This is a genomic window from Nocardia sp. NPDC058666 (genome assembly GCF_042714895.1).
Taxonomy (GTDB): Bacteria; Actinomycetota; Actinomycetes; order Mycobacteriales; family Mycobacteriaceae; genus Nocardia.
Genome location: NZ_JBHXRY010000002.1, coordinates 296,438 through 352,599 on the forward strand (window position 1 = coordinate 296,438; position 56,162 = coordinate 352,599).

General features: G+C 67.8%; 57 protein-coding genes (1 of these 57 cut by a window edge). 32 read left to right on the top strand and 25 right to left on the bottom strand.

Annotated features, from left to right (window positions below):
* Positions 1-1,142, top strand: a 1,142-nt coding sequence (locus ACFWVD_RS07995) for an ATP-dependent helicase C-terminal domain-containing protein (RefSeq protein ID WP_379241270.1), incomplete at its 5' end; no start/stop codon positions are given.
* Positions 1,143-1,278: 136 nt separating this feature from the next.
* Here the strand turns inward: ACFWVD_RS07995 and ACFWVD_RS08000 are convergent.
* Positions 1,279-1,806 carry a class I SAM-dependent methyltransferase gene (locus tag ACFWVD_RS08000; protein WP_379241271.1) on the bottom strand — a complete coding sequence of 176 codons (528 nt, stop codon included), beginning with the start codon at positions 1,804-1,806 and terminating at the stop codon, positions 1,279-1,281.
* Positions 1,807-1,924: 118 nt separating this feature from the next.
* Complete coding sequence (locus ACFWVD_RS08005) at positions 1,925-2,494, bottom strand: GNAT family N-acetyltransferase (RefSeq protein WP_379241272.1); 570 nt, start codon at positions 2,492-2,494, stop codon at positions 1,925-1,927.
* Positions 2,495-2,609: 115 nt separating this feature from the next.
* Between ACFWVD_RS08005 and sigJ the strand changes: the two genes are divergently transcribed.
* Positions 2,610-3,488 (top strand): RNA polymerase sigma factor SigJ, encoded by an 879-nt coding sequence (gene sigJ / locus ACFWVD_RS08010; RefSeq protein ID WP_379241273.1) that lies wholly within the window; start codon positions 2,610-2,612, stop codon positions 3,486-3,488.
* Positions 3,489-3,531: 43 nt separating this feature from the next.
* On the opposite strand, the gene ACFWVD_RS08015 is transcribed toward sigJ, so the two are convergent.
* Positions 3,532-3,747 (bottom strand): hypothetical protein, encoded by a 216-nt coding sequence (locus tag ACFWVD_RS08015; protein WP_379241274.1) that lies wholly within the window; start codon positions 3,745-3,747, stop codon positions 3,532-3,534.
* Between the two features lie 172 nt (positions 3,748-3,919).
* On the opposite strand from ACFWVD_RS08015, the gene ACFWVD_RS08020 reads away from it, so the two are divergent.
* The gene (locus ACFWVD_RS08020) at positions 3,920-5,098 is read left to right on the top strand and encodes a pyridoxal phosphate-dependent aminotransferase (protein WP_379241275.1); all 1,179 of its coding nucleotides are present in this window, start codon (positions 3,920-3,922) and stop codon (positions 5,096-5,098) included.
* Positions 5,099-5,101: 3 nt separating this feature from the next.
* Here ACFWVD_RS08020 and ACFWVD_RS08025 read toward each other — a convergent pair whose 3' ends face one another.
* Both ACFWVD_RS08025 and ACFWVD_RS08030 read right to left on the bottom strand, forming a co-directional pair.
* A complete protein-coding gene (locus ACFWVD_RS08025) occupies positions 5,102-5,827 on the bottom strand; it encodes a trimeric intracellular cation channel family protein (RefSeq protein ID WP_379241276.1) in 726 nt (241 codons plus the stop codon).
* A gap of 309 nt (positions 5,828-6,136) precedes the next feature.
* Positions 6,137-6,781 (bottom strand): LysE family translocator, encoded by a 645-nt coding sequence (locus ACFWVD_RS08030; protein WP_379241277.1) that lies wholly within the window; start codon positions 6,779-6,781, stop codon positions 6,137-6,139.
* Positions 6,782-7,277: 496 nt separating this feature from the next.
* Between ACFWVD_RS08030 and ACFWVD_RS08035 the strand changes: the two genes are divergently transcribed.
* The 3 genes from ACFWVD_RS08035 (at position 7,278) to ACFWVD_RS08045 (ending at position 11,162) form a co-directional block, all read left to right on the top strand.
* Positions 7,278-8,945 carry a DNA repair helicase XPB gene (locus ACFWVD_RS08035; RefSeq protein ID WP_379241278.1) on the top strand — a complete coding sequence of 556 codons (1,668 nt, stop codon included), beginning with the start codon at positions 7,278-7,280 and terminating at the stop codon, positions 8,943-8,945.
* A 99-nt stretch (positions 8,946-9,044) separates the two neighbouring features.
* Entirely contained in the window at positions 9,045-9,710 is a 666-nt protein-coding gene (locus tag ACFWVD_RS08040; protein WP_379241279.1) for a DUF3239 domain-containing protein, read from the top strand.
* A 60-nt stretch (positions 9,711-9,770) separates the two neighbouring features.
* The gene (locus ACFWVD_RS08045; RefSeq protein WP_379241280.1) at positions 9,771-11,162 is read left to right on the top strand and encodes a M1 family metallopeptidase; all 1,392 of its coding nucleotides are present in this window, start codon (positions 9,771-9,773) and stop codon (positions 11,160-11,162) included.
* A 13-nt stretch (positions 11,163-11,175) separates the two neighbouring features.
* Here the strand turns inward: ACFWVD_RS08045 and ACFWVD_RS08050 are convergent, their stop codons facing one another.
* Positions 11,176-12,006, bottom strand: coding sequence for a hypothetical protein (locus tag ACFWVD_RS08050; protein WP_379241281.1), 831 nt, complete (start codon positions 12,004-12,006; stop codon positions 11,176-11,178).
* A 142-nt stretch (positions 12,007-12,148) separates the two neighbouring features.
* Between ACFWVD_RS08050 and ACFWVD_RS08055 the strand changes: the two genes are divergently transcribed.
* A complete protein-coding gene (locus ACFWVD_RS08055) occupies positions 12,149-12,604 on the top strand; it encodes a hypothetical protein (RefSeq protein ID WP_379241282.1) in 456 nt (151 codons plus the stop codon).
* On the opposite strand, the gene ACFWVD_RS08060 is transcribed toward ACFWVD_RS08055, so the two are convergent.
* Positions 12,601-14,892: a helicase-associated domain-containing protein gene (locus tag ACFWVD_RS08060; protein ID WP_379241283.1), complete on the bottom strand. Its 2,292-nt coding sequence runs from the start codon at positions 14,890-14,892 to the stop codon at positions 12,601-12,603. The two genes, ACFWVD_RS08055 and ACFWVD_RS08060, sit on opposite strands and share 4 nt — an antisense overlap.
* A gap of 62 nt (positions 14,893-14,954) precedes the next feature.
* Here ACFWVD_RS08060 and ACFWVD_RS08065 point away from each other — a divergent pair, with 62 nt between their 5' ends.
* A complete protein-coding gene (locus tag ACFWVD_RS08065) occupies positions 14,955-15,146 on the top strand; it encodes a hypothetical protein (RefSeq protein ID WP_357364320.1) in 192 nt (63 codons plus the stop codon).
* Positions 15,147-15,212: 66 nt separating this feature from the next.
* Here the strand turns inward: ACFWVD_RS08065 and ACFWVD_RS08070 are convergent, their stop codons facing one another.
* Positions 15,213-15,824: a transglycosylase family protein gene (locus tag ACFWVD_RS08070; protein ID WP_379241284.1), complete on the bottom strand. Its 612-nt coding sequence runs from the start codon at positions 15,822-15,824 to the stop codon at positions 15,213-15,215.
* A 372-nt stretch (positions 15,825-16,196) separates the two neighbouring features.
* Positions 16,197-16,433, bottom strand: coding sequence for a hypothetical protein (locus ACFWVD_RS08075; RefSeq protein WP_379241285.1), 237 nt, complete (start codon positions 16,431-16,433; stop codon positions 16,197-16,199).
* A gap of 162 nt (positions 16,434-16,595) precedes the next feature.
* Between ACFWVD_RS08075 and ACFWVD_RS08080 the strand changes: the two genes are divergently transcribed.
* Positions 16,596-17,021, top strand: coding sequence for a cold-shock protein (locus ACFWVD_RS08080; protein ID WP_379241555.1), 426 nt, complete (start codon positions 16,596-16,598; stop codon positions 17,019-17,021).
* Positions 17,022-17,078: 57 nt separating this feature from the next.
* Here ACFWVD_RS08080 and ACFWVD_RS08085 read toward each other — a convergent pair whose 3' ends face one another.
* From ACFWVD_RS08085 to ACFWVD_RS08095, 3 genes are all read right to left on the bottom strand, one after another.
* Positions 17,079-17,609 (bottom strand): DUF2771 domain-containing protein, encoded by a 531-nt coding sequence (locus tag ACFWVD_RS08085; protein ID WP_379241286.1) that lies wholly within the window; start codon positions 17,607-17,609, stop codon positions 17,079-17,081.
* A complete protein-coding gene (locus tag ACFWVD_RS08090) occupies positions 17,603-19,276 on the bottom strand; it encodes an MFS transporter (RefSeq protein ID WP_379241556.1) in 1,674 nt (557 codons plus the stop codon). Before ACFWVD_RS08090 ends, ACFWVD_RS08085 begins: the two co-directional genes overlap by 7 nt.
* 236 nt (positions 19,277-19,512) lie before the next feature.
* The gene (locus tag ACFWVD_RS08095; protein ID WP_379241287.1) at positions 19,513-20,289 is read right to left on the bottom strand and encodes a glutaminyl-peptide cyclotransferase; all 777 of its coding nucleotides are present in this window, start codon (positions 20,287-20,289) and stop codon (positions 19,513-19,515) included.
* Between the two features lie 17 nt (positions 20,290-20,306).
* Between ACFWVD_RS08095 and ACFWVD_RS08100 the strand changes: the two genes are divergently transcribed.
* Both ACFWVD_RS08100 and ACFWVD_RS08105 read left to right on the top strand, forming a co-directional pair.
* A complete protein-coding gene (locus ACFWVD_RS08100; RefSeq protein WP_379241288.1) occupies positions 20,307-21,668 on the top strand; it encodes a DUF3027 domain-containing protein in 1,362 nt (453 codons plus the stop codon).
* Complete coding sequence (locus tag ACFWVD_RS08105; RefSeq protein WP_379241557.1) at positions 21,665-25,006, top strand: sacsin N-terminal ATP-binding-like domain-containing protein; 3,342 nt, start codon at positions 21,665-21,667, stop codon at positions 25,004-25,006. Before ACFWVD_RS08100 ends, ACFWVD_RS08105 begins: the two co-directional genes overlap by 4 nt.
* On the opposite strand, the gene ACFWVD_RS08110 is transcribed toward ACFWVD_RS08105, so the two are convergent.
* Positions 25,003-25,629: a TetR/AcrR family transcriptional regulator gene (locus ACFWVD_RS08110; protein ID WP_379241289.1), complete on the bottom strand. Its 627-nt coding sequence runs from the start codon at positions 25,627-25,629 to the stop codon at positions 25,003-25,005. The two genes, ACFWVD_RS08105 and ACFWVD_RS08110, sit on opposite strands and share 4 nt — an antisense overlap.
* 102 nt (positions 25,630-25,731) lie before the next feature.
* Entirely contained in the window at positions 25,732-25,992 is a 261-nt protein-coding gene (locus ACFWVD_RS08115) for a DUF2530 domain-containing protein (RefSeq protein ID WP_379241290.1), read from the bottom strand.
* Between the two features lie 62 nt (positions 25,993-26,054).
* Between ACFWVD_RS08115 and ACFWVD_RS08120 the strand changes: the two genes are divergently transcribed.
* Positions 26,055-26,492, top strand: a complete 438-nt coding sequence (locus tag ACFWVD_RS08120) for a MarR family winged helix-turn-helix transcriptional regulator (protein ID WP_379241291.1) — start codon at positions 26,055-26,057, stop codon at positions 26,490-26,492.
* Between the two features lie 16 nt (positions 26,493-26,508).
* On the opposite strand, the gene ACFWVD_RS08125 is transcribed toward ACFWVD_RS08120, so the two are convergent.
* Complete coding sequence (locus ACFWVD_RS08125) at positions 26,509-26,901, bottom strand: YccF domain-containing protein (protein ID WP_379241292.1); 393 nt, start codon at positions 26,899-26,901, stop codon at positions 26,509-26,511.
* 25 nt (positions 26,902-26,926) lie between these two features.
* Between ACFWVD_RS08125 and ACFWVD_RS08130 the strand changes: the two genes are divergently transcribed.
* Complete coding sequence (locus ACFWVD_RS08130; protein WP_379241293.1) at positions 26,927-27,730, top strand: TrmH family RNA methyltransferase; 804 nt, start codon at positions 26,927-26,929, stop codon at positions 27,728-27,730.
* The gene (locus ACFWVD_RS08135; RefSeq protein ID WP_379241294.1) at positions 27,727-28,026 is read left to right on the top strand and encodes a DUF2537 domain-containing protein; all 300 of its coding nucleotides are present in this window, start codon (positions 27,727-27,729) and stop codon (positions 28,024-28,026) included. The genes ACFWVD_RS08130 and ACFWVD_RS08135 overlap by 4 nt, the downstream gene beginning before the upstream one ends.
* A gap of 3 nt (positions 28,027-28,029) precedes the next feature.
* Here ACFWVD_RS08135 and ACFWVD_RS08140 read toward each other — a convergent pair whose 3' ends face one another.
* The 3 genes from ACFWVD_RS08140 to serC all read right to left on the bottom strand — a co-directional run bounded on the left by ACFWVD_RS08140 (position 28,030) and on the right by serC (position 31,231).
* Positions 28,030-28,746, bottom strand: coding sequence for a DUF6928 family protein (locus ACFWVD_RS08140; RefSeq protein ID WP_379241295.1), 717 nt, complete (start codon positions 28,744-28,746; stop codon positions 28,030-28,032).
* 8 nt (positions 28,747-28,754) lie between these two features.
* Positions 28,755-29,777 (bottom strand): septation protein SepH, encoded by a 1,023-nt coding sequence (gene sepH / locus ACFWVD_RS08145; RefSeq protein WP_379241296.1) that lies wholly within the window; start codon positions 29,775-29,777, stop codon positions 28,755-28,757.
* Between the two features lie 332 nt (positions 29,778-30,109).
* Positions 30,110-31,231: a phosphoserine transaminase gene (gene serC, locus ACFWVD_RS08150; protein WP_379241297.1), complete on the bottom strand. Its 1,122-nt coding sequence runs from the start codon at positions 31,229-31,231 to the stop codon at positions 30,110-30,112.
* Positions 31,232-31,340: 109 nt separating this feature from the next.
* Here serC and ACFWVD_RS08155 point away from each other — a divergent pair, with 109 nt between their 5' ends.
* On the top strand, positions 31,341-31,973 hold the full coding sequence (locus ACFWVD_RS08155) for a hypothetical protein (RefSeq protein WP_379241298.1): 633 nt from the start codon (positions 31,341-31,343) through the stop codon (positions 31,971-31,973).
* Positions 31,974-32,010: 37 nt separating this feature from the next.
* Here the strand turns inward: ACFWVD_RS08155 and ACFWVD_RS08160 are convergent, their stop codons facing one another.
* Positions 32,011-32,808 (bottom strand): polysaccharide deacetylase family protein, encoded by a 798-nt coding sequence (locus ACFWVD_RS08160; RefSeq protein ID WP_379241299.1) that lies wholly within the window; start codon positions 32,806-32,808, stop codon positions 32,011-32,013.
* 261 nt (positions 32,809-33,069) lie between these two features.
* On the opposite strand from ACFWVD_RS08160, the gene ACFWVD_RS08165 reads away from it, so the two are divergent.
* Together ACFWVD_RS08165 and ACFWVD_RS08170 are read left to right on the top strand one after the other, a co-directional pair.
* Complete coding sequence (locus ACFWVD_RS08165) at positions 33,070-33,387, top strand: type II toxin-antitoxin system Phd/YefM family antitoxin (RefSeq protein WP_379241300.1); 318 nt, start codon at positions 33,070-33,072, stop codon at positions 33,385-33,387.
* Entirely contained in the window at positions 33,384-33,791 is a 408-nt protein-coding gene (locus tag ACFWVD_RS08170; protein WP_379241301.1) for a type II toxin-antitoxin system VapC family toxin, read from the top strand. The genes ACFWVD_RS08165 and ACFWVD_RS08170 overlap by 4 nt, the downstream gene beginning before the upstream one ends.
* 95 nt (positions 33,792-33,886) lie before the next feature.
* On the opposite strand, the gene ACFWVD_RS08175 is transcribed toward ACFWVD_RS08170, so the two are convergent.
* Positions 33,887-35,008: a citrate synthase 2 gene (locus ACFWVD_RS08175; protein ID WP_379241302.1), complete on the bottom strand. Its 1,122-nt coding sequence runs from the start codon at positions 35,006-35,008 to the stop codon at positions 33,887-33,889.
* 76 nt (positions 35,009-35,084) lie between these two features.
* Between ACFWVD_RS08175 and pdxH the strand changes: the two genes are divergently transcribed.
* The 6 genes from pdxH to ACFWVD_RS08205 all read left to right on the top strand — a co-directional run bounded on the left by pdxH (position 35,085) and on the right by ACFWVD_RS08205 (position 40,178).
* A complete protein-coding gene (pdxH, locus tag ACFWVD_RS08180) occupies positions 35,085-35,789 on the top strand; it encodes a pyridoxamine 5'-phosphate oxidase (protein WP_379241303.1) in 705 nt (234 codons plus the stop codon).
* Positions 35,790-35,824: 35 nt separating this feature from the next.
* Positions 35,825-36,076: a hypothetical protein gene (locus ACFWVD_RS08185; protein ID WP_379241304.1), complete on the top strand. Its 252-nt coding sequence runs from the start codon at positions 35,825-35,827 to the stop codon at positions 36,074-36,076.
* A gap of 72 nt (positions 36,077-36,148) precedes the next feature.
* Positions 36,149-37,432, top strand: a complete 1,284-nt coding sequence (locus ACFWVD_RS08190) for an MFS transporter (RefSeq protein ID WP_379241306.1) — start codon at positions 36,149-36,151, stop codon at positions 37,430-37,432.
* A 155-nt stretch (positions 37,433-37,587) separates the two neighbouring features.
* Entirely contained in the window at positions 37,588-38,901 is a 1,314-nt protein-coding gene (locus ACFWVD_RS08195) for a citrate synthase (protein ID WP_379241307.1), read from the top strand.
* Positions 38,902-38,971: 70 nt separating this feature from the next.
* A complete protein-coding gene (locus ACFWVD_RS08200) occupies positions 38,972-39,331 on the top strand; it encodes an FKBP-type peptidyl-prolyl cis-trans isomerase (RefSeq protein WP_379241308.1) in 360 nt (119 codons plus the stop codon).
* A gap of 223 nt (positions 39,332-39,554) precedes the next feature.
* Positions 39,555-40,178: a hypothetical protein gene (locus tag ACFWVD_RS08205; protein ID WP_379241309.1), complete on the top strand. Its 624-nt coding sequence runs from the start codon at positions 39,555-39,557 to the stop codon at positions 40,176-40,178.
* Positions 40,179-40,226: 48 nt separating this feature from the next.
* On the opposite strand, the gene ACFWVD_RS08210 is transcribed toward ACFWVD_RS08205, so the two are convergent.
* Positions 40,227-41,381: a hypothetical protein gene (locus tag ACFWVD_RS08210; protein ID WP_379241310.1), complete on the bottom strand. Its 1,155-nt coding sequence runs from the start codon at positions 41,379-41,381 to the stop codon at positions 40,227-40,229.
* Between the two features lie 176 nt (positions 41,382-41,557).
* Between ACFWVD_RS08210 and ACFWVD_RS08215 the strand changes: the two genes are divergently transcribed.
* Complete coding sequence (locus ACFWVD_RS08215; RefSeq protein WP_379241311.1) at positions 41,558-41,710, top strand: hypothetical protein; 153 nt, start codon at positions 41,558-41,560, stop codon at positions 41,708-41,710.
* Between the two features lie 29 nt (positions 41,711-41,739).
* On the opposite strand, the gene ACFWVD_RS08220 is transcribed toward ACFWVD_RS08215, so the two are convergent.
* The 3 genes from ACFWVD_RS08220 to ACFWVD_RS08230 are packed head-to-tail and all read right to left on the bottom strand — an operon-like array spanning position 41,740 to position 45,860.
* The gene (locus tag ACFWVD_RS08220) at positions 41,740-43,113 is read right to left on the bottom strand and encodes a sensor histidine kinase (RefSeq protein ID WP_379241312.1); all 1,374 of its coding nucleotides are present in this window, start codon (positions 43,111-43,113) and stop codon (positions 41,740-41,742) included.
* The gene (locus tag ACFWVD_RS08225; RefSeq protein WP_379241313.1) at positions 43,110-43,805 is read right to left on the bottom strand and encodes a response regulator transcription factor; all 696 of its coding nucleotides are present in this window, start codon (positions 43,803-43,805) and stop codon (positions 43,110-43,112) included. The genes ACFWVD_RS08220 and ACFWVD_RS08225 overlap by 4 nt, the downstream gene beginning before the upstream one ends.
* A gap of 9 nt (positions 43,806-43,814) precedes the next feature.
* Complete coding sequence (locus ACFWVD_RS08230) at positions 43,815-45,860, bottom strand: AMP-binding protein (protein ID WP_379241314.1); 2,046 nt, start codon at positions 45,858-45,860, stop codon at positions 43,815-43,817.
* A gap of 318 nt (positions 45,861-46,178) precedes the next feature.
* Here ACFWVD_RS08230 and ACFWVD_RS08235 point away from each other — a divergent pair, with 318 nt between their 5' ends.
* From ACFWVD_RS08235 to ACFWVD_RS08260, 6 genes are all read left to right on the top strand, one after another.
* Positions 46,179-49,859: an ATP-binding protein gene (locus ACFWVD_RS08235; RefSeq protein WP_379241315.1), complete on the top strand. Its 3,681-nt coding sequence runs from the start codon at positions 46,179-46,181 to the stop codon at positions 49,857-49,859.
* Entirely contained in the window at positions 49,856-50,269 is a 414-nt protein-coding gene (locus ACFWVD_RS08240; protein ID WP_011207200.1) for a roadblock/LC7 domain-containing protein, read from the top strand. Before ACFWVD_RS08235 ends, ACFWVD_RS08240 begins: the two co-directional genes overlap by 4 nt.
* Before the next feature lie 7 nt (positions 50,270-50,276).
* Positions 50,277-50,651, top strand: a complete 375-nt coding sequence (locus ACFWVD_RS08245) for a DUF742 domain-containing protein (RefSeq protein ID WP_379241316.1) — start codon at positions 50,277-50,279, stop codon at positions 50,649-50,651.
* A complete protein-coding gene (locus tag ACFWVD_RS08250; RefSeq protein WP_379241317.1) occupies positions 50,632-51,234 on the top strand; it encodes an ATP/GTP-binding protein in 603 nt (200 codons plus the stop codon). Before ACFWVD_RS08245 ends, ACFWVD_RS08250 begins: the two co-directional genes overlap by 20 nt.
* A gap of 79 nt (positions 51,235-51,313) precedes the next feature.
* Positions 51,314-52,825, top strand: a complete 1,512-nt coding sequence (locus ACFWVD_RS08255; RefSeq protein ID WP_379241558.1) for a carboxyl transferase domain-containing protein — start codon at positions 51,314-51,316, stop codon at positions 52,823-52,825.
* A 102-nt stretch (positions 52,826-52,927) separates the two neighbouring features.
* Positions 52,928-53,782, top strand: a complete 855-nt coding sequence (locus ACFWVD_RS08260) for an aldo/keto reductase (protein WP_379241318.1) — start codon at positions 52,928-52,930, stop codon at positions 53,780-53,782.
* On the opposite strand, the gene ACFWVD_RS08265 is transcribed toward ACFWVD_RS08260, so the two are convergent.
* Positions 53,763-54,884: an NAD(P)-binding domain-containing protein gene (locus ACFWVD_RS08265; RefSeq protein WP_379241319.1), complete on the bottom strand. Its 1,122-nt coding sequence runs from the start codon at positions 54,882-54,884 to the stop codon at positions 53,763-53,765. The two genes, ACFWVD_RS08260 and ACFWVD_RS08265, sit on opposite strands and share 20 nt — an antisense overlap.
* A gap of 91 nt (positions 54,885-54,975) precedes the next feature.
* On the opposite strand from ACFWVD_RS08265, the gene ACFWVD_RS08270 reads away from it, so the two are divergent.
* Together ACFWVD_RS08270 and ACFWVD_RS08275 are read left to right on the top strand one after the other, a co-directional pair.
* Positions 54,976-55,704, top strand: a complete 729-nt coding sequence (locus ACFWVD_RS08270; protein ID WP_379241320.1) for an enoyl-CoA hydratase — start codon at positions 54,976-54,978, stop codon at positions 55,702-55,704.
* Positions 55,704-56,162, top strand: partial view of an MBL fold metallo-hydrolase gene (locus ACFWVD_RS08275; protein WP_379241321.1) — the 5' end (the start) only. It continues 675 nt past the right edge of the window; 459 of the gene's 1,134 nt are visible here — the first part of the coding sequence; the start codon lies at positions 55,704-55,706; its stop codon lies beyond the right edge, outside the window. Before ACFWVD_RS08270 ends, ACFWVD_RS08275 begins: the two co-directional genes overlap by 1 nt.

A 56,162-nucleotide genomic window follows, 5' to 3' on the forward strand; every position in this document is an offset into this window, starting at 1 on the left:
ACGGCAAGCCCGCTCCGCCCGACGGCAAGCCCGCTCCACCCGATCGGCCGGCGGCCCAGAGCGCTGATGCCGCGGCCGACCGCAATCCACGCGGCCGGTCGTACTCAACAGGTCGGTCTCCGGTCGCTGGATCAGTGCTCGCGGGTGGTGGGTCCGAGGCCGATGTCGCTGCCTTGTTGATCGCGTTGGCGCAGCCGGAGCGGTTGGCTCGGCGGCGGGGGAGTGGGTCGTCGACCTATCTCATGGCGGGTGGGACGGCGGTGACCTTGCCACCGGGGTCGGGGTTGGCTGCCGCGGAATGGCTCGCGGTGGCGATCGCCGATCGTGAACCCGGACGGGCCGAAGGGCGAATTCGGTTGGCGGCCATCGCCGATGAAGAACTGGCGCGGGAGGCCGCGCCGGGGTTGGTGGTGGTGGCCGACGAGGTGCGATGGGATGGCGGGGACGTAGTCGCGCGTCGCGTGGAGCGGCTGGGCGCGATCCTGCTGTCGGAGCAGACGATCCGCAAGCCAGATCAGCAACTGGTGGAAAAGGCTGTGCGACAAGGACTTCGGTCGGAAGGCCTGGACCTGCTGCGATGGAGCGACGATGCCCGCAGCCTGCGCCAACGCCTGGACTTCCTGCACCGCACCCTCGGTGCCCCCTGGCCCGCCGTCGACGACGAGGCACTGCTGTCCGACCTCGAATCCTGGCTCACCCCTGAACTTTCCACCGCCCGCCGCCGCGCCGACCTGGCCCGCATCGACGCAGGATCCGCCCTGCGCCGCCTACTCCCATGGCCCGCAGCCGCCCGCCTGGACGAACTGGCCCCCGAACGCCTCGAGGTCCCGTCCGGAAGCCGCGTCCGCGTCGACTACTCCGCCGACCAACCCGTCCTCGCGGTCAAAGTCCAGGAAATCTTCGGCTGGACCGACCCGCCCACCCTCGCCGACGGCCGCGCCACCCTCCTGCTGCACCTGCTCTCCCCAGCCCAACGCCCCGTAGCCGTCACCGCCGACCTGCCCTCCTTCTGGAAAACCGGCTGGCCCCAGGTCCGCGCCGACCTCCGCGGCCGCTACCCCAAACACGCCTGGCCCGAAGACCCCACCACCATCCCCGCCCACCGAGGCACCGCCCGCCGAGCCCCCCACCGCCCGACCTGAGCGCGGGTCGCACGCAGCTATCGCCCGCCGCGCCACCGCTCGGACCGGACTGACTGCCCTGGACAGCTGATCACCAGGTGATCACGCAAACATCGCCCGAGAAGGAAAAACCCTGAGAGCCTGTTGATCTTGGTCTTCAGGTGAGCGGCGTGAGACAGGCGGCGAGAAGGGCCTCGGAGGCGACAGTCGTGCACGCGTAGCCGGCGGCGGCGAAGCGTTCGGTGAGTTGGTCGGTGCTCGGGGCGGGGCCCGGTGTGCCGTAGCCGTAGCAGAGCCAGAATCGGCCGGTGGGGGCGAGGCATTCGCGAACGGTGGACCAGGCGGTGGTCGCGGGGCCGGTCCAGAACAGGTTGACGTTGACCGCGAAGATCAGGTCGAAGCGCGCACCGGAGTCGAGTTCGTCGAGCAACCGCGCGGCCCCGATATTGCCGATCTCTCCCTCGACCAGTCGAACCCGGCCATCGGCGATCTCGGTGGCACAGCGTTTGGCTGCCCGCGCGACCGCGGTGGCCGAGCGGTCGACCCCGACGATCCGCCCATCGCCCAGCCTGGCCGCGATCCGTTGCAACGAGGCGCCGGAACCGGGACCCAGTTCGAGCACCCGCTCGCCCGCCCGCACCCCAATGGTGTCGGCGAACCAGTCGAACCGCGCGTCGTCAGCCATCGGCCCGCGGATACCTGCGCATGGATCGATGATGACATCGATCGGATCACACCGGCGTAATCGTACAAACGGGCGTCGAAAAATCAGTTTTCTGACTGAAAACGCGCGAAGTGGGCGATTACGCCGGTGTCGGCCACCCTGCGACGACTCCGCCGGGATCGGTCGGTAGCCGGGCCGCGACCCATTCGTCGACGCGGGTGCCGCGCTGGATCCCGCCCGAGCGGGCCACGCCCTCGAAGTGAAAGCCGTTGCGGCGCACGGCGGTAGCCGAAGGGACGTTGCCGACGATCGCCCGCCACATGATCCGATCCAGCGCGAGACCATCGGGGGCGAAAGCGAAGTCGCAGACCAGGGTGATCGCGCGCGACATGAGGCCTTGTCCGCGGTTTTCGGGGGTGAGCCAGAAGCCGATCTCGCGGGCGCCGACACCGCGCGGGGCCAGGCTGATCATGCCTTCCACCTGGCTGCTCGCCGAGGTGCGGATGGCCCAGACCGGGGCGTTGTCCGCCCAGCCGGGGGCCACGACACGGTCGAGGAAGTCCTCGGTGTCGGACCGCTGGTACGGGACCGGGACGGTGGTCCAGCGCTGCACGTCGGGGTCCTGACAGCAGGCGACGATGCGGTCGATATCGGCTGCGGTCGGGCGGGTGAGCCAGACCGTGCCGTCGGTGAGCGTGTGCTCGTACATCCGGCCATCCTGACAGGTCAGGGCCGAATTCTCGCTGAATGGTGCATCCGGATGCTTCGCGAATGGTCGGGCCAGTGACAGGGCCCGCCCCGGTGGCTCCGTAGGATCTGCACCGATGGTTTCCCCGTTTCTCGCCGACTTGTTCGAATCGCATCGAACGCACCTGCTTTCGGTCGCCTACCGGCTCACCGGAAGCGTCGGCGACGCCGAGGAGGCCGTGCAGGAGAGCTGGCTGCGGATGGCGGGTGTGCACCAGTCCGAGATCGACGATCTGCGCGCCTGGTTGCTGACCGAAGTCGGTCGAATTTGCCTGGACCACTTGCGAAGTGCGGCGGTGCGCCGACAGACGTATGTGGGGCAGTGGCTGCCGGAACCGATCGTCTCGGTGGACAATTCCACGCGAGAGTTGGATGCGGTCGTGCGGGATCGGGACTGCGCGATGGCGGCGATGGTGGCGTTGGACTCGCTGACTGCGCAGCAGCGGGTCGCGCTGGTTCTGCATCGGGGGCAGTACATGTCGTTCGACGAGATCGCCGCGATTCTCGAGATTTCCGCCAGTGCCGCAAAGGAATTGGCGGTGCGGGTGCATCACACGCCGGATGTCGCCGCCGACGATGTACACGATCTGGCGGTGCGTAGGTTCCTTGCGGCGCTGGCCACCGACGACGTCGCCGCGGTGGTCGCGACGCTGCACCCGGAGGCTACGTTCACCGCCGACGCGGGCGGCAAGACCGAAACCGCACTGAATATCGTTGCAGGACAAGAGAAGATCGCACGGTTGGCGCTGTTCCTATGGCGTGCGCACCAGTCCGAACAGGGCCTGGAAATGCGCGATGCCACGGTGAACGGGCAATCGGGGCTGATCATCACCGACCCGAACTCGCCGTTCGGGCGCCCCGTGCGCGTTCTGGGCTTCGCTGTGAAAGACGAAAAGATCTGGGCAGCATACGATTTCGCGAACCCAGCGAAGCTGTCCGGCGCGCGCCTGCCCTAGTCCTCTTCGCTGAACTTCTCAGCGAAGAGGACCTGCCCAGGGGTTAGGGGTAGGTGGAGCCCCAGTTGTGGTCGCCGGTCGACGAGCCGAGATTGTGGTCGCCGGTCGAGGAACCCATGTTGTTGTCCGGTGTGGCCGAGCCCGTGAACAAGTCCACGATCGGGCTGGCGGACAACTGGTCAGCGATGAACCGCAGGGCCGAACCGGCTACCTCCGACGCAGCCGGTTGCACGATGAAGTCGAGCAGAGGTGAGGCCATGACGCGCCCCTTTCGATATACCACTTCGATGTGGTGTGAGGTAGAACACGGCGAGGCTAGCTGAGGTTGGGCCATCGCACAATAGTGCAGGTCAAACCGGGAAAACGTTTGTGAAACATGCGTGTTCGCTATCGTTCGGCAACGTCGACGTGTGGTGGGCTACGCTGCGAAGATGTCGCCTGTGCCGCCCACTGTCGCCCGTTTGCGCCCGTTCGGATCGACCATCTTCGCCGAGATGACCGAGTTGGCCGTGCGGCACGACGCGGTGAATCTCGGGCAGGGTTTCCCCGATACCGACGGGCCCGCGCGCATGCTCGAGGTTGCCCGCGCGGCGATCGCCGACGGCCTGAACCAGTACCCGCCCGGCCGTGGCATGCCGGTGCTGCGCCAGGCGATCGCCGATGATCGCGCCCGCCGCTACGGCACCGACTACGACCCGGCCACCGAGGTACTGGTCACCGTCGGCGCGACCGAGGCGATCAGTGCCGCGGTGCTCGGACTGGTCGAGCCCGGCCAGGAGGTGGTGCTGATCGAGCCGTTCTACGACTCCTATTCCGCCGCAACAGCTCTCGCTGGTGCGCAACGCCGAACTGCTCGTCTGGTGCCCAACGGTGACCGATTCGTGCTCGACCTGGACAGCTTGCGCGCCGCGATCACCCCGAAAACTCGCATGGTGGTGGTGAATTCGCCGCACAACCCGACTGGCGCTGTCCTCGACCGGGCCGACCTCACCGCCATCGCGGAGTTGGCCATCGAGCACGATCTGCTGGTGTTGGCCGACGAGGTCTACGAGCATTTGGTCTACGACGGCACCGAGCACATCAGCATCTCCACGCTGCCCGGTATGCGGGAGCGCACCATCGTGGTGTCCAGTGCGGCAAAGACTTTCAATGTCACCGGCTGGAAGATCGGCTGGGCGTGCGCACCCGCGCCGCTGCTGGATGCGGTGCTCACAGCCAAGCAGTTCCTCACCTTCGTCGGTGGGGGACCGTTCCAGCCTGCTGTGGCGTATGCGATCAATGAGGAACTGGATTGGGTGCGCGCGCAGCGTGACGGGCTCGCGGACAAGCGCACTCGACTTTCGGAAGCGTTGCGCGACACGGGGTTCGAAGTGTCTGCCAGTAATGGCGGCTACTTCGTGTGTGCTGACACCCGGCCGCTGGGCACCGACGACGGGCTGGCGTTCTGCCGTGAACTTCCCGCGCGGCTCGGTGTTGCGGCCGTGCCGGTCAGTGCCTTCGCCGACCACTCCGATGATTGGAAACATCTGGTGCGCTTCACCTTCAGCAAGCGGGACGAGACCATCGATGAAGGGGTGCGCCGACTTCGGGCCGGCATCGCGGTGCGCTGAAGGTCAGTCGCGGGCGTGTCGGGCCAGGGGTGCGTGCCACTGGTAGTGGCGGGCCAGCAGTCGGAATCCCACTGCGCCGGCCGCGGCGAGCAGCCCGGTCCAGGACTCGTACAGGTCGAACGATAGCAACGCAGCGGTCGCGGCCGCGCCGAACAGAGCGGGGACCGCGTACAGGTCTTGGTCGGGTCGCAGCACGCTGGGCACTTCGCCGCTGAGGACGTCGCGGATGACACCGCCGCCGATGGCAGTGGTCATGCCGAGCAAGGCGGCGGTCGGTGCGCCGAGGCCCGCCGAATCGGCGATCACGGTGCCGGTTACGCAGAACAGTCCGAGGCCGATCGCGTCGGCGATTTCCAGGGGGCCCTTGGTGAGGCGGCGTGACGGGGCGATGAAGTACAGCAGCAGGGCGGTGAGCATCGACGCGCACAGGTAGGTCAGGTCCGTGAAGGCGGCTGGGGGAGTTCGGCCGATCAGGAGATCGCGCACGATGCCGCCGCCCAGGGCTGTGGCGCAGGCGAGTACGACCATGCCGAACAGATCCAGGCGTTTGCGGACCGCGACCAGGGCGCCTGATGCGGCGAAGGAGATTACGCCGAGTAGTTCGCCACCGTGATGGACCGCGTTTACTGCCGAATCGAGCTCGCTCACCGATGGGCCGGCTAACGCCGACACCAGTAACCCAACACTCACCGCTGCTCCTTCGGCCCCGACGTCCACAGCAGCGTGCATGGGTAGAGACGGTGACGCAAACTCCCACGCTGTGTTTTTGGAGCGCTGGCGCGCTCGAGCGGGCCCCAGGGGGCCCTGATCTTCCCTCCCTGCGGGTACTCCTTCGTCGCACCCTCCGGTCAGTCCAGATCAGGGCGGGGCCCTTTGGTAGAGACTTCCTGGTGACTTCCCGGACCGAAAAGGCGCTGTGTTTTTGGGTGGGGCCTTGTGGGGGTTACCCGGATCGAAAAGGTGGGGCGCTTTGGGTGGGGACTGCCGGGTGGTTACCCGGACGGAAAGGTGGGGTGGACCGGGACGTACGGGGATCGGTCAGGCTGGGGTGGGGCGGGCTTTGTCGGTGGCCAGGGTGATGGCTATGGCGCCTAGGGCGGTGCCCATGAGGTAGCGCTGGGTGCGTAGCCAGAGGGGGTGGGCGGTGAGGAAGGTGGACAGGGTGGCGGCGGCTAGGACGATCAGGGCGTTGACGGTTAGGGCGACTGTGATCTGGATTGCGCCCAGGGACAGGCTTTGCAACCACAGTGCGCCGCGTGCGGGGTCGACGAATTGGGGGATCAGGGCCATGTACATGATCGCGATCTTCGGGTTCAGGAGGTTGGTGGTCAGGCCCATGGTGAACAGGCGGCGGGCGGGGTCGTGCGGTAGGTCGGTGGGGGTGAACACCGAGACGCCGTCGGGGCGGATCGCCTGCCAGGCCAGCCACAGCAGGTACGCGGCTCCGGCCAGCTTCACGGCCGTGTACAGGCCGGGCACGACGGCGAACACCGCCGTGATCCCGGCCGTGGCCGCAGCCAGGTAGACCGCGAATCCCGCCGCGACCCCGGTGAGCGAGATCATCCCCGCCCGACGGCCCTGCGCGACCGTCCTCGACACCAGGTACATCATGTTCGGGCCGGGCGTCAGCACCATGCCGAGGGCTGCCGCCGCGACCCCGAGAACCGCCGTCGTCTGAAGCATGTATCGAGTTTCGCCCGGTCAGGGGCAGTTGTCGCGGTCCAGTCAGCAAGCGCTGGACCCCGAACGTTCGTCATCACCGGTGCCGTCTGTGCCGGTGCATCCAGGACGTCAGCCGGCCGACCTAGGTCTCCCTGCCTCGCTCGCCCGGCCATTCTTCGCCCAGGTCGTGTCGGTCCCGGTCCGTACAATCGGCAAAGTCGCTGAACCGAAACGAGCAACGGCCGCGCACCGCGGATCCACGACAGCGTCCGCGAGCTTTCCGCCCTGGCCCTGTCGGACCTGGTCCGTACAATCGACAAAGCCCACCGAACGCCGCCCATCGGTTCAACCACCCCACGCAACCCCCACGTTTTCGACCGCCCCGGCTCGAGGGGCGAGACGGACCGCCGAACGCGCAGTATCGCCCCTCGGATTCGGGGGTTACGAGGCCGAAAACCCTGCGGCACCACCGCCGAGAACCCCGCGGCACCAGCCGCCGAGAACCCAGGAGCAACGTGTGACCGATGGTCCGCTGATCGTGCAAAGCGACAAGACTCTGCTGCTCGAGGTCGATCACGAGCTGGCGGGCAACGCGCGGCAGGCCATTGCCCCGTTCGCGGAGTTGGAGCGCGCGCCCGAACACATCCACACCTACCGGATCACCCCGCTCGCGCTGTGGAACGCCCGCGCGGCCGGTCACGACGCCGAGCAGGTCGTGGACGCGCTGGTGAACTTCTCCCGGTACGCCGTGCCGCAGCCGCTGCTGGTCGACATCGTCGACACGATGGGTCGTTACGGCCGACTGCAGCTGGTCAAGCACCCCGCGCACGGGTTGAGCCTGGTGAGCCTGGATCGTGCCGTGCTCGAAGAAGTGTTGCGGCACAAGAAGATCGCGCCGATGCTGGGCGCGCGTGTCGACGACGACACGGTGATCGTGCACCCGTCCGAGCGCGGTCACATCAAGCAGATGCTGTTGAAGATCGGTTGGCCCGCCGAGGATCTGGCGGGTTACGTCGACGGTGAGGCGCACGACATCGGCCTCGATTACAGCGAGGGCAAATGGCACCTGCGCGACTACCAGGAGATGGCCGCCGACTCGTTCTGGGCGGGCGGTTCCGGGGTGGTCGTGCTGCCGTGTGGCGCGGGTAAGACGATGGTCGGCGCGGCCGCGATGGCCAAGGCGAAGGCCACCACGCTGATCTTGGTCACCAACACCGTGGCGGGCAGGCAGTGGCGGCGCGAACTGTTGGCGCGCACCACGCTCACCGAGGACGAGATCGGCGAGTACTCCGGCGAACGCAAGGAGATCCGCCCGGTCACCATCGCCACCTACCAGGTCATCACCCGCAAATCCAAGGGCGAGTACAAGCACCTGGAACTGTTCGACAGCCGCGACTGGGGCCTGGTGATCTACGACGAGGTGCACCTGCTGCCCGCGCCCGTCTTCCGGATGACCGCCGACCTGCAGTCGCGCCGCAGGCTCGGCCTGACCGCCACACTGGTGCGCGAAGACGGCCGCGAGGGTGACGTGTTCTCGCTGATCGGCCCGAAACGCTACGACGCGCCGTGGAAGGACATCGAGGCGCAGGGCTGGATCGCGCCCGCGGACTGTGTCGAGGTGCGGGTCACGCTCACCGACGCCGAACGCATGGCCTACGCCACCGCCGAGCCGGAGGAGCGCTACAAGCTGTGTTCCACCGCGCGCACCAAGATCCCGGTGGTCGAGTCCATCCTGGCCCGGCACGAGGGCGCGCCGACGCTGGTGATCGGCGCGTACCTTGACCAACTCGAAGAACTCGGCGTGGCACTGAATGCCCCCGTGATCACCGGCGCGACCAAGAACAAGGAGCGCGAGATCCTGTTCGACGCGTTCCGTTCCGGTGAGGTCCCGGTGCTGGTGGTGAGCAAGGTCGCCAACTTCTCCATCGACCTGCCCGAAGCTTCTGTGGCCGTGCAGGTTTCGGGTACATTCGGTTCCCGGCAGGAAGAAGCCCAGCGCCTGGGTCGACTGCTGCGGCCGAAACAGGATGGGGGACAGGCGCATTTCTATTCGGTGGTCGCGCGCGACACCCTCGACGCCGAGTACGCCGCGCATCGCCAGCGTTTTCTCGCCGAACAGGGGTATGCCTACCGCATCGTCGACGCCGACGACCTGCTCGGGCCGCCCATCGGGGACGGCGTGTAGCGCGGTTGACCAGGTCGCCGGGGGGTACCGTGCGGAGTGCGAACCCCTCGGCAGATAAGTGGAGGCGATTACTCCGCAACTTGTGCTAGGAAGGAAGGCGTGCGCCGCTTCGAATTCGTGGTCGACCGTGAACACGCTCACGCGGTCAACGAGACCTTCACCGGGTTGCGCAGGTTGCGCCTGATCGCCCTACTGGCCGCCGGGTTGGCCGTCGCGGCCACCGCCGCCCTGTTGTGGACCGGGCAGGCGTGGGGATTCCTGCTCGCGGTGGTGTGCGTGCTCGCCGCGTGCATCGCCCTGTGGGTGGCGCTGTGGACGCCGCACCGCTCCAGCATCGAAAAGCTGTACCACGACGGTGTTTTAGTGCCCGCCGTGGTGTGTGATGCCGAGCCGGGCGGGATCGTGCTGCTCGCGCTGGTCGATATCGCCGAACCTGCTGCGCCGGTACGGAGTTGGGCCCTGATCACCCGCAAGGTGCGCGCGCTTCCCGGTCACGCACCGCAGCCGGGCGAACGCGTGCCCGCCGTCGCGGTGCGCACCGATCGCGCGCCCCGGCAGGTCGGCGAACGCTGGCAGTTGGTCACCGCGATGCCGATCGCCTGGGGCACTCGCGACGACGCGGTGATCGAGCGGGCACGCGATGCCATCGGCGAGGTCGAATGGCGGCTGCTCGCGGATAATCTGCCGTTGGCCGAGCGGGTGAAGCGCACGGCGACCAAGCGTCTACTGCTCGACCCGCGGCACCTGCCCCCCGATTTGGGGTAGAACGGCGCCTGCGACGATGGTCGGGTGCGCGCGATCTGGTCGACGAAAGGTGTCTTCGACATGCGATGGTCGGCTGGCTCTGTTGTGGTGGTAGCTCTGTTGACGCTGGGAGTTGTTCCGGCAGCGGCGGATTCGACGTTGATCGGCGCGCCGGGCCTTGGTGATCCGTACTACCCGCTCGACGGAAACGGTGGCTACGACGTCACCCACTACGACGTGTCGATCGACTACGAACCGGTAGCCCACCACCTGCGCGGCACCGCCCGCATCGACGGCCGCGTGACCCAGCCACTGGCACAGTTCAACCTCGACTACAGCGGGCCGCCGGTGCTGATGGTGACCGTGAACGGTCAGCCCGCGGGTTTCGCGCGCGATGACGCCCACGAGCTGGTGATCACGCCCCTGCTGCCCTTGCCGCCAGGCCTGCCGATGCGGATCATCGTCGACTACGCGGGCACTGCCCCCGACACCGAAGGCAAAGGCTGGACCCACGCCCCCAGCGGTGGCGCGTTCGCCGTCGGCGAGCCGCACGGTGCGTCCACCTGGTATCCGCTCAACGACACCCCCACGGACAAAGCAACTTTCACGCTGCACGCGAACGTGCCCGCCGAGTGGGAAGTCATGTCGACCGGCGACCGCACCGAACACGTGGTGCGCGACGGGCGGCTGCACACCACCTGGGAAACCCGCCAGCCCACCATCGGCTACCTGACCACGGTAGCGGTGGATCACTTCACCTTCCTCGAGCAGCGGCGCGCGAACGGGACCGCGGTGCTGAGCGCGTTCGCACCGGAATCCGGCGAGAACCGCGCGGACGAACAACGCCTGCCCGAAATCCTCGACTTCCTCGAAAACCTGTACGGCCCTTACCCGTTCGACGTAGCGGGCGGCATCTACGTGGACACGAAACTGCCGTTCTCCCTCGAAACCCAGACCCGGCCGACCTACGCGCCATGGGCCGACCTGAACACCGTGGTGCACGAGCTGGCCCACCAGTGGTGGGGCGACACCATGTCGGTGCGCCAGTGGTCCGACATCTGCCTCAACGAATGCTTCGCCAGCTACACCGCCGACTACCTGTGGGCGGAGCGCATCGACCACGCCGACGTGGACACCGAATACCGTGAAACAGTCGCGACATTCCTGTGGGTGCCCACGTTCTGGGACGTCGCACTGGCTGCCCCCGGCGTCGGCGACGAGTTCACCTCCGTCTACTACCGCGGTCCACTGTTCCTGCACGCGTTGCGAAAACTGATCGGCGAGGACGTGTTCTTCACGGCCATAAAAGACTTCGTGAACGCCCACCGAGACGGCCACGCTTCGATGCCGGAGTTCCGCGCGTTCCTGCAGACCCGGACCTCGATGCCACTGGGTGAGTTCCTGGCCGAATGGCTCGACGGGACGAGTCCGCCGCGCGACGCGTTTCTCTACCCCGGCACGTTGCGTCGGTGAATCCGCACGGAGGTCATCCGTCGAGACGAGCGCGGGCGCGTTCGACCCAGCGCTGCATCCGATCGAATTGATTTCGCGCGGCGGTGAATTCGCTACGAGCGCGATGTTCGGCGGTCTGGGCGAAGTGACGCTGGTGTTCGGCGTGTTCGAGTTCGCTGCGCAGGTCGGCGATTCGGGTCTCGATCGCATCGAACTCTGACTTGGCTTGTGCGGCAGCGGCTTCGGCCTCATCGCGATCGGCACGGGCTGCCGCGAGCCCGGACTCCGCGTCGTCGAGTTCCTGCCGGGCCGCGACTTCACGGGAGGTGTCCTTCGAGCGTGGTTTCGCCTTTGCGGGCGTGGCCTTGCCGCCGGTGATCGCGACGAGCCCAGCCGGGCCGAACCCGTCATAGGTAACAGTGGCCGGCAGCACCCCCGCCCGAACCAGATCGGCCACATCAGGATCGGCCAACGCGGCCGTCAATGTCTGCCCGACCTCCCGCAACACCTGCTCACCCGCGGGCCGATCGTGCTCGGCGGCCAACTCCGCAGCCCGCTTGGTCATCGCGTTCACCACCTGCTGCCGCTGCGCCCCCAACGCGCGCAGCTTCTCACCCGACAACTGTCGCTGCGCCGACCGCAGCGCGTCACCGAGATCCAGCAGCGCCGCGACCTCGTCCGGCGCGTGCCGGGCCAGCAGATTCACCGTCCACGCCGCCACCGTCGGCTTGCGCAACCCCGTGATGGCTTTGGCCAGATCCCGGTCACCGTCGGCGCGAGCCTGCGCGGCCCGCTCGGTGCGCGTGGACACGAAGTCGCCGGGGTCGAGGGTGTAGAGCTCGCCGGCGACATCGTCGAGGGTCATGGGTTCGATGGTAGCCAGCGAGGGGGAGCGCGGACGGGGTGTCCTTGGGTATCGTCACCGACGGTCCTTAACCGTTCGGTGAGTGAGGTTTTCAGTGAATTTCTCGGCAAAGCGACTGTCGGCACGGGTTGTCCTCGCACCGATGGCGGCAGTTGCGCTGGTCGGCGCGGTGGTCTCGTGCTCGTCCGACTCCCCGGCGACGGCAACGGCGGCAGTGGCGGCGGGTTCGTGCGTCGAGGTCACCGACAACACCGCCGACGCGATGAAGGCGACCGTGGGCGACTGCTCCTCGGCCACGTCCAGCTACCGCATCGTGAAGGTCGGCGCGGACTGCGCGGCCGACAATGCCGTGTTCACCGGCACCGTCGGCGACGCGAAGAGCGCGCTGTGCCTGGCCCCCAACTTCGCCCAGGGCGCCTGCTACGCGGAGGCGGGCAGGCGTCCCGCCGAGGCCGTGGCGTGTACCGCGCCGGAGGTGTCGTTCAAGGTCATCCAGCGGATCGACGGCGAGACCGACGAAATGCTGTGCGGAACGGACGCGTCGCTGTACCGGACAGTCCCCGACCCGAAGACCACGTTCTGCATGGCCAAGCCCTAATCGAGCAGAGCCACCGACGCGATTCGGTGGAGGGTGAAGTGGCGGGTGGCGCCGGATACCGGGTCGACGGCCTCCAGTTGGCCGTTGCCCACGCGTAGCGGCTCCACCACCCGCTTACTGGCCACCCCCTGCGCGTCGACGTAACCGATGTTCACCGGCCGACCCACTCGCGCGGCCAACTGCAGCAGCGCGAGGGTGGCCGCGGTGCCGGTGCGGGAGCCGTCGGAGCGCACGGACTGGCCGGTGCGCGCGCCCGCGGCTCGTTCGCCCGCGCGCAGTTCGGTGACCAGTTGGGTGAGCTGGTCGTCGTTGGGCGGGGTGGGGCGGTAGGGCTTGCGGGCCAGCGGGCGCACGGAGATCCTGGCGCCGCGCGGTCGCAGGTCCACGATCGTGCCGCCGGAATCCTCGCCCGCGGGGGCGAAGCCTGCCTTGCGCAGCTGGTCGAGCATTTCGGAGAGCGGAGCCAGCGCGATCGCGACGGTGGGGGCGATCGCGCGCAACGCCAGGTCCTCGGCCACGGGGGCGGCCAGGACCTGTGCGAGCAGGGCGGGGTCGTCGCTGCGCAGGAACGACTGGGCCATGCCGACGCGGAGTTGGCCGTGTCTGCGGGCCACGTCGTCGATGAGGTAGGTCAGCGACTGCGGGACGGGGGTGCGGGAGTGGGTGGCGAACAGGGCGTGCAGTTCGGCGGCGGTGTTGCCCGCGTCCAGCGCGCGTCGCACGGTGGCGTCGGTGACCCGGTAAACCGTTGCGGCACCGGCTGATTCGACGTTGGCGACCATGGCGATCTTGCTCTGCAGTTCCGGCACGAGCGGACCGGGTGCGATCACTGTCAGATCCGCTTGTACCAGCACGTGATCGACCGGCTTCGGCAGTGCCGCAGCCATTTCCGATTCCGCGTCGGCGACGGAGCCGTGCAGGAGAGCGCGGGCGGCGGAGTCGAGCGCGCCGCGACCGAGCAGGCCGACGACGGCAGCTTCGGACAAAGTCGCGGTGACGGCGTCGAGTCGAAAGTGCCTGCGGCGACGCGGCATTCGCCACGCCAGAAGTTTGCCGATATCGCCGGGAGTCAGTGCCGTGCCGGTCGGATACTCCGCCAGCAGGCCGAGAATCGCCTGCCGGTCGCGCACCGCGTGCGGCACCCGCAACTCTGCCGACAGGGCCGCGATGGGCTTGTCGGCGGTATCGCGCAGCCCGATCATCCACGGCATCCGGTCCAGTTCCAGCCAGGCCTGCGCCAGCGTCACCCAGCGCGTGGCGGGCGAGGCGTCCAGCCAGGCGTCGGCGGCGGGCGTCGGTGCCCAGAAGTCGTCGGTGGAGTCCAGGTCGGGAGTTGGTTCGGGCAGGCCCTTTTCGACCAGTTTCGCCGCGGCGAGCAGTTCCAGCAGCAGGCCGGTGCGCTGTTCGTCGATGCTGGTCTGCTTGGCGAGCCTGCGCAGTTCACGCACGCCGAGTCCGCCCGCGCGCAGGGCCGGGGCGGGCGCCTTGCCGAGGGCTTCGATCAGGTCGGTGGCGTCGCGCAGCAGTTCGCCCACTTCGCCCGCGCCGACCGCATTCACTTCCGCCGCAGCGTTTTTGGTGAGAACCGGCTTGGGCGGGGCCAAGGCGTGCGGGTCGGTGACGGGTTCGCCGCGCAACATCTGACCGACCGTGACCGGCAGTTCCACGGTCTCGTCGTCGATCCAGTGCAGCAGCCGCGCGGCCAGCAGACGCGGCACCGGGCGCTGCGGGTCGGTGCCCGGCGCGGCATCGCGGGTGCGACCTCGGGGACCGGTGGCGGCGAGTTTGTCCAGCAGCGCGCGTTCGGGCGGGCTCGCCTTGGCCAGCGCGGTGGCCGCCTCCGGTTCGGTGAGCGCGTCGGGCAGCGCTGTCGTCGCGCCCAGCGGCCAGGGAAGGGCCTCTGCGGCACTGGGTGTCAGGTCGAGAGCGTCGCCGACCGGCCAGACCAGCGCGCGGTCGAGCAGGCGGGTCAGCGCGGCGTTGAACGCGGTCTTGGTGACCCGATCCTTGAGCTGCGCGTGCAGGGTGACGCGGGTGAGCTGGTCGACTTCGGTGCCCAACGTGCGAGCGTCCTCATTGGCGGTGAGCGCCTCGATGATCGCGAACTCGAGCGTGTCCAGATCGTCGGCCGCGCGCAACACCGACGCGCGCTGCTGAGCCCGCACCGCGAGCACCGACATCGACGCGGGCAGCGGCACCGCCAGGTCGGGCCGCAACTGCAGCAATTTCACCAGCTGGGCATCGGTGCGCGCACCGAGCCAATCGGCGAGAGAGTCTGTCGCGATCACCGATCGAGCCTACAGTTCTCGGGGCTAGCGGCAGCCACGCACGTATATGCCAGAATGATCGCGTGGTGAACAAATCGAAGAAACCCTACGTCGACAACGGCTGGCCCGCGGTGGCCGACGGCGAACATGCCGTGACCGAATTGTCGTCGACCCGCGCCGGTAATCTCTCGCCGTTCGGTGAGGACACCGAGTTTCCCGTCCCGGCAGCCTCGCTGCCGTATGTGCACCCCCAGACGACCATCAACCGGGTGTAATTCCGACGAGAAAGACAAGAGCCCGCATCCTCGAAAGGATGCGGGCTCTTTTATGTCCGGAAGCGATCAGGAGGGCAGCAGACCCTTGTTCGCCTGGAAGAAGTCGATCACGGCCGGGTCCAGCGGAGCACCCTTGGCCGAGTTGACGAAGTCGAGAGCCTGCTGCGGCACGGCGATGCCCTGCTGCTGCACGACGGTGAGGGCGCGGTCCACGGCCGAGAACACTTCGGCACTCGGATCGGCCTGAACCTGCGGGATGTGGACCTCGGGGACCCAGCTGGGGGTCGAAGGGGCGACGCGATCGGTGGGTCCGCTGCTCAGTCCCAACTTGGACGAGCAAGACGGCCATGCGCCCCAACCCTGGGAAGCGAGAACCTTTTCGGCGACCACGATCTGCTGTTCGCGGCTGGCCTGGTTGGCGGAGGCGGCGTATTCGCCACCGCCGTGCGCGGCCCAGGTGGAGGGCGAGAACTGCAGCCCACCCTGGTAACCGTTGCCGGTGTTGATGCCCCAGTTGCCGCCGGCTTCACACTGTGCGAGGCGATCCCAGTCGGAGTCGGGGGCAGCGCTTGCGTTTCCTGCGAGGGCTGCGGCTGCGGTGCCGAAGATCGCGCCGGTGACGGCGACCTTGGCCGCGGTGCGCCCGGTGGAAGTCGGCTTGCGGTGGCGTCCACTCATATCGGGTTTCTTCCTCTCGTTCGCACCTGCATGTGGCCCGGACTGAGAGGCATCCCGGTCCGCCCTCACCCCTTGTTTCCAATCGGGGTCCGGTACCCGCGGGGTGAGGTTCGGTGCGGCGGGCCGGTGGTTCGGGGGTTACCCCGACTGAGTGAAACGGTACGACTGTCGGCGGCGAATGTCACTATTTGGTAACCGGCGGGTCGCAGCGGGTCTCGGGGTCGTCTCAGGGTGATCCCTGATGTGTCAGCGCAGGTAGTTGCCGTGGCGAATGTGCGCAACGGCTGTGCGCTCACTTCGTGACCGCTCCGTTATGTGACCAGGATCACATGTTTAGCGGGATGACGTTGCGCGCGATATTCGGTTGATGCGTCAACGTGCCCGGCGGCCCGACCACAGCGCGAAAATCAGCGACAGCAGGAACCCGAGCGGCGCCAGCATCGCCAGTCCGTACAGCCACAGTCCCGGCTTGCCGTCGGACACGATCGGCGTCACGAAGATCGCGATCACCGCCACCAGGCCGATCCCGAACAGGGCCAGGGCCACGTGCAGGAGGCGATCGCCGGAGCGGCGTGGTCCGGGTGCGGCCGGTTCCTCAGAGTTCGTCACCGGTGCACCGTAAAACTGGTGTGCTCGGGTAATAGGCACCGGGGTAGACTCTGAGCACATCGCGTCCCGCCTTGTTGGGGGGCGCGTTCTTTCGCGATTGAGCAAAATTGTGTAACCCGGGCCACAAGGGCGCGGGTGCCGAATGATGAACGGGTGAGCGCAGTGCCGACCGGCCGGGTGAAGTGGTACGACGTCGAGAAGGGCTTCGGCTTCCTGTCTCAGGACGAGGGCGAGGACGTCTATGTCCGTTCGTCCGCGCTACCCGAGGGTGTCGAGGGACTCAAGCCCGGACAGCGTGTCGAATTCGGCATGGCCGCGGGTCGCCGTGGTCCGCAGGCGCTGAGCGTGACGGTGCTCGAGGCACCGCCCACCGTGGTTCGCGACCGCGACCGTGGCACCCCGCCCGCCCGCAAGGACGCCGGGCCGCGCAAGACCCCCGACGAGCTGCACGGGCTGGTCGAGGACATGATCACGCTGCTCGAGAGCACGGTCCAGCCGGATCTGCGCCGGGGCAAGTACCCCGATCGCAAGATGTCGCAGCGGATCTCCGAGGTTGTTCGAGCGGTGGCTCGCGAACTCGATCACTGAGCAACTAAAGAAAATCGGCCCCGAACGAATTCGCTTCGTTCGGGGCCGATTTCGTGTCTAGGGAGCCTGGTCGAGTTCCGGCGTCACGATCGACCAGGCCGCATGCGGGATATAGGACTCGCGCCCGGTGGCGATATCGCGAGCCAGGATCGGCAGCTGGACCTCGATGCCGATCAGGCGCAGTTCCGGTTCCGGCTTCGATTCGATGGTCAGCGCCCGGGAATTCGCGGGGTAGTCGGCGAAGCTGAGCACCTTGTCCAACTGTTCGCCGTTGGGACGCTGGTAGATCAACTGGATCAGCCACGGCGATTCGGCGACCTCCGACGGCAGCGACAGTTGCACCGGATAGCCCGAGACGACCTCCAGCGGCACGGTCTCGCCGTACTGGCAGTCCTCCATGCGCACCGAGCAGTACATGAACGGGTCGACCGTGACGGTCTTGCCGTTCGCGTACGCGGTGAGCTGCGGGCTGTGCGCGGGCGCCTTGGCCACCGCGATGGCGACCCACCCCGCGGTCACCACGACAACAGCCAACAACGCGGCCGCCACCAGCGCGACGATTGTTCGGGTGTCGATCTTGCTCACCACGTGGGGTCTCCTGTCCCTCTCGGATGGGTGTTGGGCACTTCCTGCTCCACGTGCTGGGGGCGATTGCCGCCCAGACCCGGCAGCAGCGAGTGCCCGGTATAGCTGACGAACGTTTGCAGCAGCCCGACGAGCAGGATCACGCTGATCAACGCGAAACCCTTCCAGTAGTCGGTGGGCATCAGCACACCGGCCGCCCCGCCCACGACCCAGCTCAGTTGCAGCACGGTCTCCGAACGCCCGAACCCGGATGCGATCGACTCCGGGGGCAGATCGTCCTGGATGGCGGCGTCCAACGACACCTTCGCCAGCGCACTGGCCGCCGAGGCCACCAGCGCCGCCACCACCGCACCGAACAGGTTTCCGGTGAACGCGGCGAACAGTGCGACCGCCGCGCACGCACCGGTGCAGCCCAGCACCACCGGCGACGGTCGGCCCAGTTGCAGTCGGGCGCCGGTGGCGTTGCCGCCGAAATTGCCCAGCGCCGCCGCCGCACCGACCACGCCCAGCATCGCCGCCTGTTCGGTGGGACTGCCGCCGGAACCCTTGGCCACGAAGGCGATATAGAAGGTGAGAAAGCCGGTGAGCACGCGGATGGAACTGTTGCCCCACAGCCCGGTGACCACGGCTCGGCCCAGCGGCTGCCGCCGTTTCCGGGCGGGGATCGACGATTGCATGCCGCGTTCGATGATCTCGGTGTTGGCGTCGGGGCCGTGATAGGTCAGCGTCGCGGGGACCTCGCCCTCGGTCACCTCGACCCAGCGCGGAATGCGCAGACTCAGATACGCGCCCGCGATCGCGATGCCGGTGGCGAAGATCAGCGCACCGGTGGAATCGGCGATCAGGGCCGCCAGCGCCGCCAGCGCACCCGCGCCGATCGTGCCGCCGACCAGACCGAACACGGTCAACCGGGAGTTGGTGCGGACCAGGTCGATGTCGGGTGGCAGCACGCGCGGGGTCACCGCGCTCTTGAGGACGGCGAAGGATTTCGAGCCGACCATCATGCACAACGCCAGCGGATACAGACCCCAGGTGTCGATGTTGAAGATCAACAGGACAGCGAAACCCGCGCGCAGGGCGAAGGTGGTGGCCAGCGCGAGCCTGCGACCGCGTTGCAGTCGGTCCAGCAGCGGACCGATCAGCGGGGCGATCAGCGCGAACGGGGCGATGGTGATCAGCAGATACAGGGCCACCTTGGTTTTGGACTCGGCGGTGGCGCTGGCGAAGAACAGGGTGTTGGCCAGCGACACCGCGATCGCGGCGTCCAGCGCGAAGTTCGCCATGGTGGCGTAGGTGAGCGCGGTCAGGCCGGACTGGTCGGCACCGTCGGCCTTGGCGGCCCGCTGGAAGGTGGCGATGCCGCGCTCGGTGAGTTCGCGGCTTCGCATGGCGGCCACTCGGGTGACGGTGAGTTTGCGGGGCACGCGCTGGTTGACCGGGTCGTCGGCGGCCTCGTCGCGAGGAAACGCGCGGGTGCCGTCGGGGCCGGTGTCGACCGTAGGTTCCTCGCGAGGAGGGCTGCCCGGATGTTCCTCGCGAGGAGGGCCGGCCCGATGTTCCTCGCGAGGAGGTTCGGGCCGTGCTTGCTCCTGCGCACGCGGGAACTGCTGTTGACCCGCGTGCGGGACGGGAGTGGTCGGGGCGTCGACGGGGTCGTGGCGGCGGAACATGCTTTTCGACCGGACCGTCGGCGGCTCGGTGGGCAGCGGCCGTTCGGGCCGGGGGAAGACCTTGCGCGGTGCGCGCGGCGGGTACTGCCCGTAACCGGGGTGCGGGTCGGCGGCGGTACCGTCCCGGCGACCACGGTCGGGACCGGATGGTTCGCGGGGCGTAGTCACAGGTCCAATTCTGTCGCACTCCCGCTGTGGATGTTCACTCGCGGCGCGGCAATGTCGGACACACCGGGTCAATCACCCACGAACCGGACTTCGAACATGCGCGGCCAGTACTTTCCGGTGAGCAGGAACCGGTCGGTGCCCGGCAGGTGCGCGATGCCGTTGAGTACGTCGGTGCCCTTCCGCTCGTCGGGGGTGAGCAGACCGCTCGCGTCGATCACGGCCAGCACCGCGCCGGTCTGTGGATCGATGTGCAGTATTTCGTCGGTCGGGAAATTGTTGGCGTAGATCGTCCCGTCCTCGGCGCAATCCAACTCGTTCGGCTTCGCACCCTTGAAGCCCGACAGTTCCACCGAACCGATCTGCGCGAAGGTGACCCGATCGCGGAAGGTGAGCGTGCCGGTCCCGTCGCTCATCACCAACCGGTGTGGTTGTGCGCACAGTCCCCACCCCTCGCCCGCGTAGTCGGCGCGACCGGTTTCGGCCAGGGTGATCGGGTCGCGCGCGATCGCGAAACCGTCCTGCCAGGTCAGCTGCCACACGATCGAACCCGCCCTGGTCATGCCCTCGCCGAACAGTCGACCCGGCAGCGCGACCCGTGCGGTCTCGGCGCCCGTGCGCTGGTCGAAGGCCCGCGCGGTCGACACGCCCCACATGCCGGTGCTCTCGTAGCGCACCCCGTCGACCACTTCCAGACCCTGGGTGAAGGCCCGCGGATCGTGCGGTGACGAGCCGATCACCTCCACCCGCAAGCGCGGCGGACCGGCGTCTTCGGGGCCGCTACAAGCCCCCGCGCCGAGCACACTGACCAGCACTGCGACGGCCAACGAACTGCGATTGCACTTCATACGGCAAAATGTATGCCGTGAGCGCAGTATCTGTTTCGGAGTCCGGCATGCGTGGAGTTCTGGCCGACGCGGCCGAGGTCGCACGTCGTGCGCTCGTCGCGCTCGAACCCGACGGGGTAGGCGTCCATCTGGGGGTGACCGTCGAGGACGACACCGCGGCCACCCACCGGTTCGAGGCGACCCTGCCCGGCTACCGCGGCTGGCAGTGGGCCGTGGTCGTGGCCGCGCCCCCCGGCGCCGACTACGCCACCGTCAGCGAGTCGGCGCTGCTGCCTGCCATCGGCGCCCTGATCGCCCCCGACTTCATCCCGTGGGACCAGCGCGTGCGCCCCGGCGACCTCGGCCCCGGCGACCTGCTCGCCACCCCCGCCGACGACCCGCGCCTTGTCCCCGGCTACATCGCCACCGGCGACCCCGTCATCGACGACGTAGCCCGCGAGGTCGGCCTCGGCCGCGTCCAGGTACTCAGCGTCGAAGGCCGCGCCGACGCCGCCCAACGCTGGTTCGCCGAATTCGGCCCCGACACCGAAATGGCCAAGGCCGCCCCGTCCACCTGCGGCATGTGCGGTTTCTACCTGCCACTGGCAGGCGCCCTGCGCGAATCGTTCGGCGTGTGCGGCAACGCGATGGGCGCCGACGGGCACGTGGTCAACATCGCCTACGGGTGCGGTGCGCACTCCGATGTGATCGCGCCCAGTGGGAACGGTTCGCCGTTGTACGAGGCGTTCGATGACCATGCGGTGGATTTCGTCGAGATCGTGCGGCCGGCGGTCGAGGACGCGACCGCCGCTGATCCGGCTGAGGCCGTTGATGCGGGCGAGGATGCGATCACCGCCGACGAGGCGATCGCCGCTGATCCTGAGACGGTGGTCGTGGAGGTTGTCGGTGAGACTGCCGACCCTGCTGTCGAGGTCGTGGAGGTTGCGGCCGGAACGACCGCCGCCGACCCCGTCATCGAGACCGCTGATGTCGTGGCTGAGCAACGTGCTGCCGCCGACTCTGTCATCGAGACCGCTGACGCTGCGGCTGAGCAAGGTGCCGCTGACGCGTTGACCGAGGTCGGCGAGGTTGCGGCCGAGCAGGCCGGCGACCGGCAGGAGACCGCAGAGGCCGAAGCCGTCGCCGCGGTGGAGGCTGAGCGGGCCGCGCTTGCGGAGGGCGCGAAGCCGGAGTCGGCCGACGAGGTCGTGACGGCGGAGGTCGCCGCTGATGTGGCCAGCGTGTCGGTCGCCGACGGTCCGGAGGCGAATGTCACCGAGGCGAGTGTCGATGCGCCTTTGAATGGTGAGGGCATCGCGACGGTCACGGCCGAACCTGGCTCGGAAGACGAAGGCGCACAGGCTGATTCGATGGAGCACGGATCGTCGGTGTCGCGCTGAACGGTGCGGGGGATCCGTTCGGCACGGCGGATCTGCGGGCCGGAGTTCTTGCCGCGTGGCGGGATTCGCCCACGCGGCTGCGTGAGGACAGTGCCAGTGAGGCCGATCTGGTGGCCGCGGGCTACCGGGATCGGCTGCTCACCGAGCTCGCGCAGAACGCCGCCGACGCCGCCGCGAAGGCCGGTGTCGCGGGTGAGCTGACCGTGCGGGTGGTCGACGGACGCCTGCATGTCGCCAATACCGGTGCGCCACTGACTGTTTCCGGCGTGCACGCGCTCACCGCCCTGCGCGCGTCCGGAAAAACCGACACCGCCCAGGTCGGCCGCTTCGGCGTCGGCTTCACCGCGGTGCGATCGGTGGGCGACGAGATCGAAGTCCGCTCCACCACCGGATCCCTGCGCTTCTCCCGCGCGGCAACCCTGCAGGCCCTGCACGAAACCGGCATCGTCATCCCCGACGACCTGTCCGAGATCGCACCCCCCGTCCTACGCCTCGCGTGGCCCGTCCCCACCACCCCCGTGGCGGGCACCGACACCGAAATCGTCATCCACCTGCGCGCCGACATCGACGCTGAGGCCCTCCTCGACGCCATGCGCGCCGAAGCCCCAGACCTCCTGCTGGAACTGCCTGCCCTACAGCGCATCCGAATCGGCGACGATGTATTCACCAGCGCGGTAACCATTCTGGCCCCAGCTCCTCCGGCCAAGGCGAACTCCGCCAACCCTGGCGCCGAGACTGGTGCTGGCGCTGACTCCGCCAACCTTTGCACCGACGCTGACTCCGCCAACGTTGGCGCCGACGCTGACTCCGCCAACTTTGACGTCGACGCCGCTGCCGACGCCGCTGCCGCTGCCGACGCCGCTGCCGACGTAGGGGCCCTCAGCCAGCTGGTCATCACCCTCCCGTCCGGCGCACGCCGAACCTGGTGGCAGTACCGGACTTCACGAGCCCGCTGGCTGCTCCCACTGCGACAGGGCCGACCCACCACCGCCGCCCCGGACGTCCTACGCGCCCCCACTCGCTCCGACGAGGAACTGTCCCTGCCCGCGATCCTGATCGCCGACATCCCCATGCAACCCGACCGCCGCCGCCTCCTGCCCGGCGCGCGCGTCAGCGAATTGGCAACGGGCTACGCGGATTTCGCCCGCGCCCTCCCGCCCCGCGACCGCCTGGTCCTGGTCCCCACCCCCGGCTTCGCCCGCAGCGAGGCCGACGCCCTCCTCCGCGAAGCCCTCATCACCGAACTCCGCGCCAACCCTTGGCTCCCGATCTGCGCCACCCGCACCACCGAACCGGCACCCCAGTGGGACCCGATGGAACCTGCACCGCACGACGGTGGGGTTCTCGGCACGACCGGCGCACCGGCGTCGCGCGACGGCGAGGTTTTCGCCTCGACCGACGAGTCGGAAGCACCCGACAGCGCCGCCGCCGCGGATCCCTTCGCCCCCGGTGAATCCCCACAGGCCACCAAGATCCCAGACCTCATGGACTTGTTCGCCGCCGCTGACGAATCCGAATCGGCCGGAAGCGCCGGTTCGCGCTCTACGCTCGAACCGTCCTCGAGCAGCGACCCGTTCGCCTCGGGCAGCGACTCCTTCGCGTCGGAGGGCGGCAGCTTCGCATCCGACGGCGATCCCTTCGCCTCGGATGGCGCACTCTCCTACGACCCATCCGACGCCAACGCGCCGTGCACTACCCCGACTCGCGCCAGCGTATTCCCCGACCTCACACCAGACTTGGCCGAAATCCTGGCCGACATCACCGGCCCCCTGGTGATCCCAGAACTGTCCGGCCGCGCCGCCCAGGACAAACTCTCAGTCCTCGACGTCCACCGCCTCGGCCCGGCCGCTGTAGCCGACCTCTCGAGTGGCCTGAACCGCGAACCCCGCTGGTGGCGAAGGTTTTACACCGCCCTCGAACCCTTCGTCGTCGACAACAGAACAGCCGAGGAGTTCGGCGCACTGGCAGTCCCACTGGCAGACGGCCGCCTGGTCAGCGGCCCACGCACAGTGGTCCTCGACGACCAACTCACCGTCGCAGTCTCCGTTCACTGGGCCCGCCTGGCCCACCCGGACGCCACCCACCCCCTCCTGGCCCGCCTGGGCGCCCGCAGCGCCAGCGCCGACGACCTACTCACCGACCCCGCCCTACGCGACCTGCTCGAGCAAGATCCGGCAGACGCCGACACCGTCGCCGCGGTACTGCAGCTGACCCCCTTCGCCTCCGTCGATTCGCTACCGGATTGGCTGGGCCTGCTCGAATTACCCGACAGCACAGGCGAACTACGCCCAGCCGACGAGCTACTCCTGCCCGGCGCCCCCCTCGCCGCCATCCTGGCCGACGACGCACCCTTCACCACCATCGCCGACACCACCGTCGCCGAGTTCGGCGAACAAGCCCTGCGCGCGATCGGCGTCGGCTGGGGTTTCGCCGTAGTCCACGACCCGGAACCCATCGGCCCCGACCACGACCTCGACGACGAACAGTCCTGGTGGAACACCCTGTCCGAGGACCCCCGCGAACTCACCGCGGTACGCGACCTCGACCTGGTCGACGAAGACCGCTGGCCGGAAGCCCTGCGCCACTTGCTGTCCGAGCCGCGCACCCGAGCCCTGCTCACCGACCGCAACAGCTACACCACCTGGTGGCTGCACCACCACGCCCACATCGACGGCATCCAACTGGGCAGACTCCGCCACCCCGACGACACCGAATTCGCAGGCCTACTCACAGCTTTCGCGGTACCGGGCATCGACGGAAAAGACCTCGACGCCCTGCGCCCCGCCCTGGTCCGCGCAGAGGTGATGTCAGCCGGTCTGGCCGAAGAACTCCTCGACGCACTGGCCGACCCCTCGAAAACCCCTGCGCCAGAAGTCATCGCCCGCACCAACGCCCGCCTGGCCGCCGCCGTGGCGACCGGCGCCTTGGACCCCCGCGAACTGGACCTGCCCGATCAGGTCCGCTCCCTGTCCGGCGCCGTCGTAGACGCGAGCACCGCGATGGTCCTCGACCAACCCTGCTTCGGCCTGGTCGTCCCCCCGGAAAGACTGGTCGTCGGCGACATCGACAACGCCGAAGCACTGGCCACCCTGCTCGACCTCCCACTGGTCTCGGAGCAGGTCAGCGCCGAGGTGCTGGGCACCGGCCGCCGAAGCACTTGGGCCGCAGAACCTTTGGGTGTCGTCCTACGTCAACTGTGGTCACCCCCGGACACCACCGGCGACCTCGTCCTGCACGAAACCCTGGAAGTGCACCTTCGCGGCGCGATCACCGGCACCGTGCGCGTCCCCTGGTGGCGCGAAGGCGACGACACCCACATCCAGGTCCCGCGAACCTAACTCGCGTGCGCGGTGATCATCTCGGCGAGCAGATCGAGCTGCACCTGCACCGATTCGCTGTCGTCATCGACCAACCAGCGCAGCACGATCCCGTCGATCACATTGAGAATGAACCGGCTCAGCGCCGTCACCGGGGTGTTCCACTGGGTCTGCGTCGCCTCGCGGCAATGGTCGATCACGTCGGCGACGGTGTTGTCGTTGAATCCGTACTGTTCGCGCGCGATCGCCAACTTGGCCGGGGTCGATTCCCCTTCGCGCAGTGCGTAGGTGGTGGTCTCGTAGGTGAGCAGCTGACGTTCGGGGGTGGCTTCGATGTTGCGCCACATCAGTTCCAGGCCGCGCCGCACCAATTTCCGCAGCGCTTCTTTTCCTGTTCCCGCGTCGTCCCATACTGTTTCGTCGGCATCGACGGAATCTCGCAATTCCATCGACAGCGCTTTGACCAGCTCGGTCATCAGCGCGTCCTTGTTTTCGAAACAGTAATGCACCACACCTAGCGACACGCCTGCCGCTTGGGCGACGTCGCGCGTGGTCACGCCCGCCACGCCCTTTTTCTCGGCGAGACCGATGGCTGCCTCGATCAGGTGGGCCCGGCGCTCTTCGACACTCAATCGGGTGGACACTGTGCGAGTTAAGCGCTCGCGCCACGAACAGTCAATTCGCCGTTCCGCCGGAAATCTCTGGACATTTGACCAGTTGGCGACGAATTCGATGTGACCTAAACCCTATTCAGTATCCAGACCCACCTGGGCGCCCTTGTCCCCGCGTCGCGCGGACCGTCGCTGCGCGAGGAAAATCGACGACCCGAGCACCCCGACGACCAACCCCATCAGGCACACCGGGCGAGCATCGGCCCAGCTCACGTTCACCCACACGGCAATCGTCGCGATGGCCCACAGGGCGAAACCGCCGAGCACGACCGGACGCGGGTCGACCAGGATTCGCGGTAGTTGCGGTATCTCGGGACTGACGTGTCCGGCATCCATACCCAAACAGTAGCGGCGTGAAACCCGTCAGCACAGCCGGACTTACCGTAGAGTTCTGCACTGTGACAACGCCATCGGACGTCCGCGCCCTGGCCGGTGACCTTTCACTGGCCGTCGTGCGGCTCACGAGACACCTGCGCGGACGCCGTTCCGATGCGCAGATCTCGCTTACTCAGCTGTCGGCTCTGGCGACGCTGGCTCGTGATGGCGCGATGACGCCCGGCGCGCTGGCAGGCAAGGAACGCGTGCAACCACCGTCGATGACCAGGGTCATCGCCTCGCTGTCGGATCTGGATCTGGTGCAACGCCGCCCGCACCCGACCGACGGCCGCCAGATCATCGTCTCGCTGTCGCCTGCCGGTCGCGCGCTGATCGCCGACGAGACCAACGCTCGCGAAGTGTGGATGACCGGACGCCTGGCCGAACTGCGCCCCGAACAGATCGCGGTGCTCGACGAAGCCGTCGGCATCATGAATCAGATCGTCGCCGAGTCCGAGTGAGCTGAGTCGGAGTAATTCAGCGGGCCTGCTCGGCCGGCACCACCTCGTGGCCCAGCGGGAACAGCGACAGCGGCACCAGCTTGAGATTGGCCCACGCGAAGGGTAGTCCGATGATCGTGATCGCCAACGCGATGCTGGTGAACACGTGGCCCAGCGCCAACCACCAGCCCGCGAAAACGAACCAGATCACATTGCCGACCAGCGAGCCCGCGCCCGCGGTCGGCTTGTCGACCACGGTGCGGCCGAACGGCCACAGCACGTAGCCGGCCAGCCGCAGCGACGCGATGCCGAACGGGATCGTGACGATCAGGATGAAACAGATCACCGCCGCGAGCAGGTACCCCAGGGCCATCCAGAACCCGCACAGCACCACCCACAGGATGTTCAAGATCAACTGGACTAGCTTCATGCCTCCAGCATGCCAGGATTAGTCGGTGGCCGACGTTATCGATATCGACGATCCCGCAGACCCGCGCGTCGACGACTTCCGCGACCTGTCCAATGCCGACCGCAGGCCGGACCTGCCGGGGCGTAAAGGTCTGGTGATCGCCGAGGGTGTGGTGGTCGTGCAGCGGATGCTGGATTCGCGATTCACGCCGAACGCGCTGCTCGGGGTCGGAAAGCGGTACGAGACCCTCGAAGACGACCTCGCCGATCACGATCTGCCGTACTACCGCGCCAGCGCCGAGGTGATGGCGGAGGTGGTCGGGTTCCATCTCAATCGCGGGGTACTCGCCGTCGCACCACGTCCAGCGGACTTGACGGTCGACGAGGTGCTCGACGGCGCGCGCACGGTGGCGGTGCTGGAAGGCGTCAACGACCACGAGAACCTGGGATCGATGTTCCGCAATGCGGCGGGGCTCGGCGCGGACGCGGTGCTGTTCGGGGATCGATGCGCCGATCCGCTGTATCGACGGGCCGTGCGGGTGTCGATGGGGCATGTCCTTCGCGTGCCGTTCGCACAACTACCGCAGTGGCCCGAGAGTCTGGATACATTGCGGGACAAAGGGTTTCAGGTCATCGCGTTGACGCCGAACCCGGCCGCACAGAACCTGGCGACGGCGATGACGGGGGAGAAGGTGGCGTTGCTGTTAGGTGCCGAGGGGCCGGGTCTGACCGAAGAAGCCATGCGCGCCACCGATATTCGCGCGCGGATCCCGATGTCGCCCGGCACCGATTCACTCAATGTCGCGACCGCCGCGGCGATGGCGTTCTACGAACGAGTGCGCACCTCATGAGTCAGGAATGCGAGGGGCCGTATCGGGCGCACTCGGACTCGGTGCCGTGGGCCGCGGGCGGGACGGTGGCGGTGCTGGTCGCGTTGCTGGGCGCGACGGCGGTCTACGCGTTCGGCTGCGCGCTGGCCGCGGTGCATCCGCTGCTGGCGGTCGCGGTGAACGTGGTGGCTGTGGTCGGGGTGGTGCCCACGGCCTGGCGGTGGCGGTTCACACCGGTGGTGCGGTGGGTGCTGGCCGGTGCGTCCGCGGCGGTGGTGCTCGGCTGGATCGCCGCCATCATCTACGTCGTCAGCTGACGGTCACAGCACCCGATCGCTGCCGCGCAACCACCCGAACAGCCCCCGCTTGCGTCGCGTGGCCGCACCCGGACGCCCCGCCTGATTGCGTTCGGGCGCCTGCCCTTTCGGATACAGCGTGAACCCGCAGACCGCCAGGTCACCGGGGGAAAGTCGCCCGGAAGTCAGATAGCCGAAGCCCAACCATTCGTGATTGGCGGCATCGGCGAAGTGCGGCGGATCGAACGGCAGCGAGTGCGGTTCCCGACGTTCCTCGCCGTGCCACGGCACCGGATGCTCGCCCGCCCAGAACGTGCGCTCCCACACCATCGGCAGCCCCTCGTCCTCGAGGATGTCCACCCTGGTGGAACTGAACGACCGCCGGAACTCACCCCGCTCCCAATGCGCGAACGCACCCCAGTGCAGGTTCGCGTCATAGGACACCAGATAGGTGTGCTCGGAAGCCAGCGGCCGCACAAGCAGTTCCGGCAGCTTCGTCGGGTGCACCAGCGCGGCCTCGGCGGTACACACGACGGTCAGTCCGGGATAGCAACCGATGTAGACCTCGTCGCGGTCAGGCGCGGCACAACCGGCGAGAGTCCCGACCATGTGCGGCCGAACATCGTGCTCGCTGTACAACTGCCCGGCGAGTGCCTCCGCCGCAAGCGGATCCGGCTCGAGCCCATCGATCGCGACGGGATCAGCCGTGTCGACGTACCAAAGCGTGGAAGCCGCCGTCACAGCAGTTTCTAATTGCCGGAGCTGCGTACGCCGAGCAGGACGTCTTCCCAGGAGGGCATGGGTGCCTTGCCCCGCTTGGTGCGTGCGGCGGGCTTGGGTGCCGGCTTCTCCGGATCCTCGACAGCAGGCGGTTCCTGGTGCGCCGCAGGCTGACTCGGCGCGGCCGGAACCGGTGCGGCGGGAATCGGCGCAGCGGGCTTGGGTGCGGCAGGCTTGGGTGCGGCCGGGATCGGCGCGGCGGGCGCGGCCGGAATCGGCACCCCGCCACCGGCCGCGACCTGGCGCTGCTCGTAGTACTCGTCCATGGTGGGCGCCGGTCGACTCTGCGGGCGCGCGGCCGGTGCGGCCATCGGCTCGCGCGGACGCGGCTCCACCGGGATCGGCGGTTCGATCACCGGTGCGGCCGCAGCGGGCGTCGGCAGGATGGTGGCCAGCCCGCGCAGTGCCCGGCCGAAGTCGGGATCGATCAGGTCGGTGGCCGGATCGTCGAGCGGGGCGACCGAGCCGCCGTGCGCGTCGGGCTGGTAGCGCCAGTGCGCGGCGATCTCGGAGTGACCGTGCCGCCACTGCAATTGCGCGACCCAGAAACCCTTTTCGTCTTTCCAGGCATCCCATTCAGCCTGTTCGATGGTGTGCCCGCGCTCGGCGAACGACGCAGTGACGATCTCGTGCAGCGTTTCCACCGCAGGACCGTCGGGGCGCACCGGATGCGCCTTCTGCGCCAGTTCCGCGGCGCGAGCGCGCTCGAGCAGAACCGGGTAGGCGAAACGTTCGACTTTGGATTCCGGCATTCCGGACTCCGCGGTGACCTGCTCGACAGACGCTCCAGCACGAATACGGGCCTGAATATCGCGAGGACGCATAGTCGCCTCCGTTTCGATTTCGATCTGGCCGAATCGTGCGAGGTCCCCGCGCGCCGCCGCGCGCAGCTTGTCATCGGCGGGCAGCCGGAACTTGGTGCCGGACTCGGTGTCACTGCACACGATGGCCGTGGAGTCGGGCGTCACCCCGATCACTCGAAGTTCCCGCACCATTACCTCCCGATCGCGTCGGCTCCGTCTGCTAGGACACCGCCCACTTTCCATGACAGTAATGCACACTACTTGGCCACCGCAGCAGACACGCACACTTAAATCGCGCGCCGGGACTGCCCAGGGGGCTAATCTGATCGGCTCCCCGCACGAATTCCGCTTGTGTACAGGGGTTTTGGTGATGGATCAACATCAAATATCGAGACCGAGATCTGTCGAAAACGCCGCGAATATTGCGAATGTGTGCTGTGTCGGTTCAAGGGGTCGGACAAAAGGCCGGTGCCCGACAACCGAAAGAGGTTGCCGGGCACCGGCCCGATGTCGGTCTTATCTCAGAGCTGGCCGACGACCCAGTCGATCGAACGGGTCAGCTGCGAAACATCTTCCGGATCGATCGCCGGGAACATGCCCACGCGCAGCTGATTACGGCCCAGCTTGCGGTACGGCTCGGTGTCCACGACGCCGTTGGCGCGCAGGATCTTGGCCACCTGCGCCGCGTCCACCGCGTCGTCGAAGTCGATGGTGCCCACGACCTGCGAGCGGTGCGCGGGGTTGGTCACGTACGGCGTCGCGAACGCGCTCGACTCGGCCCACGAGTACAGGCGTGAGGACGAATCCAGGGTGCGCTTGGTGGTCCAGTCCAGGCCGCCGTTGGTGTTCATCCACTCGATCTGATCGGCGAACAGCAGCAGGGTGGCCAGCGCCGGGGTGTTGTAGGTCTGGTCCTTGGAGGAGTTGTCGACCGCGATCGGCAGCGACAGGAACTCCGGGGTCCAGCGACCCGACTCCTTGATCTCGGCAACCCGTGCCAGCGCGGCCGGGCTCATGATCGCGATCCACAGGCCACCGTCGGCGGCGAAGCACTTCTGCGGGGCGAAGTAGTAGACATCGGAATCGGCGATGTTCACCGGCAGACCGCCCGCGCCGGAGGTGGCGTCGATGGCGATCAGGGCGTTCTCGGAACCGACCGGACGCGACACCGGGATCGACACACCGGTGGAGGTCTCGTTGTGGGCCCAGCCGATGAGGTCGACGCTGGGATCCGACACGGGCTCGGGCGCGCTGCCCGGCTCGGCCTTCACCACGATCGGGTCGCCGATGAACGGGTTGCCCTTGGCCACCGAGGCGAACTTCGAGGAGAACTCACCGTTGGTCAGGTGCAGCGAACGCTCACGGATCAGGCCGAACGCGGCGGCATCCCAGAACGCGGTGGTGCCACCGTTGCCCAGCACGACCTCGTAACCGTCGGGCAGGGAGAACAGCTCACGCAGGCCGTTGCGAACGCGAGCGACCACGTCCTTGACCGGCTTCTGGCGATGCGAGGTGCCGAACACCGAGGCGCCGACAGTCACCAGGGACTGCAGCTGCTCCGGGCGCACCTTGGACGGGCCGCAACCGAACCGTCCGTCGGCGGGCAAGAGGTCGGCGGGAATGGTCGGGAACGCACTGGTCATGGGGGCGAGTTTAGTGGTGCGGGAATCCGGGATCGCGGGGTGGGTGGCGCTGACCGGGAGTGCGGGGAATTTGCCCTTACCGACAGACCATCCGCACTACTCTCCAGCTATGAGCCTTGTTGCGGTCGATTCCGGGCGGAGCCTGTTCGACCGGTGGGTGTGGGTGTTCGGTCGACGGCCGGGGTTGCTGTCCGAAGGCGCTCGACGGGAGTTGCTGATCAGGGGGTTGGCGGCGCAGGCCAGTGTGTTGTCGGTGCGCAGTCGACGCGGGGAAGGCGGATACCGGTTCAGCGTGCGGGTTTCGGTGCCGGGGGAGTTGGCCTACGACGCGCGGGTTCGGCAGCGGGTTCGTAGCCAGGACCTGGAGTGGATGCAGCCCGGCGACGTCGTCGGCTGCCGGGTGGACCCGGGCGACCGGGAACGGGTGGTGCTGTTCGTCCCCGAGCTCCCCGAGTCGGGCCGCAAGGCCGCGGCCAAAATCCTGGCCAACGGCCGCCGAGCCGAAGCGACCGTGCTCGCGGTCGCCCCGATCGCCGCCGACTACACCGGGCGCGACGACCCGGTCCTGCGCCTCGATCTGGAAATGCGCGCCTGGGACGAACCGTTGCCCTGGCGGGTGCGGTTGATCGCGCCGGTGCCGTTGAGTGCCATCGGGCAGATCGAGCTCGGAACCCGTTTGGAGGCAGCGTTTTTCACGGTCGACCGTGGGGCGTCGGTCGCGATCGACTTCAGCGCGCTCTGACTTTCGCCGATCAAGTCAACGGGCCCACATATGAGGCCTACAGGTGGACGAAGGTGAAGCCGGCTGCGCGTAAGGCCGGGATGGCGGCCGCCATGCCTGCCGCGGTGCCGGAATTCGGCCGGTGCATGTGGGCCAGGGCGATTCCGCCCGGTGTGGCCGCGCTCATCGCACGCTGAACCTGTGCTGCCGACGCGGTGGCACCGAAGTCGGCGTTGACGGTGAAACCCAGTGGGGTCTCGCCCAATTCATGACAGATCGCGACCGCGACCTCGTCATAGTGGGCGGTACCGGCCCGGAAGAACCGCGGCGCGCGCCCGGTGAGCTGCGTGATCCGCTCGTGGTTGTCCCACACCTCATACGCGGCCTCCTCGGCCGAACCCGTCCCCGCGATCCCATACGCGGCCCGCCCCGACACCGACAGCGGCTTGTGCGCCCCACCGTGATTAGCCAGCTCGAACAGCGGATTCGCAGCCAGTCGCTGCACGCGAGTCGGGTCCGCATCGACCCACCGCTTGTTGAGGAACAGGGTGGCCGGAACCTGCTCGACGGTCAGAAAATCGATCAGCGCCTGATCGATACCGCTGTTGCCGTGCCCGCCGCACGCGTCGAGCGTGAGCGCGAACTGCTTCCCGGCCGCGGGAAAGCTACTGGTGATTCCGGGCAGGTCAACGCCCCATTGGTGCGGGGCCGTTCCTGCGTATCGGGCAGCTACTTGCGCGGGGGAGAAGGTCGGCGCCGCCTCCGCAGTGGCGACAGGATGCGCGCTGACCGGCACGACAGGCTTCAGCGACGTACTGCTCGTGCCATCGGACACCACCGAATCACCCTGCGCCACAGTACATCCGGTAGCAAACCCGGCCGTGAGGGCAGCGCACACGCCGAGCATTCGACGCCGAGACAAACCATTGCTGTACACAACCCACTCCTCACGAGAACGCCCACCGACCACGCGTTCGCTGGAATGTTATCGCCGAGCCGATCCACACGCGATTCGAACACGTTCGCGCAGGTAAATCGGTTAGATATGGCAAGTAGCTGACAATGAACCCCCCGCTGATATCGGCATGATGTCAGGCATTCGCGTATCATGTCAGACATGACCGAGCCATTGTCAGACACGATGATCACCATTCGTGAGCTGCAGCGCAACGCTGCCGACGTGTTCGACCGAGCCCGTCGCGGACAGCACTTCACCGTCACCCGCCACGGCGAGACTGTCGGGCGAATTCTCCCGCCGGACCCGGCCGAGGAAGCGATCGAGCAGGCCATCGCCAATGGGATCTTGGACCCCGCGATTCTCGACCAACTCCCCACGGGTCACGACACCGCCGCGATTCCGCGAGAACCGTCCCCGCCAGGGACCAGGCTGGGCAGCGAAGCGATCATCGCCCTGCGTGACGAGCACACGCGGTGAAGTTCCTGTACCTGGATAGTTGTGCGGCCATCAAGTTGTTCAAAGACGAGGTCGAGTCCGAAGCGTTGGAGGAGTGGCTGGTCGAACAATCGCCGGACAGGCAGATCACCAGCCAGCTATCGCGCACCGAAGTCCGCCGAGGATTGCACGCATGCGGTGCGCGTCCTGACGCGCACCTGCGCGCCGACCAGTGGCTGCAGCGCTGCTCGCACGTAACCCTGACCAGCGCGGTCTACGACAAAGCAGGCCAGCTCGCTCCAGGGACCACCCTGCGTTCACTGGACGCCATCCATGTAGCAGCCGCGCTCGAACTAGGTTCAGCCCTCGCGCATTTCGTCACCTACGACAAGCGGCTGGCCGCCTTCGCCGAGCAGTGCGGTCTGCCCGTCGTGTCACCGTCGTGATCGGCTGGAGAAGCTCGACCACGAGGACCGGCAACTCGGACGAACTTCGCCGCCGAATCTGTTGCTGGGCAATGTGATTCGACGGCGAGGCGCAATCAGGCAGGCTGAATGGTCGACCAGCCCGGAACCTCTTCCGGGGTGCGCGGTGCGGGCCCGGTGTAGATGGCGGCGGGGCGGACCAGCTTGCCCAGTTGCTTCTGTTCGAGGATGTGCGCGCACCAACCGGCGGTGCGGCCGCAGGTGAACATCGCGGGCATCATGTGGGCGGGGACCTCGGCGAAGTCGAGGATGACCGCGGCCCAGAATTCGACGTTGGTTTCGATGGCGCGGTCGGGGCGGCGTTCGCGCAGTTCGGCCAGGGCGGCCTGCTCGAGGGCTGCGGCTACCTCGTAGCGGGGGGCGTCGAGGCGCTTGGCGGTGGCGCGGAGCACACGGGCGCGGGGGTCTTCGGCGCGGTAGACGCGGTGGCCGAAGCCCATCAGCTTCTCTTTGCGGTCGAGGATGCCCTTGACCAAAGCCCTTGCGTCGCCGGACTTTTCGACCGCTTCGATCATCGGGAGCACGCGGGCGGGGGCACCGCCGTGCAGCGGGCCCGACATGGCGCCGATCGCGCCGGACAGCGATGCCGCCACATCGGCGCCGGTGGAGGCGATCACGCGGGCGGTGAAGGTGGAGGCGTTCATGCCGTGCTCGGCCGCGGACACCCAGTAGGCGTCGATGGCCTCGGTGTGGCGCGGGTCGGGGTCGCCCTTCCAGCGGGTCATGAAACGTTCTGTAACAGTGTCACATTCGTCGATCTTGCGCTGCGGGACGGCGGGCTGGTAGATGCCGCGCGCGGACTGGGCCACGTAGGAAAGAGCCATCACCGAGGCGCGGGCGAGGTTGTCGCGGGCGGTCTCGTCGTCGATGTCCAGCAGCGGCTCGTAGCCCCAGATCGGGGCGAGCATGGCCAGACCGGCCTGCACGTCGACGCGCACATCACCGGTGTGCACGGGCAGCGGGAACGGCTCGGCGGGCGGGAGGCCGCGGCCGAATTCGCCGTCGACCAGCAACGCCCACACGTCGCCGAAAGTCACTCGGTCGGCAACCAGATCCTGGATGTCGACGCCGCGATATCGCAGGGCGCCACCGTCCTTGTCCGGCTCGGCGATATCGGTGGTGAAGGCGACTACGCCTTCCAGTCCGCTGACGAAATCCTCGGGTACCGAGCTGGTCATGGCGACTCTCCTTGCAGGGGCATGGCGATACTTGAGCACCATAGACCTGAACAGGCCTGCGGGTAGTGTCGGCCCTATGCGTGACCTGGACCCCCTCGCCGCCGCTGCGCCCGACCTCGCCGCGATGCGCGTGGACTACGGCAACCCGCTCGTCGCCCCCGCCGACGAACCCGATCTCGACCCGGACTGGGTAGCGGATGGTTGGGAACCGTTGTTACGCAACTGGATCGAACAAGCCAGACGTCTCGGCGTCGCCGAACCCAACGCGATGGTCCTGGCCACGGTCTCCCTGACCGGCCCCGCCCCCCGACCGGTAGCCCGCACGGTCCTGTGCAAAGGCCTCTCACCCGAGGGCGTCACCTTCTATACGAACTACGACTCGGCCAAAGGCACCCAACTCGCCGCCGACCCGTACGCCGCAGCCAGCTTCGTCTGGCCCGCCCTGGCCCGACAGGTCCACGTGCGCGGAGTAACCGAACGCGTCCCCGCCGACGTCACCGCGGCCTACTGGGCGCAACGACCCCGGGAATCCCGCCTCGGAGCCTGGGCATCACAACAATCCCGCCCCATCGCCTCCCGCGCCGACCTCGACCGCACACTGGCCGAAACAACCGCACGATTCGCCGACGTAGACGACATCCCCGTCCCACCATTCTGGGGCGGCTACCTACTACGCCCCGACGAGGTGGAGTTCTGGCAGGGCAGACACGGTCGCCTCCACAACCGAATCGTGGTCCGCATCGACGGCGACAACACTACGGTCGAACGCCTACAGCCGTAGTCCGACCGACGGGCGGCAGCGAGGAATCAGCGCAGGTGGGAGCCATGATGAGCGGGCGGCTACGCACCGAAACCGCTGAATTCGCCGAGTATGACGTGAACGCTCCGGGTGTATTTCCCGAAGGTGCGACGAGGGTCGTTCGCGTTCCAGTGCAAGGTCCTGCCGGGTATTCGATCAACGATGCCGAATATGAGTACACCGGCAAGCGGGCGGCGATGATCATTTGGAAGCGGCGTATGGAGGCTGGCGGGCAGTGGCCGAAGACCTTCTTCTTTGCCAGTGGGTAGCAGGATTCGGGTGGGCAATCTCACTGAGTAAATCGTGGGATGTTTTGGGTGACAGTGGCTAACGTGCGGTGAGTGAAGTTGCTCGCCGACACGGAACCCCTGCGTAATCGCGATTTTCGCAGGCTGTGGACCACCAACATCGTCACCATGGTCGGGGCGCAGCTGTCGGTGGTCGCGGTGCCGCAGCAGATTTTTCAGATCACCGGCAGTTCGGGGTATGTGGGGCTGGCGGGGCTGTTCGGGCTGGTTCCGCTGGTGGTGTTCGGGCTGTGGGGTGGGGCGCTGGCGGATGTGATGGATCGGCGGACGCTGCTCGTCATCACCACAGCGGGTACGGGTCTGACGGCGGTCGCGTTCTGGGTGCAGGCCGCGCTCGGGGTCGACAATGTGTGGCTCGTGCTCGGACTGTTCGCCACTCAGCAGGCGTTCTTCGCGGTGAACCAGCCGGCTCGCAGCGCGCTGATCGCCCGGCTGTTGCCGCCGGAGCAGATGGCCTCGGCCAGTTCGCTGAGCATGACCGTGGCGAACGTCGGGATGATCGCGGGGCCGGTGTTGGCGGGGCTGCTGATTCCGGTGATCGGGCTGGCGACGCTGTATCTGATCGACTCGATCGCGCTGCTGGCGACGCTGTGGGCGGTGTGGCGGCTGCCCGCGTTCCCGCCGACGGGAGAGCAGCGGCGGGCGGGCTTGCGCACCGTGCTCGACGGGTTCCGCTATCTGGCCGGACAACGAATCCTGCTCGCCTCCTTCGTGATCGACCTCATCGCGATGGTGTTCGGGATGGCCCGCGCGCTGTTCCCGGAGATCGCGCACGAGACCTTCCACGACCCGGTCGAAGGCGGCTTGGCGTTGGGTCTGCTGTTCGGGGCGTTCGCGGTGGGGTCGGTGCTGGGCGGGGTGTTCTCCGGGTGGATACCGCGGGTGCGCAGGCAGGGTCTCGCGGTGGTGGTGTCGGTGGCGGTCTGGGGCCTGATGATGGTCGGGTTCGGGCTGTCGGTCGGGTTGGCCGGGCGGTGGTTCGGGCTCGAAGTGTGGCTGTGGATAGCGCTGGCGTTCCTGGCGTTGGGCGGTGCGGCGGACATGGTGTCGGCGGCCTTCCGCACGGCCATGCTGCTGACCGTGTCTTCCGACGAGATGCGCGGCCGCCTGCAGGGCGTGTTCATCGTGGTCGTGGCAGGTGGGCCGCGCGTCGGTGATGTTGCCCACGGTTTCGCGGCGGCCAGTATGGGTACTGCTGTGGCTGCTGCCGGTGGTGGCGTGCTGGTGGTGATCGGGGTGGTTGTGGCCGCGCTGGCGTTCCCCGCCTTCGTGCGTTACCGCGTAGCTCGCGCACATGCCGACGTGGTGGTGAAATAGGCCGGTCGACCTCACCGCCGAAAGCCGCCGGTGTGAGAACCGGACAGGGCAACCCTGATTGCTCGTCTCCACGCGACAACAGCTAGCGTTAGGCGCAAGCGCACCTGTGCCGACCGCACAGGTGCCTACGGTTCTAGCCTGAGAGGGATCCTTCCGTGCCCGCTGAGAACATCACCAACGTCACCGAAGACGCCAAGGCGGTACTGCAGTACCCCGGTGGCGAGTTTCCTGTCTCGGTCACCCAGGCCGCGGAAGGCAACAACGGGCTCGACTTGGGCAAGCTGCTTGCCAGTACCGGCTACGTCACCTATGACCCCGGTTTCATGAACACCGCGTCGACCAAGTCGGCGATCACCTACATCGACGGTGAAGCGGGCATCCTGCGCTACCGCGGTTACCCGATCGACCAGCTGGCGGGCCGCTCGACCTTCATCGAGGTCAGCTACCTGCTCATCTATGGCGAGCTGCCCACGCAGGCCCAGCTCGACGATTTCACCGATCGCATCCGTCGCCACACGCTGCTGCACGAGGACCTCAAGCGGTTCTTCGACGGCTTCCCGCGCAACGCGCACCCCATGCCGGTGCTGTCGTCCGCGGTGAACGCGCTGTCGGCGTACTACCAGGACTCGCTGGATCCGCGCGATCCCGAGCAGGTCGAACTGTCGACCATCCGTCTGCTGGCAAAGCTGCCGACCATCGCGGCCTACTCGTACAAGAAGTCGGTCGGTCAGCCGTTCCTCTACCCCGACAACTCGCTGTCGCTGGTGGAGAACTTCCTGCGGATGACCTTCGGGTTCCCGGCCGAGCCGTACGAGGTCGACCCCGAGGTCGCCGCGGCGCTGGACATGCTGCTGATCCTGCACGCCGATCACGAGCAGAACTGCTCCACCTCGACCGTGCGCCTGGTCGGCTCGTCCGACGCCAACCTGTTCACCTCGGTGTCCGGTGGCATCAACGCGCTGTGGGGCCCGCTGCACGGTGGCGCCAACCAGGCCGTGCTGGAGATGCTCGACGAGATCAAGGCCAACGGCGGCGACGTCAAGGAATTCATCCGCAAGGTCAAGAACAAGGAAGACGGCGTGAAGCTCATGGGCTTCGGGCACCGCGTCTACCGCAACTACGACCCGCGCGCGACCCTGGTCAAGCAGGCCGCGGACAAGATCCTGTCGAAGATCGGCGGCGACGACCAGCTGCTGGACATCGCCAAGCAGCTCGAAGAGGCCGCGCTGACCGACGACTACTTCGTGTCGCGTCGCCTGTACCCCAACGTCGACTTCTACACCGGCGTGATCTACCGCGCGATGGGCTTCCCGACCCGCATGTTCACCGTGCTGTTCGCGATGGGGCGCCTGCCGGGCTGGATCGCGCACTGGCGTGAAATGCACTCCGAGCCGCTGAAGATCGGACGCCCGCGTCAGATCTACACCGGTTACGGTGAGCGTGATTACTATGAAATCGGGAATCGCTGACCGGCAGTTTCTGCCACCAGCATTCACCCCGCAACTGCGGGGATGAGCCACTATCGAAGGGGATAGCCGCATGACCAAGCCGGAGATCGAATTCCAGGAGGGCCCCGCGCCCACCGAGCTCGTCATTACCGACCTCATCGAGGGCGAAGGCAAAGAAGCGGTGCCCGGTGGCACGGTCGAGGTGCACTACGTCGGCGTCGAGTTCGACAACGGCGAGCAGTTCGACTCCTCGTGGGACCGTGGCGAATCCATCACCTTCCCGCTGCGTGGCCTGATCCAGGGCTGGCAGGAAGGCATTCCGGGCATGAAGGTCGGCGGCCGTCGTCAGCTGGTCATCCCGCCGGAGCTGGCCTACGGCCCCGCCGGTGCCGGCCACGCGCTGTCGGGCAAGACCCTGGTCTTCGTGATCGACCTGCTCAACGCCAGCTAGTACCGCGGCTTTTCGGCCCGTGTCTCCTGTGGGAGGCACGGGCCGTTGCTGTTTCAGGGGGCAGGGGATCGGGTTGTCGGAGCCCCCGGGTACTGTGCCCGGTGTCGGGGCTGCTGTGCGCTCCCGTGTGATTCGGTGTCAAACGCGTTGTCCATGACAGTGACTTTGTTCGATTCGCCCGGGGCCGGGTTCTTCGGGAGTGTCGGGAGGGAGATTCTCGATCATGTTCCACCACAAGCTTTTTCGCCGTGCGTTGGCGGTGACGTTGCCCGTCGCGGTGGCGGTGAGTCTGGCCGGTACCGCCGCGGCGGACGTCGATCAGCAGGCGCAGTTCGCGGCCGGGTTGTCCAGTACGGGTGAGGGGTTCCGCACCACCGTCGCCCCGGATCTGAAGACCGTGTCTGCCACGGTCGACGAAGGCCGGTTCGTGCTGGCCCCCGATGCGACCGTGGTCGTGGAGTCCGCGACCGGTGCCCCGATTGGCCACATCCCCACCTCGTTCAGCACGGTCGGCGGCAACACGATCAAGCTCGCCGCCGAGATCGCGGCCGACGGTCGCAGCGTGCGGGTTTCGCCGCAGCTGAACACCGCCGCGACAACGGAACTGAAGGCCATCGCGACCGCGCCCACCGCCCAGTTCCCCGACCCGGTCCACAACGCCGCCGCCATCGGCGCGGGCATCGGCGCGATCGTGGCCGCGGTGGTGTGTATCCCGATGATCACCACGATGATCCTGTACCTGCCGTGCGTCGGCCTGGTGGGTCTGCCGAACGCGTTGATCGGCGCGTTGATCGGCGCGGTGGTCGGGTTGGCCGCGCCGGATGTCATCCCGCAGGTCCTGCCCTGAGTGTGAAAACCCTTGCGGCCCGGTCTCATTCGACCGGGCCGTGCTAGTTCACTCGCGCACGACCTCCACCGGGTCGGTCAGTGCCAACGCCAGCGCGGACTGCTGGGACTGGCCGCGTGGGGGCAGCGATTCCAGGGCCTTGGCGGTCTGGGTGTTGAGGTTGCCGACGATGTTCTGCAGGGCGCCGACACCGCCGGTGAGTTGTTCGACGGCGGAAAGGAGTTGGGCGCCACCCTGTTCGGCCAGGGTCGGCAGGCCCTTCGCCAGTTCGGCGCCCTGGGTGAGTTGGTCGCGGGCGCTGTTGAGGCGGGCTACGACGGTGCGCAGGAGGGTGCCCAGGTCGGTGTTGGGATCTACTGCGGCGCCGGTCAATTCGCTCAGGCCGTCGAGCTGGGTGCCCGCTTGTGTCGAAACACCGCGTAGCGCTTCGAGTTTGGTGATCACGTCGGCCAGTTGGGGGTCGCCGGCGAAGGGGAGTGACTTCATCAGCGGCAGGATCTGGTCGAGACCCGAGCCCAAGGCGGCGGCGCTGCTCTGGACACCGGCGATGGTGACGCCGGTGGCGCTGAGGGCGTCGGCCAGTTGGGTGGCCTGTTTCGCGGCGCCGTCGACAGTCTGGTTCAGCAGTTCGATGGCCGAAGTGAGTTCTCCCGCACCCTGCTTCGCGAAGTCGAGGAAGCCGAGCATCTCCTGCGCGCCCCCGCTGAATTGGCCCGCGCCGTCGGCGGCGGCGTTCACGCCCGCGCTCAGTAGCTGGCCGGTGAACTGGACCGAGGTCATCTGGTTGCGGGCCTGGGCGACTGCGGCCAGTGCCGCGTCGACACCGGAGGCGCCGATGCGGTGGGTGACCACGTCGACCGCGCCGTTCACGGTGTTCGCGTCGGCGCTGTCATGGCTGGTCACGGTGATCTTCGCGCGCTTGGGCTCCGGGGTGGCCAGCGTTGCCATCGAGGAGGTGAGGTCGGCGGGCAGGGTGATCACTGCGGCGTAGTCGGCGGGATCGACCTCGCCGGGCTTCGCCACGGTCCATTCGTAGCCGCCCGCGTCCTGCACGGCCTTGGCCACGCGCTCGCCGGTCGGGCCGGAATCGGCGTTGACCAGGGCGATGCCGGTGGGCGCGGAGTCCTGGCTCGAGCAGGCGGCACCGCCTGCCAGCACGAGTACGGCGGCGAGGCAAAGTACGGCGGTGCGTTTGTCGATCACAGCGGCGACGGTAACCGCCGACCTCGGTCCCGCAGGTGGGAGAGCTCTGAGAGTTCGTTGAGGAACGGGTTCCGCCCTGAACGTCGCTTCAGTCGCCAGACGTTAACTGTGCGGTATTCTCGCGAGTGTCTTCACCCGCGCCGGTCAGGCGCGGAACTCACGAGAGTGGAGGTTCGATGTCCCACGATGACAAGGCCACCGGCAAGATCAAGTCCGAGGCCGAGAAGATCGAAGCGGAAGCGAAGAAGGCAGCTAGTGACGTCAAGGACGCCGCCGAGCGCGCCGCCGACAAGGTAAAGGGCGCGTTCAAGAGCGACGACAAGAAGTAGGCGCAAGCTCTCAGCCCCGTATCCGCGGATCACCGCGGGTGCGGGGCTTTTGCGTGGTCGGGTAGGTCGATGACCAGGCGGGCGCCGCCCAACGGGCTGTCTTCGAAGTAGGCGACGCCGCCGTGTAGCTGAGCTTGCTGGGCGACCAGGGCCAGGCCCAGACCCGAACCGCCCTTGGTGGCGTTGCTGCCGCGAACGAACCGGGCGAAGACCGCCTCGCGTTCGGCGGGGGCCAGACCGGAGCCGTTGTCGTCCACGGCGATCACGATGCGGCCCTGCGCAGTGCGATGCGCCGACACCACGGCGTCGGTGGCGCCGCCGTGCTTCACCGAGTTGGTCAGCGCGTTGTCCACGGCCAGGCGCAGGCCCGCGGGCAGACCGCGCGTGACCAGTTCGGTGTCGGTGTCGATGCGCACCGACAGGCCGGGGTTGTGGCGCATGGCGTCGTGGGCGGCCTGATCGCACAGATCGGCCACATCGGTGGGCACGTGATCGGTTTCGGCGGTGAGGTCGCCGCGGGCCAGGCGTTCCAGCGCGGTCAGGGTGGTCTCCACGCGGGTTTCGTTGCGGGCCAGGTCGTCGAGGATCTCGCGGCGTTGCTCGTCGGTGAGATCCAGGGTGCGCAGGACCTCGAGGTCGGTGCGGATGGCGGTGAGCGGGGTGCGCAGTTCGTGCGCGGACACCGCCGCGAAGTCGCGGGCCGTTTCCAGGGCCGCGGCGGTGTCGGCTTGGGCCTGATCGACGCGGGCCAGCATGGTGTTCACCGCGTCGGCCAACTTCACCGCCTCGTCGACGCCGGACCCGTCGACCTGTTGCACGGGCCGGTCCGGCGCGCCGACCTCCGACACCTGCTTGGTGAGCTTCACGATCGGCCCGACCGCGCGCCCGGCCAGCAACCAGCCCAGCGCCGCCGCGGCCGCCACCGCGATCGCGGCACCCGCGAGCACCCACCGCTGCTGGTCGGCGGTCGCCTTGGCCGCCTCGGTGGTCGGAATCGCCAGCGAGACGGTGCGGCCCTGCGGCTGATTCTCGGTGGTGGTGAGCACCCGATACGGCTGCTTGTGCAGCTGCACGGTCTGCGAGCCCGGCGGCAGATCCGGTAGCTGGGTGGAACTGGACGCGGTGACCTGGCCGTTGTCGCGCACGGTGAGCGCCATGGTGTTCTGCAGACCGGTCAGGTTCACGAAACCGGTGGCAAGGACCGGCTCGATCAGCACGATGCGCGACGCGATTTCCAGTTGCTGATCGGTTTGGGTGACGTTATTGCGTTCGATGGCCTGAAAACCGACGAATGCCGCGATCGTGACGATGATGACCGCCCCCGCCGCGGCCGCCCCCGCAACCCGCATTCGCAGCGAAAACGATTGTCTGCGACGATGTTTCAGTGCGGGGGTGGAGATCATTTCGATTCCCGGAGGACGAATCCCACCCCACGAATCGTGTGCAAAATCCTTGGGGTGTCATCTATTTCGAGTTTCCGGCGCAGGTATCCGACGAACACATCGACCACATTCGTATCGGCTATGAAATCGTAACCCCACACCAATTCCAGCAGCCGTTCACGCGTCAACACCACACCCGCATTGCGGGCCAGGGTGGACAACAATTCGAATTCCCTTTTGGTGAGCTCGATTTCGCGTCCGTGCAGCAGCGCGCGATAGCCCGCGACGTCGATCATCAACGGGCCCAGCGTCAGCGCGCCGGGTGCCACGGGGTCGGGCGTGTCGGTGCGGCGGCGCAGCAGCGCCTTGATCCTGGCCACCAGCTCGGCCAGCTCGAACGGCTTCACCAGGTAGTCGTCCGCGCCCGACTCCAGACCCGCGATCCGGTCGTCCACCGACGCGCGGGCGCTGAGCACACAGATGGGCACGTCGTTGCCGATCGCGCGCAGGGCGGTGACCACGCCCGCACCGTCGAGCACGGGCATGTTCATGTCGAGCACGACCGCGTCGGGCGCGTGTTCGGCCACCGCACGCAGCGCGGCACCGCCGTCGCGCGCGACCAGCACCCGGAACCCGGACAGGCGCAGGCCGCGTTCGACCGAGGCGAGGACATCCTCGTCGTCATCGACGACCAGGACGGTAGATGTGGTCACGTGGTGATCTTAGGGTGCCGGGGAAACCGGGTCGTTGTTCTGCTCGGGGGTCACGACCGGGGTCTGGTAGCCCAGCGGGGGGTTGGCCAGGATCCGGTCGGCCAGGGCGGTGAGCACGTTCGGGTCCTCGATGGTCGCGGGCGTTTCCACCTGTTCACCGGCGGTGAGCTGACGGATCGTCTTGCGCAGGATCTTGCCCGAGCGGGTCTTCGGCAGGCCGGACACCACGATCGCGTCGTGCAGGGTCGCGATCGCGCCGATCTGGTCGCGCACCCGCTGCGCGAGTTCGGCGCGCAACTGCTCGGGCTCGATGTCCACACCCTGCTTGAGCACCACATAGGCCAGCGGCAGGCTGCCCTTGAGCTCGTCGGGCATGCCGATCACCGCGCATTCGGCGATCGCGGCGTGCCCGGCGATCGCGGCCTCGATACTGCCCGCCGACAGGCGATGACCAGCGATGTTGATCACGTCGTCGCTGCGGCCGAGCACGTAGAGGTACCCGTCCTCGTCGAAGTATCCGGAGTCGCCGGTGAGGTAGTGGCCGGGGAAGGCCGACAGGTACGAGCGGATGAAGCGTTCCCGGTCGCGCCACAGACCGGTCAGACAGCCGGGCGGAAGGGGTAATCCGATGACGATGTTGCCCTCGGTGCCCGCGGGGACCGCGTTGCCGTTCGCGTCGAGCACGCGCAGCCGGTAACCGGGCACCGGCACACTCGACGAACCGGCTTTGACCGGCAGTTCCTGGATGCCGAGCGGGTCGGCGCAGATCGGCCAGCCGGTCTCGGTCTGCCACCAGTGATCGACCACGGGAGTGTCGGGATGGCCTGCGAGCAGGGTGTCCGACGCCCATTCGAAGGTGGCCGGATCCAGGCGCTCGCCCGCGCAGAACAGCGCGCGCAGCCGGGACAGGTCGTAGCGGTGCGCGGCGGTGGCGTCGGGGTCGGCGCGGCGGATCGCGCGCAGGGCCGTCGGCGCGGTGAACAGCACCCGCACGTTGTGTTCGTCGATGATCTTCCAGAACACGCCCGCGTCGGGTGTGCCCACCGGTTTGCCCTCGTAGAGCAGCGTCGTGGCGCCCACGAGCAGGGGCGCGTAGACGATGTAGGAGTGGCCGACTACCCAGCCCACATCCGAGGCGGCCCAGAACACCTGACCTGGGCCGATGTCGTAGATATTGCGCATCGACCAGGACAGCGCGACCGCGTGACCACCGTTGTCGCGCACCACGCCTTTGGGCTTTCCGGTCGTGCCGGAGGTGTAGAGGATGTACAGCGGATCGGTCGCCGCGACCGAGACCGGATCGGCGGGCGCGCTGCCGGGCACGGTGGCATCCCAGTCGACCCAGCGGGCGGCCACGGTCTGCTCCGAGGACGGCAGGGCGCCCGACGCGGGTAGCGCCACACCGAAATCGATGGTCGGGAACTGCGGACGCTGCTTGACCAGCACCGTGCGCACCGACGCGGTCTCGGCCAGGTCGAGCGCGTCCAGCACGATCGGCGGGTAGTCGATGCGGCGGTTGGGCTCGAGCCCGCCCGACGCGGTGACGATCAACACAGGTTCGGCGTCGTCGATGCGCGCGGCCAACTCGGGCGCGGCGAACCCGCCGAACACCACCGAGTGCACCGCGCCGATGCGCGCGCACGCCAGCATCGCGATCACCGCTTCGGGGATCATCGGCAGATAGATCACCACCCGGTCACCGGGCAACACGCCCAGATCCCGCATGGCTCCGGCGAACTCGGCGACTTCGTCCAGTAATTCGGCGTAGGTATAGGTCGTGGTGGTGTCCGTCATAGCGGAGGCAAATATGAGAGCGGGCTGATCGGCGTGTCCACCCTGCTCGACAGTGCCCGCCCGAACATGACGGTCCAGCGCGTTCACACAGGTATTGAGACGGGCGTCGGGAAACCAGCGCGCCGACCGCTTGTCCGCGGCATCCACGATCTGCTCGGGTTGTACATCCCATTCGATGCTCTGAGCTGCGGCGGACCAGAACTCGGCTGGATCGATCAGGCTGGTCTGATAGACCGGCCTGTACTCGTGTTCGGTGTCCAACCCGGTGACTCCCTAGCCTCGCTTCGATGCCCGCTCGATAGATCCAGATGATTGTGGCAGACTTCACGCGACACCCGAGGGGGTGCCGCGACCTTTGGTTTTGCCTACAACAGGCTGGTCATCGAGCGGACCTGCACCGGGAGTCACCCAAGAAGTTATTGATCCGTTAGAATCCGATGTCACTTATTCGGGCAGTCGTAGACGCAATTTCTCGGCCAGCCGTAGTTCTCGGCCAGCATCCGCTGGCGGGCACCCACGCGCCTGTGGTGGTTCGCTGCAGGTGCACGGTACGAGGCCAGTTTGGAAAGTGAGTGGGAGATGCGTGACGCCGCTAGGTCCGGCAGTAAACGCTGGGCCCTGGGCAACTGGGACCTGCGCTGGAAGGTTACGGCCGTACTGGCCGTGCCCCTCGCGGTCGCGGTCGGGCTCGGCGTGTCGAGAATTACCTCCGAGTTCTCGGAGGCGAATCGGCTCTCCAGTATCAACGAGCAGGTCGACACGATTCCGGTCGTCAGCCAGCTGAGTGCGGTCACGGCCCAGGTCGCCGGTAGCCAGATGGTGCCCAACGGCATGGGCGCCTCGGTAGTGACCGACCAGGACCTCAAAGACCTCGACGACGTGATCGGCAGGGCCGAGGCGTCACTTCCCCGCCTGTCCGCGCGGCCCGAGGTGTACGGCACCTTCGAGCGGATGCTCACGCAGGCCAAGCAGGTGCGGGGGCAGGGCTCGGGGGTCACCACGAACTTCGCACCGTCGCTTGCCATCGTCTCGCAGTTGAACAACGACAGCATCCGGATCGTGGAAGCCACGCTCGCCGACGCGAGCAGCCCGGCGATGGACGCGAACAAGATCCGTCTGGTCGACTTGCGTAACACCAGTACGGTGCTCGTCGACGAGCTGGCCGGTATCGCGCAGATGCTGCAGGGCGACGAGAAGGGTGTGCAGACCTACCTCACCGGTGTCGCCGTCGAAAAGCACCGGGTCGAAGCGTTGGCCAACCGCTATCCCGCCGGTGATCCGCTGATCGGCAAACTCATGGCGGAGGTCCAGGTCAGGGCCGGCCTGCGCGACAGCCCCGCGTTCGCGGCAGGCCAGCTGCCTGTCACCCAGCTCAAAACCTCGCTCTACACCAGCATCGAGGCCTACGAAGGCGCGGTGGACGAGTCGACCAGGGCGATCGACGTCGCGATGGAAGACCTCGCCAGCTCGGCCGCCACCGGCGCCTGGACCTACACCGTGGTCGTGATCGCCACGATCCTGGCCGCGTTGTTGCTCGCGGTGTTCGTGGCCCGCTCGATGATCGTGCCGCTGCACCGCCTGCGCCTTGCCGCCCTGCGCGTGGCCGAATCCGATCTGCCGCACGAAGTCGCCCAGCTGCGAAACGGTGCCGCTCCCGAGGACGTGCCGCTCGAGCCGATGCCGGTGCGCTCCGACGAGGAGATCGGTCAGCTGGCTCGCGCCGTCGACGATATCCACGGTCAGGCGCTGCGCCTGGCCAGCGATCAGGCGCAGATGCGTTCGCAGGTCAACGACATGTTCGAGACCCTGGCTCGCCGCTCCAAGTCCCTTGTCGACCATCAGCTCACGCTCATCGAGGCGATGGAGTACGACGAGAAGGACCCGCGCCTGCTCGAGAACCTGTTCCGCCTTGACCACCTCGCGGCGCGTATGCGTCGTAACGGTGACAACCTGCTGATTCTGGCCGGTACCAAGCAGCGTCGCACCAAGTCCGCCCCGGTCGAGATCGCCGACGTGCTGCGTGCCGCGATCTCCGAGGTCGAGGACTACGAGCGGGTCAAGCTCGGCGCCACGCCGCGCGGCTCGCTGGTCGAACCGGCCGCCTCCGATATGGCGCACCTGTTCGCCGAGCTGCTGGACAACGCGCTGCGGGCCTCCCCGCCCGAGACCGACGTGAAGTTCACCTTCGCGCAGGCGCACGACCAGGGTCTGCTGATCGAGGTCGCCGACCGCGGTATCGGTATGCCGCCCGCGGAGATGTCGGAGATCAACCACCGGCTCGAGCAGACCGCCGAGCCCGGTCCCGACACCGCCCGCCACATGGGTCTGTTCGTGGTCGGCCGCCTGGCCGAGCGTCACGGCCTGACCGTGCGACTGCGTCCCACCTTCGACACCGCGCGCGATCCGGGCGTGACGGTCACCGTGCACGTGCCGGTCGGCCTGATCGTGTCCGGCGCCGGTGGCACCGTGGTTCCGCCGCATCAGCTGCAGAAGCAGCAGCAGGCGCCCGCGCCCGAGCAGCAGCGGCCCACCCCGCAGCAGCAACCCAGCACCATGCAGACCCGCGCGATCACCCGGACCCCGGGTGGCAACGTGATGGTCACCGTGGATCCCGGCGTCAGCGCGCCCACCCCCGCCGGTGGCGGGTTACCGCAGCGTTCGCCGGGCAACTCGATGGCCGCGGGCGCGGCCCAGGACGCGACCGAGCAGTCGTCGCCGTCGCTGCGACCGCCCGCACCGGGTCAGACCAACGTGCCGCAGCGCGGCAAGCTGGCCGCGGCCAACCTACCCAAGCGCAATCTGGCACCGGGTGGACCGCCGCGTCCGCCGCAGGGTCAGGGGCTCGGGCCGCAGGGCCAGAGCGAGCAGCAGCAGCCGAGTGGGCTGTCGCAGTCCGGTGGGTTGCCGCAGCGTCAGCCGGGTGCCAACGGTGCGCCGTCGCGCGAATCCGCGCAGTCCGCGCAGCCTGCCCAGCCGCAGCGGGGGAGTACCCCCGGCGGTCTGCCGCAGCGTTCGCCGGGCTCCAACGGAGCGCCGCAGCGCGACCCGTCGGTCGGTCTGCCGCAGCGTGATCAGCGACTACCGCAGCGTGAACAGACGGGCGGCCTGCCGCAACGTGATCCGTCGACCGGACTTCCACAGCGTGACCCGGCAACGGGTCTGCCGCAGCGTGACGCCGCGAGCGCCTCGGCGCAGTCGACCGGTCTCCCACAGCGTGGCCAGGAAAACGCCGCACCGCAGCGTGATTCCGGTGCGATCCAGCGTGATTCGTCGTCGGGTCTTCCGCAGCGGGGCACCGCCACCGGTGGTCTGCCGCAGCGTGAGCCCACGCCGCGCCTGCCGCATCGCGAACAGTCCGGCGGCCTGCCGCGTCTGGATCCGTCGTCGGGTCTGCCGCAGCGTGATCAGACCGGCGGTCTGCCGCAACGTGATCCGCTGACCGGTCTGCCGAAGCGCGACCAGTCCGGTGGCCTGCCGCGTCTTGATCCGTCGACGGGTCTGCCGCAACGGGATCCGGCCAACGGACTCCCGCCGCGCGCCCAGCCCGCCGGTCAGCACCGCCCGGCCAACGGCCTGCCGCAACGCGCAGCCCCTGCGCCGCAGCAGGATTCGACCCCCAACGGCCTGCCCCAGCGGGCCCCGGCCGCGGACGCGTCGCAGTCCAACGCGCCCCAACGCCCGGCTGCGCCGATTGGCCTGCCTCGGCGCGATCCCGGGGCTAGTGTGGTACCGCAGGCGACCGCCGGGCCAGGAGTGGCTCTGCCGCAACGGGATCGGGACCCTGCGGGGCCGGATAACGCTGCGTCGGCAGGGCGTGATCCGGGTCGACACAGTTTCCGGGCAAGTCCGGAGAAGGCTGCGTCGTTCTTCCAGACCAGGTTGCAGCCGGCACCCGAGGGTGATTCCGTGATGGGCGGAACGCCGATCTTCGCCGAGATGATGTCGGCGTGGCTCACGGATGAGAACTCCGACCGGAACCAGATGGCCGCCGCCTTCGAATCACCCGGTGACGAAGGATGGCAGGCTGCGCGGGCGGCCAGCGAGGCTCAGGCCGAGGTGCGTACCGCCGCCGGTTTGCCTCAGCGCAGTCCGGGCGGCAGGCTCGTGCCCGGTGGTGTGAACGGCGCCGCCGATCGCACCAAGCAGCAGCAACGCGATCCCGCCACGATCCGGAACAGCCTGAGTCGTCATCAGCAGGGCGTTCGGGATGGCCGCGCAATGAAGGCAATGAACCTAACCGGAGATAAAGGAGACCGATGAACCCCGATCTAGGTGGTACTAACCGTCAGCTGGATTGGCTGGTTTCGAACTTCGCCAACGAGGTTCCTGGCGTAGCCCATGCCGTTCTGGTCTCAGCTGACGGCCTGTTGATGGCCGCGAGCGCTCAGCTCCCGGTCGACCGTGCCGAACAGCTCTCCGCCGTCACCGCCGGGCTTGCCAGCCTGTCCGTCGGTGTGTCGAATCTGTTCGAAGGCGGTACGGTACTGCAGTCCGTCGTCGAGATGGAGCACGGTTACCTGCTGCTCATGGCAGTCGGCGACGGCTCGTATCTCGCGGTCCTGACCAACACCTCGTGTGACATCGGTCAGGTCGGCTACGAAATGGCACTTCTGGTCGAGCGCGTTGGCCAGACCGTCCAGGCCACACCTCGCGTCACGATGGGTTCCTGATGGTGGGATGGACATAGACGATCACCGCATGGGGAGCGCCGAGCCCAGTCTCGTTCGCCCGTACTCCTTGACTGCCGGTCGAACCAGGCCGGCGGTCGAGTTGGCGTTGGAGGCGCTGGTCGCCTCGCAAGCGGTCGCCATCGAGCGGCAGTACGAACTGAACAACCTCGAAACGTCCATCGTGGAGTTGTGCAGGCAATCGCCGTCCGTTGCCGAGATAGCTGCCCAGCTGTACATCCCGATCGGGGTGGCCCGGGTACTGGTAGCCGATCTGATCGAGGCCGGCCATGTGCGGGTTTCGGCAACATTGAAAGACGATTCCAGCGACGATGAACGTCGCGAGCTGATCGAAAGGGTTCTCAGTGGACTCCGGCGTATTTGATTCGACGGCGCAGGTCGACACCCGCACGGCTAAGCCGACATCGGCGAAGATCGTTGTCGCCGGTGGCTTCGGCGTGGGTAAGACCACGATGGTCGGCGCGGTGTCGGAGATCGTTCCGCTGCGCACCGAGGCGTTGGTCACCAACGCCAGTACCGGAATCGACAACCTGACCGGTATTCCGCAGAAATCGACCACCACGGTCGCGATGGACTTCGGTCGCATCAGCCTCGCCGACGACCTGGTCCTGTACCTGTTCGGTACGCCGGGCCAGTACCGGTTCTGGTTCATGTGGGACGACCTGATCCGCGGCGCCATCGGTGCCGTGGTGCTGGTCGACACCCGCAGGCTCGAAGACAGCTTCGCCGCTGTCGACTACTTCGAGGCCCGCGGGCTGCCGTTCCTGGTCGCGCTCAACGAGTTCGACGACGCGCCCAAGTACCCGCTCGAGGACATCCGCCAGGCTCTTGCGGTGCCCGCCGACGTGCCGATCATGTCGATCGACGCCCGTCGCCGTGACCCCGCCAAGCAGGCCCTGGTCGCCTTGACCGAGTACGCCCTGCGCAAGGTCATGCAGGGTTACTGAGCAGGTTCTTCCCGAACAGGACGGGGCTGCCGCGATGAAGGCCGCAGCCCCGCTCCTCGTTTAGGCTCACCGCGTGCGCATGTCGGCGGATGACCTGATCGGGCAGTTGCTGGATCCAGACTCCTTCGTGAGTTGGGATCGGCCGCCGATCGAACCCGTCGTGTCCGCGCACTATCGCCAGGAGTTGCTCGCCGCGGCCGACCGGTCGGGTGCCGACGAGTCGGTGTTGACCGGCGAAGGCCTGTTGCGTGGTCGCCGAGTCGCGGTGATCGCCTGTGAATTCGCGTTTCTGGCCGGGTCGATCGGTGTGGCCGCGGCCGAGCGGATCGTGCGCGCTGTCGAACGCGCCACCGAACTCGGTTTGCCACTGATCGCGTCGCCGACGTCGGGTGGCACTCGAATGCAAGAGGGCACAGTCGCTTTCGTGCAGATGGTGAAGATCGCGGGTGCGGTCGCTGTGCACAAATCGGCGGGGTACCCGTATCTGGTGTACCTGCGTGATCCGACGATGGGCGGGGTGTTCGCGTCCTGGGGTTCGCTGGGCCACATCACCTTCGCCGAGCCCGGCGCGATGATCGGATTCCTGGGTCCGCGCGTGTACGAAGCGTTGTACGACAGGCCTTTTCCGCCCGGGGTACAGACCGCCGAGAACCTGTATCGCAACGGCGTGATCGACGGCGTGGTGACGGTGAAGGTGTTCCGGCGGATCGCGCATCGGGCGATGAGTGTTGCCGGCGGTGTGGTTGTTCGGGTGAAGACGAAGCCGGGTTGGGCCGCGCCCGTGCTCAATCCGGCGACCGTCGCGAATCCGACTGCCAGCGCCTGGGATTCGGTGCTCAGTTCGCGCAGACCGGGCCGACCGGGGATTCGCGATCTGCTTCGCCATGTGACACAACGGGTTCCGCTCAGCGGCACCGGTCGCGGCGACGCCGATCGCACGGTGCTGTTGGCGCTGGCCCGTTTCGCCGGTCAGCCGTGCGTGGTGTTCGGGCACGACCGATCCGGTCAGGACGGCGAGCACACGATGGGCCCGGCCGCGCTGCGGGAAGCGCGGCGCGCGATGGTCTTGGCGAAGGAGCTGCGACTGCCGCTGGTACTGGTCATAGACACGGTCGGCGCGGCGCTGTCGAAGGAAGCCGAAGAGCGCGGACTCGCACCCGAAATCGCCCGCTGCCTGGCCGATCTCGTCACCCTCGACACCCCGACGGTGTCCGTGCTGCTCGGCCAGGGCACCGGCGGTGGCGCGCTGGCGCTGCTGCCCGCTGACCGGGTGCTCGCGGCCAGAAACGGCTGGCTCGCCCCGCTGCCGCCCGAAGGTGCCAGCGCGATTGTCTTCCGCGATACCGAACACGCACCGGAAATGGCTGCGGCACAGGGTATTCGAGCGGCTGATCTGTTGGAAGACGGTGTGGTGGACCGGATCGTCGAGGAGTACCCCGATGCCGCCGACGAACCGGTCGCCTTCGCCCGCCGCACGGTCCTGGCGATCGCCGCGGAATTGGCCGCGCTGCACGCACAAGACCCCGCGGATCTGCGCCTCACCCGCCAGGCCAGATACCGACGAATCGGACTACCCGGAGCCGTGTTCTGATCCCGGCCGCAGTCTCCTGACCGGCGCCCCGCTTCGCGGCAGGGGGAAACACGCGACGCGCCGTCGTTGACGCCACACCGAACCACTTCTACCTTCGAGAGGGTGACCTTCCGTAGCGAGAGCAGCCCTGTCCCCACGATCGTGCTCAATGACGGGAACGTGATCCCACAGCTCGGCTTCGGTGTGTTCCAGGTCCCGGCCGACGATGTCACCGGGGTGGTCGCCGAAGCGTTGAAGGTCGGCTACCGCAGTATCGACACCGCCACGGTCTACGGGAACGAGGAAGGCGTCGGCCGCGCGATCGCCGAATCGGGCATTCCCCGCGACGAACTGTTCATCACCACCAAGCTGTGGAACTCCGACCAGGGCTACGACAGCACCCTGCGCGCCTTCGACAAGAGCATGAAGCTGCTGGGCCTGGACTACCTCGACCTGTACCTGATCCACTGGCCGGTGCCGTCGGCCGGCCGCTATGTCGACACGTTCCGCGCGTTCCAGGCGTTGAAGTCGCAAGGCCGGATCGGTTCGATCGGGGTGTCCAACTTCCGGGTGATCGACCTGGAGACCCTGATCGCCGAGACGGGCGAGGTCCCCGCGGTCAATCAGATCGAATTACATCCCACGCTGTCGCAGCGTGACCTGCGTCAATACGACGACAATCACGCGATCGCCACCGAGGCCTGGAGCCCGCTGGGCCAGGGCACCCTGCTGGACAACCCGACGATCGTCGGCATCGCGAAGGAGCTGGACCGCACCCCGGCGCAGGTCATCATCCGCTGGCACCTGCAGCTGGGCAATATCGTCATCCCGAAGTCGGTCACGCCCTCGCGCATCGCCGAGAACTTCGACGTATTCACCTTCGAACTCGACGCCGCGGCGATGGAAGCGATCAACCGCCTCGAGTCCGGCACCAGGATCGGCCCCGACCCGGCCACGCTCAGCGCCGGGCTGGACTGATCCCGAGGTAGTCGGTCAGTTCGCGGGCCGCGGCCCGACCGGCCCGGTTGGCGCCGATCGTGCTGGCCGACGGCCCGTAGCCGATCAGATGAATGCGCGGATCGACGGCGACCTGGGTGGCCAGGCGTCCGGTCATGGTGATCCCGCCGCCGGGTCCGCGCAGTCGCAGCGGTGCCAAATGGTCCAGTGAGCTGCGGAAACCGGTTGCCCACAGGATGACGTCGGCGGCCTGGAAATTGCCGTCGGACCACCGAACCCCGGCCGGCTCGATCCGCTCGAACATCGGGAGCCGGTCGAGCACGCCCCGCTCGCGTGCGGCTTGTAAACGCTGGTCCAGCGGCAGCCCTGTCAGCGAGACCACCGATCCAGGCGGCAAACCGCGGCGCACACGGTCCTCCACCAAGGCCACCGCATCACGTCCGTCCTGTTCGGAAAACGGCGTCTCCCGCCAGCGCGGGGCCGATCTGGTGACCCATGTGGTGGACGTCACCTGCGAGATTTCGTCGAGCAACTGCACCGCGGAAATGCCACCGCCCACGATCACCACGTGCTTGCCCGCGAACTCGTCGGGCGTGCGGTAATCGCGGGTGTGCAGTTGGCGTCCGGCGAAGGTGTCCGCGCCGGGATAGCGGGGGACGAACGGGTGCTCCCAGGTGCCGGTGCCGTTGATCAGCCCGCGTGCGCGCAGCGTGCCCGCGCCCTCGGTTTCGACGTGCAGTACCTCGCCTCGGCCCGCGCAGCTGTTGCCGTCGGCGGTGCGATCGCACACCACTTTCACCGTCACCTGCCGTTGAACGCGCAGGTCGAACCGCTTTTCGTAGAGCTCGTAATAGTGCGGCACCGCGGTGGCGGCGGGCGCGGATTCCGAGCCGGGCGGCAGGGTGTCGGCGAAGGACATCCCCGGCAGATCGTGCACCCGGTTCACCGTGGTCAAAGTCAGTGAGGGCCAACGGAATTGCCATGCCCCGCCGGGGCCGGGCGCGTGGTCGACGATGCGGAAGTCGCGTTCGGGCGCCAACCCGAGCTTGCTCAGGTGGTAACCGGCCGACAGCCCGGCTTGGCCGGCACCGATCACCAGGATGTCTACGTCGGTTTGCGGCACAGCTGTGGATGCTATCGCCTTCCCGGGGGTTGTCGGTGGCCTGTGGCAGAGTGTGAATATCCACTAAATCCAGTGATTCTGGGAGGGACGCATGCTCGGCGTGACCCGCGATGGCGACGTGATCACCATCGAATTGCAGCGCGAACAACGACGCAACGCGCTCAACGAGGACCTGGTCGGCCAGTTGCGCGCCGCGGTGCTCGATGCCGTGGCCCAGGGTGCGCGTGCCATCGTGCTCACCGGCCGCGGCCCGATCTTCAGCGCGGGCGCCGACCTGTCGGGGGTGTACTCCGAGTCGTTCCTGACCGGCCTGCTCGACATGCTGCACACCATCGAATCCGTTCCGGTGCCGGTGATTTCGGCGATCAACGGCGGAGCGCTCGGCGCAGGCGTGCAGTTGGCGCTGGCCTCTGACCTGCGAGTGATCGAACCCGACGCCTACATCGCCGTCCCCGCGGCCAAGCTCGGCATCTCCGTCGATCGCTGGACGGTCTCGCGACTGGCCGCGCTGATCGGCGGCGGCCCCGCGCGGACCATCCTGCTCGGTGCCGAATCCATCTCTGCCGCAGACGCTTACGCGTACGGCTTCGCCAACAAGCTCGGCACGCTCGCCGATGCCAAGGACTGGGCCAAGTCGATCGCGGCGCTGGCGCCACTGTCGCTGCAGGCCATGAAGTTGATGCTCAACGACGACGGCACCGGCGATCCGGCCAGCGCGCAGCAGGTCGCCGCGCTGGAGGCGGCGTGGAGCAGCGACGACGCGAAAGAGGGCCGGTTGGCCCGGCAGGAGAAGCGTCCGGCGAAATTCACGGGCCGCTGATGCGTATCTCACGTGTGGCGAGTTCGGTCGCGAGCACCGTCGGTCTGGCCTGGATGGCGCGCGCGGTGTGGGGTCTACCGACCGCGATCGGTGCCGGTCCGTCCTCGATCGCGCCGACCGCCCTGGGCAAGTCCTCGTATCGCGACGGCCGTTTCCACAACACCGAACCCAGCGCCATGCTCGCCGCGGGTGCCGCGCCGTCGCTGATCTGGTCGGGCCTGACCAAGGGCCGCGTCGGTCGTCCGCCCCGGCCGGTTCCGCTGGTCACTCCGGCCGTGCCCGCGCAGGCCGCCGACCTCGCGGTCACCTGGTACGGACACGCGAGCGCGCTGGTCGAAATCGACGGCTACCGCGTGCTGGCCGACCCGGTGTGGAGCGAACGGGTCTCCCCGTCCCCGGTGGTCGGCCCGGCCCGACTGCATCCGGTGCCCGGCGAGCTGTCGCAGGTGCCCAAGGTC

Coding starts and splice junctions, on each gene's coding strand:
- ACFWVD_RS08000 (WP_379241271.1), bottom strand. CDS start 1,806: ATGGCTGACGACGCGCGGTTCGACTGGTTCGCCGACACCATTGGGGTG.
- ACFWVD_RS08005 (WP_379241272.1), bottom strand. CDS start 2,494: ATGTACGAGCACACGCTCACCGACGGCACGGTCTGGCTCACCCGCCCG.
- sigJ (WP_379241273.1), top strand. CDS start 2,610: ATGGTTTCCCCGTTTCTCGCCGACTTGTTCGAATCGCATCGAACGCAC.
- ACFWVD_RS08015 (WP_379241274.1), bottom strand. CDS start 3,747: ATGGCCTCACCTCTGCTCGACTTCATCGTGCAACCGGCTGCGTCGGAG.
- ACFWVD_RS08020 (WP_379241275.1), top strand. CDS start 3,920: ATGTCGCCTGTGCCGCCCACTGTCGCCCGTTTGCGCCCGTTCGGATCG.
- ACFWVD_RS08025 (WP_379241276.1), bottom strand. CDS start 5,827: ATGCACGCTGCTGTGGACGTCGGGGCCGAAGGAGCAGCGGTGAGTGTT.
- ACFWVD_RS08030 (WP_379241277.1), bottom strand. CDS start 6,781: ATGCTTCAGACGACGGCGGTTCTCGGGGTCGCGGCGGCAGCCCTCGGC.
- ACFWVD_RS08045 (WP_379241280.1), top strand. CDS start 9,771: ATGCGATGGTCGGCTGGCTCTGTTGTGGTGGTAGCTCTGTTGACGCTG.
- ACFWVD_RS08050 (WP_379241281.1), bottom strand. CDS start 12,006: ATGACCCTCGACGATGTCGCCGGCGAGCTCTACACCCTCGACCCCGGC.
- ACFWVD_RS08055 (WP_379241282.1), top strand. CDS start 12,149: ATGGCGGCAGTTGCGCTGGTCGGCGCGGTGGTCTCGTGCTCGTCCGAC.
- ACFWVD_RS08070 (WP_379241284.1), bottom strand. CDS start 15,824: ATGAGTGGACGCCACCGCAAGCCGACTTCCACCGGGCGCACCGCGGCC.
- ACFWVD_RS08090 (WP_379241556.1), bottom strand. CDS start 19,276: ATGTTCCGCCGCCACGACCCCGTCGACGCCCCGACCACTCCCGTCCCG.
- ACFWVD_RS08095 (WP_379241287.1), bottom strand. CDS start 20,289: ATGAAGTGCAATCGCAGTTCGTTGGCCGTCGCAGTGCTGGTCAGTGTG.
- ACFWVD_RS08115 (WP_379241290.1), bottom strand. CDS start 25,992: ATGGATGCCGGACACGTCAGTCCCGAGATACCGCAACTACCGCGAATC.
- ACFWVD_RS08125 (WP_379241292.1), bottom strand. CDS start 26,901: ATGAAGCTAGTCCAGTTGATCTTGAACATCCTGTGGGTGGTGCTGTGC.
- ACFWVD_RS08135 (WP_379241294.1), top strand. CDS start 27,727: ATGAGTCAGGAATGCGAGGGGCCGTATCGGGCGCACTCGGACTCGGTG.
- serC (WP_379241297.1), bottom strand. CDS start 31,231: ATGACCAGTGCGTTCCCGACCATTCCCGCCGACCTCTTGCCCGCCGAC.
- ACFWVD_RS08155 (WP_379241298.1), top strand. CDS start 31,341: ATGAGCCTTGTTGCGGTCGATTCCGGGCGGAGCCTGTTCGACCGGTGG.
- ACFWVD_RS08165 (WP_379241300.1), top strand. CDS start 33,070: ATGACCGAGCCATTGTCAGACACGATGATCACCATTCGTGAGCTGCAG.
- ACFWVD_RS08175 (WP_379241302.1), bottom strand. CDS start 35,008: ATGACCAGCTCGGTACCCGAGGATTTCGTCAGCGGACTGGAAGGCGTA.
- pdxH (WP_379241303.1), top strand. CDS start 35,085: ATGCGTGACCTGGACCCCCTCGCCGCCGCTGCGCCCGACCTCGCCGCG.
- ACFWVD_RS08200 (WP_379241308.1), top strand. CDS start 38,972: ATGACCAAGCCGGAGATCGAATTCCAGGAGGGCCCCGCGCCCACCGAG.
- ACFWVD_RS08205 (WP_379241309.1), top strand. CDS start 39,555: ATGTTCCACCACAAGCTTTTTCGCCGTGCGTTGGCGGTGACGTTGCCC.
- ACFWVD_RS08215 (WP_379241311.1), top strand. CDS start 41,558: ATGTCCCACGATGACAAGGCCACCGGCAAGATCAAGTCCGAGGCCGAG.
- ACFWVD_RS08220 (WP_379241312.1), bottom strand. CDS start 43,113: ATGATCTCCACCCCCGCACTGAAACATCGTCGCAGACAATCGTTTTCG.
- ACFWVD_RS08235 (WP_379241315.1), top strand. CDS start 46,179: ATGCGTGACGCCGCTAGGTCCGGCAGTAAACGCTGGGCCCTGGGCAAC.
- ACFWVD_RS08240 (WP_011207200.1), top strand. CDS start 49,856: ATGAACCCCGATCTAGGTGGTACTAACCGTCAGCTGGATTGGCTGGTT.
- ACFWVD_RS08245 (WP_379241316.1), top strand. CDS start 50,277: ATGGACATAGACGATCACCGCATGGGGAGCGCCGAGCCCAGTCTCGTT.
- ACFWVD_RS08255 (WP_379241558.1), top strand. CDS start 51,314: ATGTCGGCGGATGACCTGATCGGGCAGTTGCTGGATCCAGACTCCTTC.
- ACFWVD_RS08270 (WP_379241320.1), top strand. CDS start 54,976: ATGCTCGGCGTGACCCGCGATGGCGACGTGATCACCATCGAATTGCAG.